Genomic DNA, 57,671 nt, shown 5'->3' on the forward strand with positions numbered 1-57,671 from the left:
ACGCCCAGTTTCCCGGCTCGCCGGGCCGCATGAGAAGCCTGGGCGAGGGGACACTGTCGCGCAATTTCTTTCCGACACGGAGTCCCACGGACAACTACAACATCGATCGCGCCACGATCGCAAGCGGACCCAATGCGATTCTTTTTGGCCTTGGCAGCCCCGCAGGCATTCTCGACGCGACACCGGCTCGGGCGCTCATGCGCAATCGCTATGGTTTTTCGCTCCAGTTTGATTCCGAGGATTCTAGGCGCGCCACGTTTGATGCCAACTTTGTCGTGCTTCCGCAAAAGTTGTCGTTCCGTCTTATCGGGCTTACGAAGGACGGCTACACGGAAAAACAGCCCAACTACGATCACGACGATCGAATCTACGGAGCCGTGACGTTCAAGCCCTTCAAACGCACCACGCTGAGCGTGCAGGCTGAACGCGTTGATCGCGCCTGGAATCGGGCCTCGCGGGTGGCTCCCTTCGACTTTATCACACCTTGGCTCCGCGCCGACCAGATTGCCGGCAGCGGGTACACGACAGCCAAGCCCATCTACAACAACAGCAGCTTCACCGGCATCGGCAGCAACCGCATTTTCACACAATCGGGCGAAAATCCGATCATGATCCAAGGGCAGGACCCGTCTCTCATGCGGAGCTGGCGAAACTCGGTCACTGTCCGAAGCCCCGGCACGCTGCCTGGAGTCGATCCCACGTTCGATGCCGGCGCCAATTATGGGCTGGTGGACCCCTCCCTGTTTCCCTTCGACGTGAACGTGATCGGCAATTCGCGCGTGAACGGGCTCGATGCCAGGAACGCAACCGTGATCCTCGAACAAACGATCGCGGACAATCTCTTCCTTGAGCTGGCCTACAACTACGACAAGTCCGACAACGAGATTCTGACCTCCGGAGGCAATCCCAGTGGCACCAATATCCGTGTCATGGCTGACGCCAATCAGTACATCCCTGGCACCACGACCCCCAATCCCCATGCGGGCGAGTACTACTATCAGGGCACCAGCGCGAATCGTCTCCAGTATTTCGATCGTGAGGACTGGCGCGCAACGCTTTCCTATGAATTCGATGCGGGAAGGAACCTCGAAAAACGGCACACCTGGATGAAGTGGCTCGGGCGGCATCGCCTGTTGGGACTTTACTCGTTTTCAGAAGACCAGAGGTTGGATCAGAATGCCTTCCAGCGCCGCATTCTCGATGATCCCGTGATTCCAGGAGCGACCCTTAGGCCAAGAACGTTTCAGAACTGGGCCAATCATGCGTCGCGCATTCCCCAATTCCGCCACTATCTTGGCAATCCCTATGAGCCGACCGAGGCCTTCGGGCCGTTCTGGGGACAATGGATGCTCAAGGATGCCAATGGAAATCCCTACGAGCTTTATTACATTGCTCCCTTCCTTGCCGCAGACGGGAAGCGCCTGGGTGCGCAGCAGCCCGCGTCTGGCATCCGGAACAGGGTCGATTCCAGAATTCTCGTCTGGCAGGGGTATTTCCTGCCCGACCGCCAGCAGCGAGAGCGTCTCGTTCTGACTTACGGCTATCGCAAGGATGGAGCGCGCACGGCCACCCTCAACAGTGCTTCAATAGCACAGGACTTCTCTGGTCTGTATCCGGTGATGTGGGATGTGGACTATAATCCCTTCGGAGACAGGCAAACGGGCATCACGCGCAATCTTGGTGTGGTTGCCCGTCCGCTGTCCTGGCTCTCGCTTTCCTACAACAAGTCAACCACGTTCAATCTCAGCATCGGCCGCTTCGGGCCCTTTGGCGAAACGCTGCCTGGTGCGGAGGGGGAGGGGCGGGACTATGGCGTTCGCATCGATCTCTGGCAGGACAAGCTCTCGCTTAAGGTAAACAGTTACGAAACCACCCTCGGACCCGCCAGTGCGATCCAGTTGATCAACAATTTCACGAATCAATTCAGGGGCGTTGAAAACCGTGTCATGGAATTGGATCCAACCCTGCCTCAGATCAATGTGAAGGATGGCAACCTGCGCGGCTTCCCCGTACTGGCCACTCTCAACTACAACATCTCCTCCTACAATTCCGCCAAGGGTTACGAAGCCGAACTGAACTTCAGTCCCACACGGAACTGGAATATTCGAGTCAATGGCTCGAAGGGAGAATCCACGGAAACCGACATCGGTGCGACCTGGAAAGACTGGATTGCGCAGCGACTTCCCGTCTGGCAGAGCGTCGTTGCGAAGAATGGCGAGGTGGACTCGACCGGCAAGCCCGTGAAGTGGACCACCGCGCCGTACGACGACGCCAATCCCACCGGGCAGACACTCGCACAGTACTACCAGAGTCAGGTGGTTGGAAACGCAATTGCCTACATGGAGGCGGTTGACGGGCGTTCCAATCCCAACGTCCGCAACCTGCGGGTCAATGCGATCGTAAATTATCGGTTCACCGAAGGCAGGATGAAGGGTTTCAACATTGGCGCGGCCTACCGCCACCGTGGCGCACCGGTCATCGGATATGGCATCAAGGTGAGCGAAACTGGAACGACCGTTCTCGATCTCGATACCAAGTACAAGGGCAACGCGGAGCACTTCGTTGATCTCTTGGCGGGATATAGGGGCAAAATGAAGGCCTTCGGCGGGTTCGACTATCGCGTCCAGCTCAACATTCGGAATCTGCTTAACGAAACCGACCTCGTACCCAACCAGGCGCTGACAACGGGCGTTGTCTCCCAGGTTCTCACCGTCGATCGACGACTGATTACGGCCACATTCGGGGTTGATTTCTAAGCTATCAGTGGCGGCGCATTGGCAGTCCGTCATCAAGTACCGAACGGATTGCGTGCGGTGACACGCTCGCAATCCTGCTCGTCCGAGGTGCCTTTGGGCAGGAGCTCCAGCCAATCAGTTCGGATAGATCCAGAAGCGTTTGCTTTGCTGCTGGTAGGCTCTGGCCTGCTGCTGCCAGCGGTTGATCCAGGAGGGGATGTCGATGCGGGCGCCTTTTTTCACGAGGTCCTCGAAAAAGGCAGTCGAGCCGACGTGGCGGAGGAAGCCTTGCTGCATTCCCTTTGACGCGGCGCTGAAGGGATTGGGCGACTCCAGCCGGCAGGCGAGCTGCATGAGGTAGAAATTGAGCTCGGTCGGGCGCCAGTCATCCCAGTCGATCACCTCGACGTAAATCCCCGTGGCGGGTTCTCCATTGCGCTTCTGCACGCTGACGCGGCGGAAGGCGAGTCCGGGGATGTGGAGCTTGAGGAGTTCCTTCTCAATCACCTCGCTCTTGATCTTGAGGTGCAGGATGCCGCGGAAGGGATAGCGCTCGGCGACTCCATGGCGAAAGCCACCGAGGTAGGTGCCGAGTCCCGTCATCGGATAACCAACGCAGGCCGAGAAATCCGGAATGCGCGGCGAGGTGGGAACCCAGCGGAGGCCGGTCTCGGGCCAGCGCATGCTGCGTTTCCATCCGCGCATCGGAACGATCGTGAGGCGGCCCTTCGCGCGCGCCTCGGGCTTGATAGCCAGCACTCCCGGCGTGGCTGCGGCCAGGCGCGCGAGTTCGCCGATGGTCAGGCCGTGAACGTAAGGCACCGGGAACGCGCCGACGTAACTCATCCACTGGGGATCGAGCGGCGGGCCGTCGACCTTGAGTCCGCCGAGGGGATTGGGGCGGTCGAGCACAACCACCTCCACGCCTTCCTCGAAGCAGGCCTCCATCGTGTAACGCATGCAGCTCACGTAGGTGTAGCTGCGTGTGCCGACATCCTGCAGGTCGATCACCAGCGCATCGAGTCCCTTCAGCATCGCCTTGGTCGGCTTGCGGAATTGTCCGTAGAGCGAATACACGGGCAGGCCCGTGCGCGGGTCCCTGCGGTCGGGAATCTTGATCTCCGCAGCCTCGTTTCCGTAGATGCCGTGCTCGGGTCCGAAGAGGGCGACGAGTCTGACGTTCGGCGCTCGGCGCAGCACGTCGATCGTGCTCACGCCCTGGCGGTTCACTCCCGCGGGGTGGGTGAGCAGGCCGATGCGTTTTCCGGCGACGGCGGCGAAGTTCTGCGACTCGAGCACGTCGATGCCGAGCATCACCGGAAACGGCTCCTTCGGAGGGATCACCACCGGCTGACTGGCGAGCGGCAGCGGCAGGTGCGGTGCGGCTGCCGGCTCCGTGGGCGCCTCGCGTTTCGCGCCGCCGGGTCGCGTCGGAGCCTGACCCGTTGTCGCGCTGGACGCGCAGCCTTGCGTGAGCAGGAGCGCGGTCAGGAAACAGGCGAGGAACGAGGCGGAGATCAGGAGGCGCGCGCGTGAAAACATTCGGCAGTGGGTGATGAGCGGTGATGAAGGAAGCGTGTGAATCGGAAAAACGCGAGGCGCGCGGTCATTGACCGGCGATGCGTGCGAAGCGGGGCTGTATCCGTCCATCCACTACAACGGATTCCAGGAACATGTCCCGCGGCCGGACCCAGAGCGCGGTGGTGTCGCCGTAGAGCGCGCGATAGAGCACAAGCACCTCGAGCGTCTCGCTGTGGCGCACAAGACCCTCCACGCGGTACTCGTTTCCCTTGTAGTGGCGGTAACGGCCCGGGCGGGGTTCGGCTGGCAGCGGTGGAAGGTCGGACATGAAAACTCAGAACGGTTTGCCGTCGGCCCTGGTTCCGCAGAGGCTGACCTCGAGGCCGAGTTCCGCCGCGAGCGCGGCCTTGGTGTAGAGGGCGAGGTCGGCCTCCTTCGCGCTGTTGGCATAGGCGACCTGGATGTGATTCGCCTTGTGGCGCGCCATCATCTGGTCGCGCGACACGCCGTAGGTGACCGCGTGCATGATCGGCCACTGCACGGTCGTTTCGTTCCAGCGGCGCTGCGTCTCGGCCTCGGGGAGCGCGATGGCCTTGGCGCGGCCGAGGTCCATCTTGAGTTTGCCGTTCTCGATGAAAATGCGGCTCCAGACGATCTCGCCGGGTTTGGCGACGCCGCGCAGCGAGCCGCCGCCGAGACGGAAATACATCGGGGGCTGGCGCATCGAGTCGGAACCAGCCCAGCCGCCGACGTGATGATCGGCCGGCGCGCTGCCGGAGATCAGGAAAACCCAGACGTAGTCCTTCGTCGTGCCGCTGGCATCGTAGTCGCCCCAGCGCAGGTCGTGCAGCGTGTTCGCCCGCGGCTGACCGAGCGCCTTGTGCACGCGATCGGTGAAGAGCCCGTCAAGGCCCGCGCATTCGTCGACCTCGTTGAAGTGGGGAATGGGTTCGCCGTCGCGGATGACGGTGCCGTCCGCGCGCCTGACGGGGGGGCGCTCGGTCGAGTTGAGCGTGCCTTCGACCAGGTCGCTCGCGGGCAGCAGGTCCTTGAGCCCCTGCTGGTACTGGATGCCGATGGTTTCGGCACCAAACTCGTCGGCGATGCGCACGGCGGCGACGTAGGTTTTGCACTGCCAGAGCACCTGCCGCTCGGTGAGCTCGGTTTCCTCGTCCGTCCCGAAGTGGAAGGTGAAGCCCTTGGCGCGGTACCAGTCGAACACCTCGCGCGCCTCGGCGTCGGTAACCTGTGTCGCGCCGTAGTAGAGCGCGGACTGGGAGAGGCGTTCCTTGTAGACGCCGGTGGAGAAGAGCAGTTCGTCCGGGATGATGGCGTTGAACATGCCCATGCATCCCTCGTCGAAGACGCCCATGATCGCCTTGTGGCGCCGAAGGTTGTCGGCGATCTTCCGCGCGACGCTGCGGGCCTTCGGCGGAACAGTGGCGCGGGCGATGGGGCGCACGTGCGTGGTGCGGTGCTTTACGACGCCGGTTTTCAGCCATTGGGAGAGCCCGCCGAGAAACACGACGTCCTCGAAGGTTTCACTCCAGAGCGTCGAGTAGGGCACGCGCGCCTTTGTGAGGGAGCCGTTGAGATTCAGCATGCCGACCAGGCCGGGCCAGGTGCCGGACCAGTTGGCGACGGTCAGGATCGGGCCGCGGTGCGAGATGAGTCCGGGGAGGACGTGATGCGAGTACTGCCAGACCGACTCCGCGACGATCAGCGGCGCGGTGGGGTCGATTTCCGAAAAAATCTCCATGCCCTCCTTCTGAGATCCGATGAACCCGTGCTTCAGCGCATGCTTGTAGGGGTGAGCCCGGCGCAGCGTCCAACCGAGCGATTTCACGACGGCCGTGAGCCGCTTTTCCATGGCCGCCTGGGTGGACCAGCATTTTTCGTTGGCTGACTGGCGGAGGTCTCCGCTGGCAATCAGAAGAACTGTCTTGCGGGAAGTTTTTTTCATAAAGAGAGAGGAGCGGCCGGCCCCCGGGTTGAGGGCAGGCACGCTCCAATGAACCTCAAATCATGCCGCCGCGCATAGTCGAAAACGTGCGACAGGGAAAAAATTCGCTCCACCGCTGAACCCAATTCGACGGGCGGAATTACCCCTGGCTGAAATTGCGCCGCGAAGCTACGGTGCCTTGACCTTGAGTCGCGAGGTGACGTCCGTGACGCCGTCGGTGTCGAGCGCGACGGCAATGGCGTGGCCGATCAGCGAGGCGTTGGCGACGGTGCCGGCGAGGGAGACGTGCCCGCTGTCGACGTCGATGTTGATGTCGATCGCGGACAACTGGCTGTCCAGGACGTACTTTGCCTTCAGGACGGTCAGGATGCGCGCGTCGCTGAGTTCCACTCCCGCCTGCTTGGCGCGCGTGCGGACGATTTCCTTGCCGCGACTCAGGTCCTCGCGGATGTCGTCGGGCGTGAGTTTCCAGTCCTGCAGCTTTTGATTGATTGCGTTGCCGGCGTCGCGCGTGAGGTCGCGCGCCTGCTCCCGCAGGCTGCGCGAACTCTTCTCCGCGGGAGGAGCGGTGGGAGCCGGGGTCGGGGTGGGCATGGCGGCCGCGGCTGCGGCGGAGGAGGCGGCCGCTTCGCGGGCCTCCTTTTCGCGATAGAGGTGGTAGGCGAAGGCGCCGATGACGCCGCCGAGGAGGAACACGAGGAGCGTTTTCATGGGAAGGGATGCAGCGTTTGTGCGGCAGACCGCGGTTTGGCAACAGTGTTCGCGTTTGGATTGAAGAATGCTTGCAAATGCCCGCCCTTTCGTCGGCGGGCGGAGGCTTTTGCTTTGAATGCATTTGCGGGTTGGGGCACGGTCATCCGCCTATGTCGAAGAAGTTTGCCCTCGTCACCGGAGCGTCCCGTGGAATCGGCCGCGGCATCGCCATTGAACTCGCCAAGGCCGGCTGCAGCGTGGCCATCAATTATGCCGGCAATGCTGAGGCTGCGAACGAGGCGCTCGGCCTGGTGCGCGCTGCGGGCGGGGACGGCTTCATTGTGCAGGGCGACGTCGCGGTGGCCGCGGACCGCAGCCGGCTGGTCGCCGAGACGGTGAAGCGGTTTGGCAGGCTCGACCTGCTCGTGAACAATGCGGGGGTTGCACCGAAGGTGCGCGCCGATCTGCTTGATGCGGGCGAGGAGAGTTTCGACCGCCTGTTCTCGATCAATCTGAAGGGGCCGTATTTTCTCACGCAGCTCGTTGCGAAACAGTTTCTCTCGCAGGCTCCGGATGAAAACGGTTTCCGCGGGCGCATCGTGAACATCACCTCGATCTCCGTCTACACGGCGTCGATCAACCGCGGGGACTACTGCATGGTCAAGGCGGGGCTCGCGATGATGACAAAACTCTTTGCCGACCGCCTCGCAAACGACGGCATCAATGTCTATGAAATCCGCCCCGGTGTGATCGCCACGGACATGACCGGCGGCGTGAAGGAGAAGTACGACAAGTTGATCCTGCAGGATGAGCGCGGCATCACGCCGATCCGCCGCTGGGGGCGTCCGGAGGACGTGGGGCTGGCGGTGCGCGCGATCGCCGAGGACCGGTTTCCGTTCTCGACCGGAGCGGTTTTCGATGTCGACGGCGGATTCGGCCTGCAGCGGCTCTAGGCGGCGTTCGCCGCTCAAGCCCGCGCAAGGAAATGATCGCACGCTGTCAGGCTGGATTCGAGGATCTGCTCGCCGCGGAACTGCGCGACGCGGGAAGTCGCGTGCTGCAGGAAGGGCCGGGCTGGGTGCAGGCGGAGGCAGCGGGGTCGACTTCGGGTGCTGTGGATGCCTCGACGGGTGTGCGCCGACTCGCGGACGATCTGGTGTTTTCGCATCAGGTTCTGATCGATCCCGTGGAGGTGCGCGAGGAGACGGTCAATGCGCTGGCGCAGCGGCTGGCCGGGTTGTTTTTTGAAAGGCTCGGCGGGGAGCGCGTCGAGCAGCCATGGCCGTGCGTCTTTGATTTTCCCGGGGAGATCGTCGGGCTGGGGCGCCGCGTGGGGGGCGTCGAAAAGGCGTTTCACGAGATCATTCGGAAACGCATTTCGCGCGTCGCGAAACTCGCGCAGCCCGACTGGCCGCGGGCGCCGGGACTGCATCGCGGCTGGGTGGTGGTGTTCACGGATTTTGGACGGGCGTTCGCCGCGCGCGAGATCTGGCTGAACGGACAGCGCCGCATGGCGGATGACGAGCGTGCCCCTTCGCGCAGTTATCTCAAGGTCGAGGAGGCGTATGTCGTTTTCGGCCGCGAGCCGCGCGAGGGCGAGACTGTCGTCGATCTCGGCGCCGCGCCGGGCGGGTGGAGCTACAGCGCGGCGAAACACGGCGCGCGCGTGCTCGCGCTCGACAACGGGCCGCTGAAGGGCGGGGCGCTGGATCATCCGAACATCGAGCACCGCCGCGTCGATGCCTTCGGCTTCACGCCGGAACCAGGCGCGGTGTTTGACTGGATGTTCTGCGATCTCGTGGAGGATCCGAATCACGTGCTCGAGCACATTATCCGGCCCTGGCTTTCGCAGGGGTGGTGCCGGCGGTTCGTGGTGAATCTCAAGTTTGGACGCGTGGCGCCCTTGCCATTTCTGAAGCAGATCCGCGCGGCCGATGGCGTGTTTGCACGGCATGCCCCGGGCTTTCGCGTTCGCCACCTGTATCACGATCGCGAAGAATTCACGGTCGTGGGAGAGGTGATGCACTGACATGAACAAACGCGAACTCGTCATCTGCGGCATGACGGCGGTCCAGGCGCGGTTTCGGCGCGATCCGGCGTCGATGCTTCGCCTGTTTTTCGACGAGCCGACGTCCCGCCGGATCGGACCGCTCTGCAAGGCGCTCGCCGCGGCGCGCAAGGTGTACCGCTGCGTGGATGCCGGGGAACTCCAGATCATTTCGGGCACGGTGCATCATGGCGGCATTGTGGCTGTGGTGACTGCGCCGGTGCTCCGTGCACCGCTTCCCGCGGATGTGGCCCGCTGGGCGGAAACGCGGGCGCCGCTGCTGCTGCTCGACCGGATCGGCAACGCGCACAACCTCGGCGCACTGGCGCGCACCGCGGCGTTCTTTGGCGTGGAGCACCTCATCCTGCCATTCTCACCGCAGGCGGCGCTGCCGGGCGAGGCCGCCTACCGGGTGGCCGAAGGCGGGCTGGAGCATGTCACGGTCTGGCGGGTCGGGCTGCTGGCCCGATTCATCAAGGATCTGATCGCCGCGGGCTACGACGTGGTCGGCGCGGCGACGCGCGGCGGCCGCGCGGATGCGGCCCCGACACCGGACCGACCCGTTGCGGTGGTTCTCGGAAACGAGGAGCAGGGACTCGCGGCGGATGTGGCCGATGCCTGCACGCGGTTGGTGACTCTTGCCGGTTCGGGACGCGTCGAGTCGCTCAACGTGTCGGTGGCTGGATCGATCGTGATGTGGGAGTCATTCGGAAAACGCATCCAGAGTAGTTTGAAGTAGCGCAGGCCGGAAGGCCGTTTGGGTAAAAGGCCGCGGCATGTCGCGGCGCGACAATTCAAGAATTGGCACTGAAGCCGCCAAAGATTTCGCCGTACGCCGTTTCACGCTGGCTGTTCTCGTCGTCCTGCCCCCTCACCTTGCTCCTCCTATGTGGCACGGGCGAGGGTTCTGCGGCCCCATCTGGTGTGTGACGAGATTCTAGTGTGAAACTGCCGCGCGATACTTATGGCCGCGCCACAGCCGGGGCGCCGTCATCGTAACAGTGACGGGGAGTTTCACTCTGATGAATGGGCGACTGCAGGGTGCACGGAATGCACAAAGCCGTGCTGCGTGATTTTGGTGACGGCGTAACTGGCCCGCTTCCGCAGGTGATCCGGTTGCAATTTGTGCCAGGCGAGGTCTTTGCGATGTGAAGATCCCGCGAGACCTCAGCGGCTCCGACCTGATGAAGTGGGAACGGAGAACGGGTCAAAAAGTAGCTCCGCTCAACGCTGCGATGCAGAAACTACAGGCCGAAATAGTGGGCCAAGGTCTGACGGACCTTCGCCAATTCCGCGTCGGCAAGTACGCCAAGCCTCCGTTCCAAGCGCGCGATTGATACTGATTGTATCTGCTGAAAGTGGAATACTCCTGGCTTGAGGAACGGCTTCGCAAGCGCCAACTCCCATCGGTTGCCACGCCGCGCTGTCGTATGCGGTAGGACAGCAACGAGTGCCAATTCGTCGTCGGCCGGGTAGTTTGTAAGCAAAAGGCACGGACGCACTTTCGCGACCATGCCGAGATCGATCAGCCAGACTTCACCCGCCCTCACGCTTTGCATCCTCCGCTTCCATGCGATCGAGAAGCGCGAAGCCTTCCGCTGCAGTGTGCTCCGCGGCAGTCAATTCCTCAACTTCATCGATCGCGAGCGCCCGGCGGCATAGCAGCCTCCGTTCCTCGTGCGTGAGGTGTGGCAATTGGTCGAGGATCTCGGACAGGCTCATGGCGAGAGCATGGTTGGAGACTCAAACCTTTCAAGCCAAACCCTCCAGGTTCGATCCTGTGGTCACTGGACTCCCGGTCTGCGCACCATCTGAACGGCAGCCTGAAATGTAGGCTGGGTCAGCGGAACCAGGCGGAAAGCTCGGCGGGAGTGAAGGTGAGACCGGTGCGCGTTGTGCCGACGTGGATTTCGATGCGCTGCCGGTCGCTGCGGCGGAGTTCGATGAGGAGCACCGCGTCCTCCTGGCCGTGCACTATGATGCGTCCGAGCGAGATGTCGCGCGCAGCGGCCTCGGGTTTGGGTTCGAACACGACGCGCCAGGCTATGCCGTCGCGCGCGCCGTAAATGATGAAATCGCGCTCGAGCACGGTCGTGTCGAAGCGCAGCACTTGGAGCAGCGTGCCGGTCGCACCGCGGGCGCGGGGATCCGAGCCGATGTCGTGCACGCGGCCCTTGGAGTCGCGCACGGCGATGCCGCCGGCGTCGATCATGACGCAGGATTCCTCCGGCGTCAGGTAGTGCAGGCTGAGCCCGTGGTCGGGCGAGAGGCGCATCTCGCCGGTGAGCACAATGGGTCGTTTGCGGATCGGCATGAAACGCAGTTCCTCGAACTGTGAGTGGATGCCGCCCTGCGACGCCAGGGTCTGGAATAGCGCGCGCCAGGAGGAGTCGCCCGCGAGCGTGAGCCGGTGCTCGGGTGACACGATGTCGTCCGGCAGCGCGGCGCGCAACGCATGGGAGACCGCCATGGCCGCCACGAGCAGCGCAGCGATGCCGAGGATGCGCGATTTCAAGTCCAGGTGAGTGTGAGCCATTGTCCGGAGGCAATGAGACCCGAGAACGGCGTCCGGGTGCGCAGGAGATCGAAAAAATGTGGGAGCGTGAGTGCCGGAGCCTTGGAGCCGGGAGTGCTTGTTGCGGGCCGTTGGTCGAGGCGGATGCGACCCAGGGCGGACTCCTGATTTCGAGCCAGGGTCATTGCAAATGCGAAGGTGCGGTCGCTTGCGGCGCCGTGTTCGAGCATCCAAGTGCCGCGCTCCTCTCCGCCGCAGAGAATCACGCGGGGTGAATCGCACAGTAGTGCGACCTCGAGCGCACGGGCGGCGAGGCGATGGCTTCCTGTCATGGGAAAGAACTGGTGCACTGGCCGCTGGGTCGCTACCAGGGCCTGCTGCACGCCGCTGGGGTGGATAGATGTCTGGAAAAGCGTGGGGCTCGGACTTGGGAAACTGTCGAGAAAGGCTTCGAGCGCGCGGGCTTCACCGTTGGCCGATGCATACACGATGGGTTCGCCCCCGGTGGCGCCGATGTTTTGGATCGTCGCGCCGACGAGATGGCCGAGCTGGGTCATGCGGCGGCCCGCGCCGCGCGGGAAACGATCCTTGAGTCGCTCGCGGGTCTCGGCGGGCGACTCCATTCCCGGGTCCTCGATGGAGAGCAGTGAGATGCAGGCCTCAGGCATGGCTGACAAGCATGGCGGCGTGCGCGCCGCCAAAGGCGTTGCTGGTGCAGAGCACGGAATCGTAGGGTGCGGCGTCAAACGCCTCGAACTGCACGGCTGGCGAAAATGCGGGCGGGGCGCTGGCGACGGTGCCGGGGATTCTGCCGCCGGTGGTGGCGGCGAGGGCGATGGCGAGTTCGACGAGTCCGCAGCTGCCGAGCGTGTGGCCGATGGCGCCCTTCCAGGCGACAAGGGGCGACTCCGAAAAACGCGAGCCCAGGCGCGTCGCTTCCAAGCGTCCCGCCTCGAGTGTGCCGGTGCCGTGGCCCTTCACCCAGAATTTTCTGCCTTCCGTCGCGGGAAGGATGTCGGCGAGGCAGGTTTCGAATCCAGCGCCGTCGGGCTGGTTGGCGGTGAAGTGGAACATCTCGTTGTGCAGGCTCTGCGCAGCGAGGGTGAAATCGCCGCGATCCCGGGTGAGAATGGCGAAGGCCGCACCGTCTCCGAGCGCGATGGAGCCGGTGGCACGATCCTGGTAGGGTGCGGGCATTTCCGAGTTGAGGATCTTCAGCGCGTGAAAGCCGCCGGTCACAAAGGGGCTGAGGAAATCGAAGGAGAAGACGAGAACCTCGTCGGCGAGTCCCGCTTTAAGCAGCCGGGATCCGTGCAGCAGTCCGAGGTGGGCCGAGACGCAGGCGTGGGAAAACGTCGTGATGTTGTCGCCCCAGCCTAGTTGCGCGGTCAGCCAGTCGACGCAGGCGAACGGCGTGCCGTGGGCGAGGAAGGCGGTGTTTCCGCTGCGCCGGAAGGCGTGCAGCGCGCCGACGCCGAAATTGGAACTCGTGATGATCACCGGGCGGCGCACGGAGCCCCAGTCGCCCTGCGGCAGCCGCTCGAGCATCCTGCGCACGCACGCGAGCCAGTTGGGCGGGCATGTCTCGTCGAGGCCGCGCCTGCCCGCCAGGCCCAGCGGCACCGGATCGCCTCCGTCCTGGCCGAGCACGGGCAGGAGCGAAAGCGCGCGCCGGCCGTCCAGCAGGCCCGCGAGGGTGGCGCGGGTGTCGCCGAGAGCCGTGAGGCATTCGCAGGCCGCGATCCGCGGGCCCGTGTGTTTGGAAACTGGATACATGCGGACGGAAGGCGCGGCGAAACGGCCGTGCCGCTCAGGAGGTGCCAAAGAACCGGCTGATGCGCCGCAGGCTTGCGACCAGGGCATCAATGTCGGCGGGTGTGTTGTACACGTAGAAACTCGCGCGCACGCTGCTCGGCAGGCCGAGCTTCTTCATCAGCGGCTGGTTGCAGTGGTGTCCGCCGCGCAGGGCGATGCCGTCCTGATCCGCGAAGGTGACGACATCGTGCGCATGCACATCGCGCAGGGCGAAGCTCACGAGTCCCGCGCGTTTCCCGGTTGGGCCGAGGATGCGGATGCCGGGGATTTCCGATAGCGCGGCGTAGGCGGCCTCGGCGAGGGCGTGGTCGTGCAGGCTGATTTCCGGACGACCGATCTCGTCGATGTAGTCCATCGCCGTGCGCAGGGCGATGGCGTCGGCGACGTTCGGCGTCCCTGCCTCGAAGCGCTCGGGTGCGGGCTTCCAGCGGCTGCCGCTGTATTCGACCAGGCTGATCATGCCGCCGCCGGTCTGCCAGGGGGGCATGGCGTCAAGCAGCGAGCGGCGGCCGTAGAGCGCTCCGATGCCGGTGGGGCCGGCCATCTTGTGACCCGAGAAGGCGAGGAAGTCGCAGCCGATCGCCTGGACGTCGACGGGCTCGTGGCCGATGGACTGGGCTGCGTCGACGACGGTGACCGCACCGACGGCGCGCGCGCGGCGGCAGAGCTCCGCGGCATGGTTGATGATGCCGAGCGTATTGGAGATGTGGGTGAATGCGAAGACCTTCACCTGCGGGGTGAGGAGGCTGTCGAGCGCCGCGAGGTCGAGGCCGCCCTCGGCGTTTGCGCCGAGAATCGGAAGGTACTTCACGCGCGCGCCGGTCCGCTCCGCGATCATCTGCCAGGGCACCAGGTTTGAGTGATGCTCCATTTCCGTCAGCAGGATGACATCGTCCTTTTTCAGGTTGGCCGCCCCCCAGCTTTGCGCGACCAGGTTGATGGATTCGGTCGTGCCGCGCGTGAAGATGATCTCGGCGGGATCCGCGGCGTTGACGAACCGGGCGGCCCGCGTGCGCGCCGCCTCATAGCCGTCGGTTGCGCGCATGGAGAGCGCGTGCAGGCCGCGGTGGACGTTGGAGTTGTCCTTCTCGTAGTAGGCCGTGAGTGCGTCGATCACGGCGCGCGGCTTGTGGGTGGTCGCCGCGTTGTCCAGGTAGACAAGCGCGCGCCCGCCAACGGACTGGTGCAGTGTGGGAAACTCGGAACGAAGATCGCGACCGCCTAGCATGGTCGTCCAATTAACTACACTCCCCGAGTTCTGTCACGCCGGAGTTTGATTTTCTCCCCTGCTAGCATCTGGCCGTCCGGCGCCTACGTGTAGAAATAGCGAACGAGGTGGAAGAACAGCGGGGCGGCGAAGCAGAGTGAGTCGATGCGGTCGAGCATGCCGCCGTGGCCCTCGATCATCGCGCCGAAGTCTTTTACTCCGCGGTCGCGCTTGATCGCCGACATCACGAGGCCGCCGCTGAAGCCCATGAGGCAGATGGCCAGCGCCATGAGCGCGGCCTCCCAGGGCCTGAAGGGCGTGATCCACCAGAGGGCGGTGCCCAGCAGAACCGCCGAGGCGATGCCGCCGGCGAAACCCTCGACGGTCTTGCTCGGGCTGACGAGGGGGGCGATCTTGTGTTTTCCAAGGGTCTTGCCCCAGGCGTACTGGAGGACATCGCTCATCTGCACGACGCAGACGAGGAAACAGAGCAGCTTGGCGTTCTGTCCCTCGAATCCGGGGATGCGCAGGGTGAGCAGCGCCGGTGCGTAGCTGACAAAATAAACGCACACGATCAGCCCCCACTGCATTCGCGCGCTGCGGGCGAGGAAGTCCGTGGTTTCGCCCGCGATCGCGCAGCGGATCGGAATCCACAGCGAGGCGTAGACCGGGATCAGGATGCTGAAGAGTCCGTACCAGTCGGTCCAGATGAAGTAGTAGTGGACCGGCAGTATGATGAAGAACAGCCAGAGGAGCACGCGGTGGTCGCCGCGCCGCGTGGGGGCGAGTGTGACGAACTCGCGGAGGGCGAGAAAGGACATTGCCGCGAAGAGCAGCGTCGATCCGAGGCGGCCGGAGGCCACGGCGGCGGCGAAGAAGGCGACCATCACCCACCAGGCGCGGATGCGGGCGTTGAGGTTTCGAACGACGGCGCGCGCATTGTCGGACGAGACCCTGCGCGAGAGGATCCAGCCGATGAGCGACGCGATGAGCAGGAAGCCGATCAGTCCCTCGAAAAACCAGCGCGCGTGCGCGTCGTGGATCAGGTTCATGGTGGAAGGCGCGTCACGGATGCTCACGCAGCGCCATCACGGCGAGCCGTGCGCGTTCGGAAAAGGCGTCCTTGGTTTCCGCCCTGATCCGAGGCAGGGCGGGGCCGAAGGTGACGGAGCAGATCAGCGGGATGGGGAGCAGTTCACCCTTGGGGAGGACGCGGTTGAGGTTGTCGATCAGGACCGGAACCAGCTCCGCCTCCGGGTGCTGTTCGGCGAGATGAAAGAGACCGCCCTTGAAGGGCTCGGGGTCGGGACCGCTGGAGCGGGTTCCCTCGGGAAAGATGATCAGGGAGTCGCCCGCGGCGAGGACCTCGCCCAGGTCGCGCACGGGGTTGTTGGTGCGCGTGACATGTTTGCGCTCGATGAGCACCACGTTGAACACCGCGTTCGACGCGAGCCAGCGCCGCAGGGGGCCGCCGGACCAGTAGTCGCGGGCGGCGGCGGCGCGCGTCCGTGCCTGCACGCTCCGGGGAAGCACTGACCACAGCACGACGAAGTCGAGATGGCTGGAGTGGTTGGCAAAAAAAATGCGCGGTCCTGCGGCGTCGAACGCGCCCGGGATCCAGCGGCCGCGTGCGCCGGTGAAGAGACGGACCAGCGAACTGAGAAACGATGCGATCATCGGGCGTGCAGCGCGCGGGCGATGCGCCTCAGCCGGCGGATGAAGGTCACGGCAGCGCCAGCGATGATGAAGGCGAGCCCATAGACGAGGATCAGGCGGCGCTCGCCCAGGAGCGACTCTCCGGCGGCGGCCAGCGAAAACACGGTGAGGAAGAACATGCGGTGCTGCTTGGCCATGGGTCCGCGGAAGTCCTGGGGAAAACCCAGGCTGCCGCCGAGCAGGCGAACATAGGCGGTGGAGACCGCGAGGACCGCGGCCAGCCATCCCAGAGTTGCGCCGTAGGCCGCCATGGATGCGTACCCGGCGCCGATCAGGAAGGCGGAGTCCTCGAGCCGGTCCGGCACCTCGTTGAAAAGGTCGCCGGTCTTTGATTTCAGGCCGCATTCGACGGCGATCAGGCCGTCGATCATGTTGCACAGGAGGCGGAGCTGGATGCTGATTGCGGCGGCGACCAGGAGGATCGCGCGTGTGGAGCCCGTGTGGGTGCCGGCGAAGAAAAACGCGACGCCTCCGGCGACGGCGATGAATATGCCCGCGACCGACACCCCGTTTGGAGTAACGCCGATTCCGGCGAGTGATCGGGCGAGGGCACCGGCCCAAGGCGCGGAGCGTGTCTTGAGGGGGCGTCGATTCATCGCTTCCATGACTGATGCAGTGGAGCGGCAATCAGACGGTGATTCAAGATGTTCGGCGCGGCTTCGAAACGGCAGCCGGCTTGCCTGCTATTTTTTCGGCTGTTTGTCCGCGTAACGCGCAATCGCGGTGATCGTATAGCTGTCCTCGGAGTTGCCGATCTTGACCTTGACGTGGTCGCCGGTGCGCTTGGAAAGCAGCGCCAGCCCGAGCGGGGTCTTGTAGGCGATGACGTGATTCTCGGGATCGCTGTCCCAGGCGCCCAGGATCGTGTAGCGGGTGGAGTGCCCCGTGGTCTGGCTCTTCACGTCAACGATCGAGCCGACGCTGACCTGGTCGGCATTGGCGTCCTTGAAATCGGTGATGCGCGCGCGCTCGAGGTCGCGCTCGAGGAGGGACTTCTGCGCCATGAGAACCTGCTGGTCCTGCTTGGCCATCTTGTACTCGGAATTTTCCTTCAAGTCACCGTGCTCGCGGGCGGCGGCGATGGCCTTGGAGTTCTCGGGGATCTTGCGGGAAACGATCGTCTCGTACTCCTCGCGCTTGCGCTCATAGCTGTCGCGCGAGACCAGCAGCTGCTCCTCGCGGCCCTCGGCCTCGGAGGCTACGAGCGACTGGATGCTCGGGAAGATCTTGATGAAGCGGGCGAGGAGCGACTTCTTGGTGAGCTCCTCGAAGCCCTGGTTGAGCATCAGGGTGTTTGCGAGATCGCGGGCGGTCTCGGGATCGGCGGTGGAGAGAAGATCGCCGATCAACTCGGCGTCGTCGCTGAGGATGTCGCCGAGGGGAATGCGGCGCGCGGAGGCGGACTGGAGCGCCTCGTAGTCGATCGCGAAGAAAATGGCGTTCAGCAGGCGCGGCGTGATCATGTCATGGAGCAGCCGCGCAAACTTCTTCGAGTGGCGGTTCTTGACGATCCAGAGGAGGACAGGCGCGCGCAGGTTCTGCTCAGTCTGCCAGCGCTTGAGGACGGCGGCGAGCTCATCGGTGTGGCCGTGCTCGACGAGGAAATTGATGCACTCCGTCGTGAACTTTCCCTGGGAGGTCTTCAGCAGGGCGAAAACGAGGTCGCGGGACTCAATCGGATGCGTTTCCTGAACGAGTTCGAGAAAACGGCTCTGGAAGTGAACCGGGATCTTTTCCGCGATCGCCGGCAGGTCGCGGGTGTTGGCGATCAATTCGGCCTGCGAAGGCTCGAGCGTGGCGGGATCGACCTTGGCCAGACGGGCCAGGTCGTCGCGCACCGCGGCGCCGTAGAGACGGCTGGCGGCGTCGAGCTGGTTGGAGTCCTTCACGGACTCTGTGACACCGGCAAGAATGGAGGAGAGGTCGGTCTTGGACTCGCCCTTCTCAGCGGCGCTCACGAGCTCCTCCGCGAGATGGATGCGCCGGCGGGCGGAGCGGGTCGCGCTGAAGCTTTCAAGAATCTCGTCCTCGGCGGAAACGGGGATTTCGCGCAGGACATAGCATTCCGTCTTCTTAACGGGAATCGCGATGCGCGGATCCTTGGCGATGGCCTTTTTTGCACCGGACCACCAGCGCTTGAATTTGTCCTCGCCGACCGCCTGGGCCAGGGTCAGTTCGAGATCGATCGCTGTGGTCGCGTTGTTGGGATAGGCCTGCAGGGATTCGACGATGAGCTGGGCCGGATCGTTCGCGATCAGTTCGGCGATATGACCGGCATCGGTTTCCTTGCGGACAAGCAGGTGTTTCGCGGGAAGAACCTCCATCGTCGTCAGGCAGAAGGCGGGATCCATCGGATGGGCCTTCTTGTTGGCGAAATCGATGATCAGCTTCTGGTTGCCCTCATCGTAGCGCTGGATCTGGCCGAATCCCCAGCTCCGATGGATCACATAGGCCCCTGGTTCCATTGTTTCCAGTTTGGCTTTGGCCGCCTTTAGTGACGGATTCTTGGCGACGAGCACGTTGACTGCCTCTGTGTTCATAAGCGGAAAGATTTACGTTCAGGACCTGAAAGAAAATCGTACCACGGCGGGTGATGTCAATCAGGCGGTGCTGGCGAAAGGTTTTCCCAACTGGTATTAGGCCTTGGCAATGGCGCGAACTCGGTCACCCTCCGGGCCGCGCATGTCGGATGGCTTCGAAGCTCCCCTCAACGCCGTACAATCATCGTCGTTTCCTTCCTGGGCCACCGCGGCCCGGCTGCTTGTGCGCTGGATGGAGCATCATGAACGTGCCGACGGTTTGCTCGAAAGCCTGCCGCGCGCGGCGTCGAAGGCGGATCGCCGCCGCGTGCAGCATCTGCTTTTCGGCGCATTGAGGCATCTCGGCCGGCTGGACGCCCAGATCGCGCGGTGGGTGCATCGCAGGCCGCGCGCGCGACTCCGGGCTGTGCTGCTGCTTGCGGGATTCGAGCTGATCGAAGGAGGCGGCCCGGGTCATGCGGCGCTTGTGGTGCATCATGCGGTGGAGCAGGCGAAGCGGCTGGCGAGTCCGGCCGAGGCGCGCCTTGTCAACGCGGTGGTGCGCAGGCTGGCGGGCTCGCTTCCCGCTCAATCGTCGCCGCCACCCGGTGCGCCGGCCGAGGAACTGGCCGAATATTTTTCGCATCCGATCTGGATGGTGAGGCGCTGGCTTGGTGCGTTCGACGCGGGCGCAACCCATGCGCTGCTTCGGCACAACCAGACACCCGCGTCGCTGCATGCGCGCTGGCGGGCCGCCGGCGAGGCTGTTCCTTCCTGGCTCACGCCGCTGGAGGTGGCTGATTTCCATGAGGTGGCGCCGGGTCACTGGAATGAGATCGAGCATGAACTTTCCGCGGGGCGCCTCTACATCCAGGATCCTTCCACCCGCTTCCCGGTGGACCTGCTTGCCCCGCAGCCGGGCGAAACGCTGCTCGACCTCTGCGCCGCGCCGGGAGGAAAATCCCTGCAGATTGCGGATCGCCTGTCCGCCGGCCGCATTGTCGCGTGGGATCTCCCGGGCGCGCGCATTGACCGGCTGAAGGAGAATCTGGGGCGCATTCGCGGTGTGGATGCCTCGTTGATCGAGGGAAACCTGCTGGAGTCGCCGGAGCACGTGCTCGCCGCGAGCCACCTGCCCTTGCAGTTTCCCGGCGTGCTGATCGACGTGCCGTGCTCGAACACGGGTGTGATGCGCCATCGCGTGGATGTGCGCTGGAGACTGCGCGAGGGCGACTTCGCCCAGCACGCCCGGCAGCAGTCATCCCTCCTTGCCGCAGCGGCGGCGCGCGTTGCTCCAGGCGGACGGCTGGTCTATTCAACCTGCAGCATCGACAGCGAAGAGAATGAGCGGGTCGTGCAGGCCTTCATCGATGAACGAAGGGGCGCGTGGTCGCTCGAGGCGCACAGCATTTCGAGGCCATGGGAGAGCGGTCACGACGGTGCGGCGGCGTTTCGACTGCGCCGCAGTGCGGGCTGATCCACGGGCGGCCGCGGCGCGACTACGGAACCAGCGGATAGACCCGGACGGCGAGGGTGGTTTCCACAACGCCGTTGAGAAATGTGAAATCCATTGACCCGGCGTCGGCGACGCAGGTTTCGAAACGTTGTAGTGACCACTCGGAAACAGGGACGCCGTCGATGCGGATCACCAGGTCGCCGGCTGTGACGCCCGCGCTCTCCGCGGGCGATCCCGGAATCACGGCCGCCACCTTCCAGTAGGCGGGAGTGCGGTTGAAGCTCATGCCTGTGCTCCGCTGGGGCGGCGGGGTGAAGGGGGCCGATGATTCCCGAAAGAATGAAACGTCTCCGCGAACCTGATCGAAGGACACGACGAAATTCCTGAGAATTGCACCGCCGATCGAGGAGAGCTCATCGGTGAGGTCGATGATGGGGCGCTTCAGCTCATAGACTCCAAGCCGCAGCGTGCCGGCCAGGCGCCCGATGCTCTGGGGACGCTCGCCGGTCAAGGTCGTGATGATGCCGCCCGGCACGGGACCGTAGGTGAAGGTTGTCTTGAGACCGACCGTGTTGAGGTGCAGCCCGCCGTCGCTGCCGGAATCGATCAGCGCCACGAGGGTCTGGCCGTCGAGGGTGATCGGAATCAGCGGTGTCTTCGTGACCGTGTCGAAATCGATCCGGGATCCCGGGCGCAGTGTTGCCGCGCCGCCGGTTGGTGAAAGCAGGATTCTGTTGTGCGGATAGTCGAGCGTGAGAATCGTCTGCCGGAAGATTGGAAATCCGAGTACGCCGTCGATCTTCTCACCGAAGTGGGCGGAAAGCCCGCTGAAGTCGTACACGAGTGCGGGCACGCGGTCGAACTGGGCGTCGCCCAGGATGATGCGTTTCACACTGACGGCCCTGAGCGTGGCGTTCTCACCGGAGGCGGAGCGCACGTTCACCTGCGGCAGGGTGGCGGCGGGTGCGGCGATTCCGAAGCGTTCGGCGAACTCGGGCGAAACGACGGTGACGGATGATCCGGTGTCGACGAGGAAACGCCAGGTTTCGTTCCTGCCGGGGTTGACCTCGACGATGAGGACATTGGTCACGATGCGCGCCGGAATGGAGACCAGCGGGGAAGCGAGCTTCGTTCGACCGGGAGTCGGATCCTGACGGAGGAGCGTGCAGCCTGAAAGCAGGGCGCACAGGCAAAGGATTGCCGCTGGGAAAGCCGGGAAGTGCAGAGGCCTGCGGCCTTCTTTGGGCGAGCGCGGGGCTGCGTGGTGCGGCGGGATGCAGCAACGGAAGGGCCGTGGCCGGGAGACCGCGGCGGTGACTGCGGCGTTGCCTTCCATCCTATCTCACGGGTGGACGCAGCGCGCGGCTCGCGCCCCAGCCGGTCAGGGCCAGCAGCGCGCCGGCGATGTAGAGCATGCGCGCTCCCGCGGTCCAGAAAACGATGCCGGCGGCGACCGGAGTGATTGCGCGAGAGAGAGAGCCCAGCGATCTGAAAAGGCCGAGCACCTTGCCCTGCTCATCCTCAGCGGCGTAGAGCGAGATCAGCCCGGTGGACGACGGGTTGACGAGTCCGCTGCCGAAGGCGAGCAGCGCCACGCCCGCATACAGCCATGCGGCCGTCGGCGCGAATGCCATGACCAGGAGTCCGATGAGCGACGCGACGAGTCCCAGTTTCAGCACATGGGTTTCGGATGTGCGCGCGAGGAGCCTGCGCACAATCATGCCCTGGGTGATGATCGAGCAGAAGCCGAGGAAGACCATCAGTATTCCGTTTTCGCGCGCCGTATAGCCGAAGCGTTCGGCGGCCAGGAAGGTCAGCGACGATTCCATGGCGACGAAGGCCACGGAAAAGATGAAGGCCACGAGGTTGATCCGCCGCACCTGTGGATTGGGCAGCCCCAGGAGGGATCGCAGCGGGTTGCGCAGACGCGTCTGCTTCTGTTTCCCGCGCGATTCGGGTGGCAGCGATTCGTGAAAGGCGCGGCCGATCCAAACGAGATTGATGAAGCCGAGTGCGGTGGCGATCAGGGCGGGGAAGGAGAAAGGATTTATGCCCCAGGCGGACAGGGACGGGTGCAGTTTCTCCAGATTGACCGCGACCGAAAACGCGCCGATGAGCGGTCCGGTTATCAGGCCAAGACCGAAGGCGGCGCCGACCAGGCCCATGGCCTTGGAGCGTTCCTGGCGGGTTGTGACATCGGCGACGGCGGCGGTCGCGACGGAAAGATTTCCCCCGAACGCTCCGGCGACGATCCGCGAGAGGACAAACAACCAGAACGATCCGCTCACCACCCAGAGTGCGTAGCTCAGCGTGGTCCCTGCGACGGTGAAAAGCAGCACCGGCCTGCGGCCGTGCCGGTCCGACAGGGCTCCCCAGAAGGGCGCAAAGAGGAACTGAAGCAGGGAGAACAACGAGCTGATGATGCCGCCGAAGAGCACATCGGGCAGGTGAGTCTCGTTGCCGAGAGCACGCGCGACCGTGTTCAGTCCTTCGAGCAGCGCCGCGAGAAGGCCGCTCTGCCCGTCGACCGTGAGGTAGTAGCGCAGCAGGTCCGGCGCGAGCGGGAACGCGATCGAGAATCCGATCAGGTCGATGTACAGCGTGAGGAAGATCACCCCCAGGGAGACCGGGCGGCGAGGAGAGAGGACGGCTGTTGACACGGAAGGGCGAGCAGAACGATTTTGCCGCGGGTCGCCAAGCGACAATCCCGCGGTTGCTCACAAATCGCGATCCATCATCCATTCATCCCAAGGGATGCGCACGCGTTGCGATAGCTGTCTACACACGCTGAATGGCGCATTCGGTTGTGAAGAGGTTGCGTTCGCGGAAGGCGGCTGGGGAGTCCCGGAGCAGCCAGCCGCGCGCCCAGGGAAAGGGGAGGGGCGAACCATGGCCGGTCGAGGCGGCGTTTCCTGGGTGGCATCGCATGGCGAATGCGGGCGGGTTGTGGGAATACAAGCGTGCCTGAAAAACGACCGGGTTCTTTGCCGCCGCTTCTAAAAACTACGACCATGACACCATATCTGCGGTTAATTTCTTTCGAACGATTTCGTGGATGCGTGACGAACAACAATCAAGGTTTGGCATCATCCCTGGTCAGTGCGACTTCCTCGCGCGTGCGGTTGAGCCCCGCACGATGAGCCGTCCGGGGACCGTCACATTCAGGAGGCGTCGCGGAAGCGACTCACCAGGCTTCGCGGCAATCATCCTAAACAGCAGATTGACACTTTCCCTGGCCATCACGCTTCTGTCGTTTTCGATGGTCGTAAGTGGCGGGGTCAGCATGCGTCCCTGGGCACTGTCCCCCATGCCGATGATGGAGATGTCTCTTGGCACCTGAAGGCCGCTGGCGCGAATCTCTTCGATCGCACCTATGGCGATCTGGTCCGTCGCCGCAAAGACCGCCGTGGGGCGCGGACGCAGCTTCAAAAGCTCCCTCATTGCGCCGGCACCGGACTGCATGCTCCAGTCCGTCACGCGGACCAGCGTCGAATCGACGTTCAGGCCCGATTGCGCGAGGCCGCGGCAGTATCCAGCGTACCTGCCTCCCCGGCCAAGTGTTGGCGCGGGCCCGGCGAGGTGGGCTATGCGCCTGTGGCCGAGGTGCGCAAGGTGGAGCACCGCTTCCGCGGCCACCTTCTCGTCGTCTCCGTAGAGGTGGGGCACTGCAACACCGGGAGAGAACTCCGAGGCGATCACGAATGGTATCTTGTCCCGACGAAGCGCCAGGTAGTGCATTTCGTTCGCCGTGTAGTCCACGGGTGAAACAATTACACCGGCCACGCGCATGGCGACGGCCATCTGGAGGCACTCCTCCTCGACGGCGGGATTGTCGTGGGTGTTGAAAACCAGGGTAGCATAACCGCGCGCGCGGAGCAGATCCGCGGTGATTGCAACCCGGTGTGACACCGGATCGATCGTCAGGTCGCTGACCACGACAGCCATCATGCGGGCGCGACCGGTGAACACCGCCTCCACAAGACGGTTTGGGCGGTAGCTGTGCGCCGATGCAAGAGCCTTGATCTGCGCGCGAGTTTCAGAGTGCACCCTGGGATCGTCGCGCAATCCGCGGGAGACGGTTGTCGCGGAGACTCCGCAGAGCTTTGCGAGTTGACGGAGCGAAATCATGCAATGGCTGGCTGGACTCGTTTCATCCAAGAATCCTCAGACAGGAGCGTGAGTTGAGCAGGTTTCGGAACGCAATCCATCCCTAACACAGGATCGCGCCGAAAATTTGGTTTTGACAGAAAAAATGCGACGTGTTGCATTCCAGTAAATCCAAACCCTGTGGAATTCCCCGAAGGACATGAAAATTGGGTTGTTATCTCCTGGTCCCGAACGCTGCTGGAGGGCTCGAGGAACGCAACACCCGCAGGCAGGGGCCGGAAATGTCTCTGCGCCGATCGGATCCCAGCTTGACCGAGGCGGGTTGCAAACACACGTGAACGCATGACTGCTGATCCCATACGATGTGCCATAGTGGGCCTTGGGCAGGGCCTGGAGAACGCCTACGTGGCGATGAACCACCCGCGCTTCGACCTTCGCGTCGTCTGCGATCTGAATCGCGAACCCTACCGGTGGATGATCGGTGAGACCCGCATGGAGGACTCCGGGCATGAATATGCGACCCATTCGCGCGTGGTCGATTTTGTGAAGCTGCTGAGGGAGCATCCGAGGGTTCGGCAGGTGGATTACACCGCGGATTTCCCAGGACTGCTCCGGCGGAAGGACGTCGAGGCTGTTCTCCTCGTGGTTCCTGGAAATCTCCATGAATCGTTCACGCGCGAGGCGCTTGCGGCGGGAAAATTCGTCCTCTGCACGAAGCCGATGGCGGACACGCTCGCATCGGCCCGTCGAATGCTTGAAATGGCTGAGTTGCATCCGGGACGCTACATGTGCGGTTTTCCCTTTCCATTCAGCGCCTGGGCGCGCAGCGCGCTCGAGGTCATTTCCAGTGGTGAGATTGGAGCGCCGCGTTTGATTCGTTTCGACTACCATCGCAAACCCTTCCGGCCGCATTTTCGCTTCAAGCCGCCCGCTGGCGGAACCGTGGTTGAGGAAGGCTGCCACTGGCTGGACCTGTTCTACCAGTTTGCCGGCCAGCCGGGATGGCGCCGCGTCACCGGCCTGAGTGGTTTGAATGTGAATGGAGCCATCCAAAACATCGAGGACAACGGAGCCTTGGTCATTGACTACGAGAATGGCGTGCGAGCGACCCATGCGTTTTCATACTTTGAGCCGCAGGGTCATCGCCATCGCTTGGAGATTTCAGGCGATCGAGGCTCGATTGAATGGAGAGACGGGGACATGCACGTCACCTCCGATCTCGGCCATCGCGCCATTCCCATGGCCTTGACGCCGACACTTCCGAAGCTCAATCACCCGGGTTACTATGAGATGCACGATGCCTTCGCCGCCATGGTGCGTGAAGGGCGCCGGCCCTTGAGTCATGCGCGCGCCGCCTACGAGAACATGCTCACAGCCTGTGCGGCGCAGCAGGCCATCGAAACCGGGGAGACCGTTCATCGAGCGGCGTTTGAGGCGGCGCACGTCGGGCAGATGGGAGACTGACCACCATTGGAGCGAAATGCCGGCTCAACCGCTCAATGTACTGCACCTGATTGCCGACCAGCATCACGCCGGTCTCATGGGATGCGCCGGGCATCGGCAGGCCAACACCCCGCACTTGGATCGGCTGGCTCGTGAAGGGGTTCGATTTACTGCGGCCTATTGCCAGAATCCAATCTGCTCGCCAAGCCGCCTCTCCATTCTCAGCGGGCAATATTGCAGCAATCACGGATACTATGGCCTTTGCGGGCCGGCGCCGACTCAGCTTCCGAGCGTATTCGGCCATTTCCGCGCCCATGGCTACCGGACTGCTGCGATTGGAAAGCTCCATCTTCCTCATGCACCGCGCAATTGGGCGGCGCATGATCTCGATCTGTTCGCGGATGTCTATGAGACCATCGAAGGTGAGATGGGCCGTTCAGAGTTTTTCGATGGACTCGCGCGCGATGGCCTGCGGGAGCTCGAGGACAGCTGGTTCATGCCGGATGGACATGGCGGCATCTACATTCCCTGGGACGCACGCCCGTCCCGGCTGCCGTATGAGCGCAATGTCGAAAGCTGGTGCGTGGATCAGGCGAACACATTCATCGATACCTGCCGGGCCTCGCATGAGCCGTTCTTCATGCAGGTCGCCTTTGCACGACCGCATCACACGATCGCACCGGACCAGCGTTTCTGGAATCTCTATCCCGAGGATCTCGATCTGCCCCCAACGATCGATCAGGATCCGTCCCACCGACCGCCGCATTTCCAGGCAGCGTGGAAGGAGTTCAGGGAAACGCACTGGCATTTCGGCCCGCCGTTCGATTTTCGATCCGGCGCGCGCCGACAATGGCGTGGCACGCTTGCCTGCATTTCGCAGGTCGATGATGCGGTCGGCCGCATCATCGCGCATCTGGACGTCTCCGGCCAGCTCGAGAATACGATCATCATCTACGGATCCGACCATGGCTGTTACCACGGCATTCATGGCATTGTGGAAAAGGCGCCAGGGATCTGTTCCGACGCGGTGTGCCGCGTCCCGTTTGTCTGGCGCGTGCCCGGTGTCGCATCCCGCGTCTCCGACGCACTGGTCGAGAACATCGATATCGCGCCTACGGTTTCAGCGCTCTGCGGCCTGCCGGCGATGGAAACGGTCTGCGGCCAGGATCTTTCCGCCCTGCTCTCCGGTCGTGTTGAATCCGTTCGCGAGATGGCGGTGACGGAAAACGTCTGGAGCAAGGCGGTTCGCTGGGGTCGATGGCGTTTCGTCCATTATCAGCCTGAGATGTTCCCCGGACAGGATATCGGTGAGCTCTATGATCTGGAGGGCGACTCGGACGAAACGTGCAATCTCTACGCAGACCCCGCGCATCAGGACACCGTGCACACCCTGCGCCGTCTGCTCTGCGAATGGCTGATCAGGGTGCAGCGCCCCGCAACCGTGCTGCCCCGGATGCCCGTGCAGCCGATGCTGGGCCGAAGAAATTACACGATCGCCGGGGATGGCCGCGAACCGAGATCGCTGGGAGCGAATGCGCGTCATGCCGCCCGAAAGCTCAATTACCTTTGAAGCACTTTGACTTCAGATCCGCCTTCCACCATGGAAACGAGATCACGCGGCATGTCTCAGGGAGACGACGACACTTCGGCGGCCCCGGTGTCTCGGACAACGGCATCCGCACTCTCAACCCGAACCTGTCTCGGCTATGGGATCGGCGGCGTCCTTGACCAGTGGGGCAACTATGGCATCAAGGGCACGGCGAACCAGATGCTCAATCTGATCGCGGGCATGAATCCCGCGGTTGTCAGTGTGGTTTTTGCACTGGCACGAGTCTATGATGCGGTCGTTGATCCCTATGTCGGGTATCTCTCTGATCGCAGCCAGTCACGCTGGGGTCGTCGCCGGCCCTTTGTGCTCACCGGTGGGCTCGCCTGCGCCATGGTGTTTCCGTTCCTTTGGTGGATGCCTGAAGCGCTGGGGAAAACCGGGCAGGTGGTGTGGATCGCGATCGTCGTGATGCTGTTCTACACGGCGTTCGCGGCCTATTCGGTGCCGTTTCGCGCAATGGGTTATGAAATCGCCGCGCGATCGCAGGACAAGACCCGGCTCATTGGGTACAGGCAGATGTTCGCTGTCGTGTCGGTATTGATGATGTGGTGGGTGTTCCCGCTCGCTCAGACAGGCTGGCTCGGTACACCCCGCGAAAGCGTGCCTTGGATTGCCCTGTCCGTTGCCCTGATCCTGGCGACCGCCTGCCTCGGTCCCGCGTTTTTCACAAACGAGGATCACCGCTTGGAGCAGGCAAAAAGCGCAGGCAGGACGAGCCTGCTGGCCAGCGCAGCGGCGTCGTTCGCGAATCCGCAGTGTCTTCGCATTGTGCTGTCTGCGGGTGTGTCCGGCATTGGATACACGCTGGCCGCCGCCATGTCGTCATATATCACGATCTACTACACATGCAGTGGTGATGCGAGGCGTGCGGCTCCCTACATCGCCGGCTATGGCGCGGTCGCCACACTCATGGCGTTGATCAGCCCGCAGGCAGTGACAGCGATGGCGCGCGGCCTGGGCAAGGTCCCGCTCCTGCGCCTCTGTCTCTGGGTGAACCTTGGCGGCAGTGTGATGAAATGGTACCTGTTCAACGATGTCCGGCCCTGGCTGCAGGTTCTCACGCCTTTGGTGACGATGCCGTCAGCGGTTGGGATTACAATGATGCAGGAGTCCCTGCTCGGCGACGTTGCGGACTGCGAACGCCATGCCACGGGACGGAGACTGGAGGGCGCATTCGCCGCCAGTTACGGCTGGATGACCAAGGCCTGCTCCTCCCTGGCGTTCGGCCTCTCCGGTTTCGCCATAGTCTGGACCGGCTTTGACGTGGCGTTTGGTGCGAACCAACCTCCCTCCACCATGTTCTGGATGCGGGTTTGTTTTGTCGTGTTCCCCGCGGCGGGCGTCTTGGTGGCGTATCTGCTGGTAAGGCGGCTTCCAATCACCTCCGGGCTGATGGACCGAATCAACCGCGAACTGGCTGGGCACCACTGACTCCCATGCATCTGGAATGGGTAGCGCACATTGGGATTGACAATCAAATGTTACATGTCGCATTTTACGCCGGCGCGCGTGATTTAATCATTGTTGTTCCTCGTGAAAACTGAAGGTGCGTTCTCTCTGACCCCATGAAAACAAAACAAACCGCCTGGTGTCTCGTCATGGCATTTGTCGCCGTTCCGCTGGCTTCCGTCCGGACGTTCGCGGCATCCGAGACCTCCACTTCCACGGAAGAACCGGAGGTCATACTTTCACCCTTCTCCGTGCAGTCGACCCGCGACTACGGCTACATTTCAACCAACAGTCAGTCCGGAGGACGACTTTCCACGAAGCTCAGGAACACTCCGGTGTCCATTTCCGTGCTCAACAGCGAACTGCTTTCCGACCTCGGGGCGTTCGACCTTCAGGATGCGCTGAAATGGGCCCCGAACTCGTATGCCGCAACCGAAAGCGATGTAAACCCCGAGGGAGGCGGGCAGGTGACAAACGGATTTTCCGAAACCGGATTTGGAGGGACGAGCGTGCGGGTGCGCGGGATCCGGCAGGCCACCCTTGCACGCAACTACTTCTACTCGGTGATCACCTCGGACACCTACAACACGGAGCGCCTCGATGTTTCCCGGGGACCCAATGCACTCGTCTTTGGCGATGCGTCCCTCGGAGGCATCGTCAATGTCTCGACGAAACGCGCCCAGGACTGGGATTTTTCACGCGCGCAGCTCCAGATGTCCAGCTACGGCGGGCAGGGCCGCCTCGTACTTGATGTGAACCGCGCCGTCAGCCAGTCCCTTGCGGTTCGCATCACCGCACTCCGCCAGCGGCTCGACGGATGGCGCGACTATCTTACGAATGATCGCGACGGCCTCTATGGCACCATGACATGGAGGCCGTCTGCGAACACGCAGATTCGCATCGAGGGTGAATGGGGGCGGCGCGACGCGCTCAATCCCACCGTTTTTGTGAAGGAGAACGCCTCGGCATGGAATCACACAGCCACCCAGGACACAGTGGGGCAGAAGATCGTGCCAGGCACGGGTCTGGTCGCCGCAACCGGGGTTCAACTCGATCTCTCACATTTGAGCCTTGGGGTGACGCCATTGACCGGGCTCGCGCTCACGGACTCAACCTATGCCTCCCCGATCACACCGTTCCTTTCGAGTTTCTACACGACGCTGGCTCCGGCGCCGGTCGACGAGCCGGCAAAGCTCGATGGGAAGCCGACGGCCTTCGTCACGCCGCGGTTCAGCTACGCCGTGCGTAACATAGGCACGCGCCTGCGCGATCAGTTCAGCGCGGTGAGCGCCTATCTCGAGCAGCAGGTCGGGGACAGCCTCTTTTTCGAAGTCGCGGGCAGCGTGCAGCACGACAAGGCCGATGTTTTCCTTCCCTTCACGAACCGGTTGTTCTTTGACGTGAACCGGGTGCTTCCGACGGGCGTGACCCTGAACGGCAGCAACCTGAACCCCGATTTTCTGACTCCGTTCACTCTCGAGCAGGTTCGTGATCAGGCCAACCTTGGCCGCAGCGTCGAAGCGCGCGCTTCAGGGGTGTATGAATGGAAAAGTCCCTGGTTCCGACAGCAGATTGGCCTGATGGGAAGCTTTCGCCGCACCGACAGCGACGTGCGCTATTTCAAGCTTGTCCGCACAAACGGCACAAACCCTGATCTCACGGACATCTCCAACACGGTGTCGGTCAAGGCACCCCTGACGCAACGAAGCCTGAGCTGGCTGGATTTTGAACCCGGCCGCTCCTACACTTTCAATGGGTCGGATTTGGCGTTTGAGAACTACGCCTATCCGGGTCAGGCGCTGCCACGGGCCAATGATTCGGAGGTCGACTCGATTCAGATTTCAGCGGCGGGCGACTGGCTGCCCAGCAGCCGCATTCACTCGATCGCCGGAGTGCGCCGCGACTACTACACCGGGCGCCGGTATCAAACCGCGCAGATTGATCCTGTTTCAAAACGCGTGCTTTCGATCAGCCGCACCTCGCGTTCGCGCGAGACACTGACATCACCCTCGGTTGGAGCGGTCTTTGACGTGCTGCGCAATGTCGGCCTCTATGCCAACTCGAGCAAGACGTTCGCCGTCAACAGCGGCGCCGCACCCACCTTCACCGGTGAGCCGATTCCAACACGGATAGGAAGCGGCATCGATGCCGGATTGAAGTTTTCCCTCATGGAGGGTCGGATCAGTGGATCAGTCGCATACTACAAGACGAAGGAGATCAACAACGTCGTCACGAGCCCGATCGGGAACATCAACAGGATTCTCAGTACAATCTATCCGGTCAACCCGCCGCAATTCGGAAGCACCGCGGACTCCCAGACCGCAACCGCGACCGGCCTGGAGATGGAGGTTCTGGCCAATCTCACGCGCAACTGGACGCTCCTGGTCAACGCGGGCCGCCCCAAGTCTGAACTGCGCAATGGCGTGCCATACACCAGGAAATACGTCGCGGACAATCGTGCTGATTGGATTGCAAAGGCGGCCGCCATAGGCGGCAAGGCGCCCGCCACAGTCGCCACAAGCCTGGTGGCGCAGGACAACTTCATCGCCGGCTTTCGCGATGGCGCCCAGGTATCGAGCGTTCGGGACTACACCGCGAACGTCTTCACGCGATATCGTTTTTCAACCGGCCCCGCCAAGGGTGCCTTTGTGGGAATCGGCGCAAACTTCTACGGGCAGAGCTACCTCGGCTACAATAATGTGCTTCAGCGCGATGTATTTGGCGGCGCGTTCCACCTGTATAGCGCGCTTGCCGGGTATTCGAGGAAGTTTCATGGCGTAGACACGACGCTTCAGGTCAACGTGAGCAACCTCCTGAACGACTCGAATTTCTCCGCTGTTGGCGGCTTTCTGGCCAACGGGATGCCCAACAGTTTTCGTGTATCGGCCCCGCGCGAGCTTCGGGCGTCCGCAACAATAAAGTTCTGAGGCTCAAGCTCCCAGTGGCCGCGACACCCGTGACATGAAATCATCACCCTGGCACCAGCTTTGCTCAGTCTGCGCATGGATCGCCTTCGGGTCCCTCATGGGCCCGCCGGCGGGGGCCGCATCTGGCGCACCTCCGATGAATGTGCTCTTCATCGTTTCGGATGACATGAACAACGAGCTTGGCACCTACGGCTGCACGGCCGCGCACACTCCAAACCTGGACAAGCTTGCCGCCACGGGAATTCGATTCGATCGGGCCTACTGCCAGTTTCCGCTGTGCAGTCCGTCGCGATCCTCCTTTCTCAGCGGCCGATGGCCGGCGACAACGGGTGTGCTCGACCTCAAGATTCGCGCAGACGTGGTGCTCGCACCGTTCAAGCTGCTGCCCGCCTTTTTCAAGGAGAACGGCTATGTCACGGCCCGTGTGGGCAAGATCATGCACAACGGGATGGAAATCGCGTCGGAATGGGATCGTGCGGCGGAATGCCTGAGCAATGACCCCACGGAAAACGAATTTCAGCGTCGCGCCGCGAGTCAGCGCCTCAGGGAAGCGCATGGTGAAAAACTCAATCCAGAAAAGGAAAACTATCTGATGTGGGGCCGGAGCATGGGCCGGGAGGAGGATTTCGGTGACTGGCGCAAAGCTCAGCTCGCCTCCACCTGGCTTGAGGAACTTTCCCGGGATTCCCGTCCCTTCTTTTTGGCCGTCGGCTTCATGAAGCCGCACCACCCGTACGTCGCCCCTTCGAAGTACTTCGATCTGTGCCCGCCTGATGGCATTGTCTTTCCGACCGAGCCGGCTGGCCATCTCGATGGAGTGCCGAAGCCGGCAATCCATCCCGAACCGGGATCAGCTGGCATGACAGTCGAACACCGCCGCGAGATTGTATCGGCGTACTTTGCATGCATTGCGTTCGTCGACGCGCAGGTGGGCAGGCTTCTGGCCACGCTGGACAGGCTGCATCTTGCGGAAAACACCGTTGTCGTGTTCATCAGCGATCATGGCTACCAGCTTGGTGAGCACCAGACCCCGGAAGGCTCGCTGTGGCACAAGATGTCCCTCTGGAACGAGGCCGCGCGCGTCCCCATGATACTGCGCGTTCCGGGCCGGAAGGGCAATGGAAGCGCCTGCGGGCGAACGGTGGAGCTCATGGACATTTATCCGACACTGGCTGCCCTCGCGGGACTCACGCCACCCGAGCATCTGGACGGCCACAGTCTCGTGCCGCTCCTGGACAATCCCTCCGCGTCGTGGAGATATCCGGCGTTCACATTCCTGAACGACGGCCCTGCGCGCGTTGGCGCCGCGGTTACCACTGAACGCTTTCGTTTCATTGAGTGGACAGGCACCGAACCGGGAATCCAGCTCTATGACACGCAAGCCGATCCGCATGAATACCACAACCTGGCGGCCGATCCTGCGTTTGGAATGCGGGTCGCTGACATGCGAAAATTGCTCCATTCGGTTCCCGCTCCGACCGTGAGATAGGCGGCCATGCTCGGACTTGCATTGGGAACAGTATTACCTCCCCGCAAAGTGAAGATGCCTCCACGACCCGTTTGTTTCGCCTGGGTATCGGTGTTCATCCTTGGCCTGCCGGCCGCGGATGGCAGCGACGCGGTTCGTCAGCCCAGATCCGACATTGGTTTTTGGATCGGCACCGACGCGAACCAGGTGTTGAGCCGCCAGGCGCTTGAGTTCATTGCGCCCCACGCCACTGTGTTCATTCTGCGCGGCCAAGAATTTGGTCCGACACCCGCCGACGACTATGCTTCCATCATGCGCCGCATGAAGGAAGTGAAGCCTGATGTGTCCAGACTGGTGTACGCGTCCGCGAATGCGCTTCTGACGACGACGCATCGAATCGAGGGCAGCGTGCTGCACGGATACGAAAATCTTGGACCTCTCCTGCTGCACACATCGCAAGGCGCCATCTTTCGCCGTGGGGCCACGCTCTACGGTGATCCGACCCAATCCGGCTACCGGGAATGGATTTCGGAGCGTTTGCTCGAGGCGGTTGATCGCTTTGGTGTCGACGGTGTCGCACTCGATCTTGCGCATCGGGCGCCGCATTTCCTTGGAGAGAGGTATCGGCAGGATTTTCCCGCAGCCTATGCCGACTATGGCAGGGGGATGGATCTCACCTTCACCGAAATCAAAAGGGTGCTGAATCGCCGGCGTTTGGTCTACAACGGGCTATGGACGTCAGTTAGGAACCTCGCCGTCGCTGACCAGCGCAAACTGCTCGCCTTTGCCGATTGCGCGGCGGTGGAATATTTTGGGCTGGACCCTCTCCGGCAGAAGGAAACCGGATCGACGTTTGCCAATGACATCCTCCCCTACCTGGAGATCATACGCGACACGCCTGAGAAACAATTCCTTCTTTTCGCGCGTGGACCCTGGGCCTATTCGGACTATGCGCAGGACTACCGGTGGCAGCGTTACCTCTATGCGTGCCACCTGCTGGTGGCGGGACCCAATGTATCGTTCAAGTACCTCTCGTCTTTCCAGACCCCGAGCCATTCCGGGCGGACCGGAGGACTGGCAGTGTTTGCGGACAGTGACTTGGACATGGGGTCGCCGGGTGCCCCCTTTGAACGGGCCGGTGCTTTGTACCTGCGGAGGTTCTCCCGAGGGCTGGTGCTTGTGGCTCCCCACGATGGTCCGGGAGGCGCCTTTGCATTGCCAAGGCTCATGTACGATCCGGAGGGAAAGAGTCATGCGGGAAGCCTGACGGTTCATTCGGGAGAGGGCATGCTGCTCTTGTTTGAGCCGGCGCCCCCACCGGCGCCTGTGCGGCAGGACTTCGAGCATGCATCGGATGGCATCCAGGAACTCAAATGGGCGGAGATCCGACGCGACCCGGATGGAAATCGGTTTCTCGCGCTCGAACCCACTCCGCCCAAACGCACGTATGAACATGATTTGATTCTGGATTGGGTGCGGACTCCGAATCCAGCTTCGCGTTTGCGCCTTCGTGTGCGGACAACGGATGAACACGCGCACCTGCTTCTGGCAGCGGAAATCGACGATCCGAGGAAAGCGCATGTGACAGCGTCGATCGAATTTGGCGGATCTGCGAAACAGGCGGCTGGTCCGCAGATGAAGCCCTCGCTTTTCTTTCGAATCGAACTCCCCGGAGGAGAGAACGAGGGCGCGACGTCGCCTTTGCTCCTTGCGCCGGGGGAGCTGCGGCCGGATGGGAAATGGCATGATGTGACGATTGAGTTTCCACGGAATCCGCAGGACTATTTGTTTCGTCGCTGGGATTTCCTGCGACCCATTGGGCGCATCGACATTGATGACATTCGAATTGAATGATGGTCCGGCTCAGGATCGCCTTGAACTCAGAAGAGCCGATCGTTTTTCCGATTTAAGATCAACGAGTTGTTCATTCATCAGCGAAGATCAATGCGTCTTCCCAGCCTCTTTTCATGATACCGTTCACCTGTGAAGTGGTTCAGATCCCTGCCCGTTGTCGGAATGTTCTCTTCAGATTCCGCATTGTGACCATGGGAGCATTTTCCGTGGCTGCGGCATTGGCGCAATCGGCGACTCCCGAAGGCGCGCCCAAGGCAGATGCTGCATCCAAGGGAGAGGTATGGGCTCCGGTGCCTCCCATCGTAGCCGTTTCGCCAGTGGTGCCGCCCTCGGATGCCATTGTCCTGTTTTCCGGTGACGACCTTCATGAATGGGCGTCCATCAAGAATCCCGGAATGCCAGCCCCTTGGCTGGTCAAAGACCGGACACTGGTCATTCAGCCGAAGAGTGGATCGATAGTGACCAGGCAGTCCTTCGGGGATCTTCAGCTCCATCTGGAGTTCCGGATCCCGCTGATGCCTGACAAGGCCGGGCAGAGTCGCGGAAACAGCGGGATCTTTTTCATGAACCTTTACGAACTCCAGATATTGGATTCGTGCGACAACCCCACCTACGTGAATGGACAGTGCGGTGCCTTCTACAAACAGAGCGCCCCGCTGGTAAATCCGACGCGTGCGCCCGGGGAGTGGCAATCCTATGATGTCATCTGGATTCGCCCTCGATTCTCCAAGAACGGTGAACTCATTGCACCGGCTCGCGGAACCGTCCTCCTCAATGGAGTCCTGGTTCAAAACAACTTTGAACTGTGGGGGCCAACACTTAACAGGGGTCGGCCCGCCTACAAGGCGCATGCGGCTGAATTGCCGATCGCCTTGCAGGATCACAACTGTCCGGTGGCATTCAGAAATATCTGGGTTCGGCGGCTAGAGTAGCCCGACTTTGCCAGCTGCCGGAAAAGACGCATGCAGGCTGTGTGGGATTGCCTCGAATTGGCAGACACAGACAAGAGCGTTTGCGCGAGGCTGAAGAATCGCTCCTACAGGCGTTGCTTTGCTTTGCAAAATACAATTTGGGGAGCATGATCGGGCCTCAATACTGCTTCCGAACTCCGGCATTGGAATGAGAGTATTTCTTCTGTTCGTTCTGTTCATCACTTCACTTGAAGCAGCTCGAATCTCCGATGTTTCGGAGCCCAATGTCGTTGTCATTCTCTGCGATGATCTTGGCTATGGCGACGTGTCAGCCAACAATTCCGGAAGCAGGATCCAGACGCCAAACATGGATCGTATTGCATCGGAGGGGGTGCGGTTTCGCGATGCACACGCTTCCTCCTCCGTGTGCTCACCCTCGCGTTACGCCCTGCTTACCGGGCGTTACAACTGGCGAAGCCGGTTGCAGCATGATGTGCTGGGGGGGCTTTCCCCCTATCTGATTGAGCCGGGACGGGAGACCATCGCGTCGCTCCTGAAAGCGAAAGGGTATCACACCGCCTGCGTGGGAAAATGGCATCTGGGCTTGGACTGGGTGAAAGTCCCCGGCAAGCAGGTGACGGAACTGATGATCGAGACTCCCGATCAAGTTTACAACGTGGACTACTCGAAGCCGTTTGCGAGGGGTCCGTTGACGGCGGGATTCGACTGGTACTTTGGCATCTCCGGATCACTCGACATGGTGCCGTACACATTTCTTGAGAACGACCGGGTTACCGTATTGCCGGTCCCCAGTAATCGCACGTTTCCGCTGCATCCGGGTGTCTTCAAGCCGACCACGAGAAAGGGGCCGGTCGCGCCCGGGTTCGAGGCCGAGCATGTGCTGCCCGAGCTGACCCGCCAGGCGGTACGCTACATCGAGGATCGCTCTCGCTCAAACCAGCCGTTCTTCCTCTATCTTCCGTTTGCGTCACCCCACACACCCATCGCACCGACGAAGGAATGGATCGGCAAGAGTGGTCTGAACCTGTATGCGGACTTTGTCCTGGAGACCGACTGGGCGGTTGGCGAGGTATTGGCCGCCCTGGACCGCACGGGCAATGCGTCGAATACGATGGTCATTTTCACCAGCGACAACGGCTGCTCACCGCTTGCCGACATCAACACCCTTGCCGACAAGGGTCATGCCGTCAGCGGACCACTTCGTGGCGACAAGGCGGACATCTTCGATGGTGGTCATCGTATCCCATTCTTTGTGCGCTGGCCTGCGAAAGTAAGACCGGCTGTCAGCGACCAACTCCTCTGCTTGACGGATGTTTTTGCAACCTGCGCTGAAATCGTTGGAGCGCCCGTTGCCCCGAATGCCGGTGAAGACAGCTTCAGCTTTCTATCGGTCCTGCTTGGCAAGGGGGCATCCGCGCGTGATGTGATCGTACATCATTCGATCAACGGAGTTTTTGCAATACGAGAGGGCGTGTGGAAACTTGCGCTGTGTCCGGGAAGCGGCGGGTGGTCGGCGCCGCGTGATGTTGAGGCACTCAAGAAAGGGCTTCCGGAAACGCAGCTCTACAAGATCGGCGGCGATGACATTGCCGAAGCGAATAATGTCTATCGCGAACATCCGGAGCTGGTGAGGAAAATGGAGCGCCAGTTGCAGGGGATTGTGGACAACGGACGCAGCACCCCGGGCCCTCGGCAGGCGAACGCGGTGTCTGTTGTCCTGCGAAAGCAAGCGGCTCTGACACTGAAGGAGTGAATTGAAGGTTCTGGGAGTCCAATACTGAACCAGACATCCAGTCAGTGCAGTGTCACGGCCACCGCGGGTACCGGATGCCGGCTCGGCAGTTGGAGTCAGCGAATCATCTTGTTCCGGCGTCCGCTCACTGCTGGAAAGACAGGCCATCCCCAATGGCACCCTACACTCCAGCAAGTCAGCGCCGGGGCGATGGCCTTTGGAGTGTCAAAATCACTTGACTGCGAGACTTAGTCCCTGTTTTTTGGAAAGACAAAAAACGGCCATTCATTCATGACTGGCGACGCTTCTCGTGAGAGTGATTTCTTGCGAAGAAGGAATTTCCCCATGCATGCTCCAAATACCCATACTCCATCCGACCGCTGCATCTTTCTCCACGGTGTCTATCACCTGCTGACCATTGGATGCGGGCTCCATCTGACACTCGGCATGTTGTCCGCACAGGCGACATCTGGTTCCGTCTCAGCCGGTGACGACGCGACGGTCTACAAGCTGAGCCCGTTTGAGGTCAGTACGGATCAGGATGTCGGATACATCGCGGGCAGCAGCCTCTCCGGCAGTCGCCTGAACACCAACTTGAGGGATACCGCCGCCCAGGTGGCGGTCTTCACCCCGGAGTTCATCCGGGACCTGGGTGCCAACAGCCTCGAGGAGGTGATGCAGTATTCGGCGAATTTCCAGACCGACACGGACGACGCGACGCCGACGATGGATGCGGCCATTTTTTCCGGAGTGGACAAGGGAACCATGGGGGCGCGTTTCCGGATCCGAAACATATCCGGATCGCGTGCCATGGATTTCTTCGAATCCAGGATCGCGGACGACAACTACAATGTCGCCCGTTTCGAGGCTGTCAGCGGTCCCAACTCGATCCTCTTCGGCTTCGGCGCGGCCGGTGGCGTCGTCAATACGACCTCCAAGCAGGCATTGACGGGGCGCAGCGAGCTCACCTATCGGCTGCAGGTCGGAACCTGGAATCGCCTGCGCAACGAACTCGATATTAATCAGGTTTTGCTCAAGGACAAGCTGGCGGTGCGGCTCATGGGAGTCGATGAGTCGGTGGATTCCTGGCGTCGCTTTCAAAATCAAAAACAACGGCGCGGTACCGTCGCAGCGACCTACCGTCCATTTGAAAACACGACGTTCCGTGTGATGCATGAAGACGGCGAAACGGAGCGCCAGCTCGGAGCGCCCGCGTTCAACGCCATGGATGAATATTCGCTTTGGGTATCGGCCGGGTCGGTCGTCAAGAATGGCTTCACGGCGGCCACAGATCGCCCTCTCGGCATCAACAACGTGGCCGCGACGCACCATACGTTCGTCGAGAACACGGGAACGTATTTCGACGCGAAAAACACCCTGATCAGCACTTTCGAGAACCTGGCAATACCGGCAGCCCAGCGTGCGGGTGAGACGATGGCGCCGAAGGATTTCTTTCCCTACAACATCAGCCAGACGGGTCCGGGTGCCGTTGGTGAACAGGATCTTCGACAGACACGGGTTTTCTGGGAGCAGCGGATCGGCAACGATCTGTCGATCGAGGCCGCGTACAATAAGATGTGGAACGATGATGCCGGCTTCATACCACTCAGCCGCACCAACGTGATGGCAGATCCCAATTTGAGCGTTCCGGTAAACGGAGGGGGCGCTGCGGCCAATCGTTATGCCGGCGCGTTTTACATGGAGCGGCCTTGGCTGAAGGACACGATCTTCTACGATACCGAGTCCTGGCGGGTTACGGCCTCCTACAATCTGGATTTGGGCAAATGGTTTGGAAATCATCGCCTAGCCGGGATGTGGCAGTCGGACAGCACGCTGGTGCAGCGCCGGATAAACGCCGAAGTCCTGGTCGATCGAAACGGGGTTCCGATCAGCAACCCGAATCCCGATGCGGCGGCGAATCTGCTCTATCGCCGAAATTACCTCAGTCTTGGCCAGTTTGACACCTACTATCCGGGTCGAGCGGACAATCCGTTCACCGCAACGATCGGCGGACGGGAGTATGTGTCGCGCTTCGTCACGCGGAATCAAAACGGTCAGAATCGAAGCCAGCGGGATACCGACACCTGGATGCTCGCTGCGCAAAGCTATTTCTGGAACGATAGGGTGTCCGTCCTGTTTGGCTATCGGCGCGACGATCTGACCAGCACGCGGTACATTGCCCAGCGTGTGCGGGCTGGTGACGCGCGAATTGCGTCAGGTGAACGTCTCCTCAACGAATGGGATTTCAGCACCGACGTGACGGAGCAGCAGCGGTTGAAGCCGATCACCCGCAGTCTGGGTGTTGTCTTCCATGCAACCAGCCAGATTTCCGTCTCCTACAATGAATCGAGCAACATGGGTCAGCCGGAGTTTTTGAATGTCATTTTGATCCCGGACGGCCTCACACCACCGAACACGAGAGGGAGGGGACGTGACTACGGAGTGAGATTTCAGCTTGGAAACCGCGCGTATCTACGAGTCAATCGCTACGAGACCCATTCTTCGGACCAGACCTTGCCCGGTGGCGGTGGCATTGAAGCGGGCTCAACCCGGATTCTCGATGCGATGCTGCAGCGGCAGGTGATCAGCCAAGCTGAATACGATGCACATCTCGTTACAGGGAACGCCGGATTGGCCGATTCGGAATCCGAAGGCATCGAGGTCTCGCTGACCGCGAATCCGACAGATCACTGGAGCCTGCAGTTGAACTATTCCTACACGGATCAGGCGATCGACAATTACTTCACCGCCGCGGAGGCGGGGATGCGGGTTGAGGAAGCATTCTGGCGCAGCAAGATCCAAGCTGCCAACTTGGCTCCGGCGCAGATCTCCACGAGCGCCTTTTCCGGGAGCCAGGGCTCGATCGAGGACGAAATCCAGGTGCTGTTCCGTGACATGGAGTTGAATCGGGCCGCCAATGAGCTTGGCTTTGGGAAGCGACCGCACAAGGCGAACCTGTTTTCTCGTTATACCTTCGCTTCCGGTCGCCTGAAGGGTTTTCTGGTTGGCGGCGGGCTTCGCTATCAAAGCAAGAGCTTCAATCAGCGAAATCAGTCCACCGGAACCGATTATTGGGGTGACCCGATTTTCCAAGTCGATTTGCTGCTCGGTTATCGGACACGCATCAGGGATTTCTGGCGTGGTCGAAGCCTCGGCCTGTCCATCCAACTTAACATCAATAATGTCCTGGACGATGACAAAGCCCTGCCGGCCCGCTACAACAATTTTTATACAGCGCTTCGCAGGGTATATTTTCAGGAGCCTCGGACCATCCGTCTGACCACCACGGTTTCATTTTAGCCGCCGATCTGCCAATCACTTTGGTCGCATGCACCGGCCTTGGTGGAGAAGCGTGATAGGTTTCCTCCCTCGGGGATTCAGACAATACTGCAGGACCGTGAATAGGGTCCGGGATATTACGCTAGCTTTTCGGTATCGCCACCAGCCGATCGGCGATAGGCTCCAAAGCAGCCGCGCCCTCGGACTCAATCCAAACCATGGGGTGGCAGCCATTGGCGTGACCGAGCGAGGATCCGCGTGCAGGAAATGCGGGGAGCATTGCGACCCACGCTTGACGATCAGAATGTCATGGCAAGCCCGAGGCATACAATTTCCAGGATCAGCCCAGGTCATCGACGACACAGCGAACGGAATCGCCCTTTGCGTGCGTTCTTCGAGGATTGCTCGATCGTTGCGAGGGACTATTACACTCCCCATCCCGGACGGTAGGTGTAGCCGGGACCGATGAACTGATTGGCATCATCGTTGTTGGTGAATTTCATCGCCTGGGCATCCCAGCGCAGCCGAGCCCTGGCACGGACTGCCGCGACTCCCAGAAGTGCGGTTTCCGCCAGCGGCGCCGCATAGTCGAAATCCGAGCCGCATCGCCCGCCGGTCCGGATCGCGTTCACCCATTCCTTGTGCGGATTGCCCGCCGGGATGCGTGGAATGGTCTTGGGAGGAAGCGTGGGTGCCATCGCCTGCATCCATGGCTCGGGGACGAGTCGTGCGCTGGCACTGTGCGACGCCACCCTTAGGATGCCGTTGTCTCCATAGAACACGCTGCCGCCGGATGTTCCGAAGCGAAAGCCGGTGGTGGGTTCGGAGGGGAACATGCCGCCGTCAAACCACTTGAGCTCGACGGCCGCGCGCTTGCCCCGGGCCGGAAACCGATAGGTGAGCGTGTTGACCTGGGGAAAGGTGAAGGCTTTCGCCTGCGTGCTCTGCGCCTCGACACTTTCCGGCGAATCGAGATCGAGTGCGTAGAATGCGGCGTCGAACTGGTGACACGCCCAATCGCCGAGCGCTCCACAGCCATAGTCGGTATGGCCGCGCCAGTAGCGGTGGCTGCGTCGCTTCAGGTAGGCACGCTCCGGTGCGACGCCAAGCCAGAGGTCGTATCGCAGGGATGGAGGAGGCGTCTCAGCTTCGGCGGCGTCGTTGAGGTAGGGCTCATGGGAATAGATTTCGCTCGGCCAGTTCGTGTAGGCGTGGACAGCCCGAACCGTGCCGAGCAGACCCGCCTGCACCCATTCACGCGCCAGCCGAATGCCATCGGCCGCACGTCCCTGGTTGCCCATCTGCGTAATGACTCCGGCTGCCTTCGCCGCCTGGTGCAGTGCGCGAACCTCGGTGACGCAGCGGCACAGCGGCTTTTCAATGAAGACATGCTTCCTGCGTCGAATCGCCTCCATGCCGATCGGAAAGTGCATGTGATCCGGCACGACAATCAGGACCGCGTCGATCTGGTCTGCCATCTGATCGAACATCTCCCGGTAGTCGTGGAACCATTTTGCGTCGGGAAAGCGTCCAAGTATGCCCTTGGTTCGCACATCGGCCTCGACGTCATGGCGCGCTCGCTCGATGTCGACATCGCAGAAGGCGACGAACTGCTCGCTGCGCAGCGAGTCCAAGGCCGCTTTTGCGCGCCCGCTGACCCCGATCAACGCGAGTTGGAGCCGACTGTTCAGTGGGGCGCCTGGGTTGGCAGCAAACGCTCCCGGCAGCACAAGCAGTGAACCGGTGACAGCGCTGCTCCAGACAAAATCTCTACGGCTGATAGGCATGTGATGACGGGCATGTTCAAGTTTGACATTCGAAAGAGTGATCTTCGCTTCGCCATGTGCCCATGCTTTTGTCACTGGCGGGGGGAAGCGATGGAAGGGAAATCGGAGCGGTCACGAATTGGTCGCACCTGGATCGCGCGGACGAAGAGCTCCGCGCCCTCGGATTGGATCTGGATCCTGCCAGCCTCAGCCCGCACCCACGCGTCACCCACGCGCTTTTTCAGTTGTTGAAGATGCATGACGATCGTTCCGTTGACCAGATGCCAGCTCTCGTCTCCCAGGCAGACGAGTTCGATGACGTTCCATGAACCGATCGGATGCTCGAGGCCGTCTGTTCCGCGTCTGCATCGCCGCGGAGAACCGGGCTGGCTGAACGACTGGAGTCCGGCGGCGTCATCGAAGATCCAGTCGCCCGACGGAAGCCGGCGTGCCGGGATCATCGCAGCCGTGTTGATCGCCCAGAAATCTCCCATGTCGTTTTCCTGAATCTGATATTCAAAGGATGGCATCCAAACCTTTCCCAGGCTTCCACCCCAGGTTCCGTGCGAATGATACAGAAGCCCTCCGTCACGAGGACGGTCACTTCGCGGCGCCCAGCGCAACTCCCCCCAGCGCATCTCCATGCGAAGATGGTAGTTGGTGAACGAGTCCAGCGTCGCGAGGCCACCGAAAATCTGCCCGCTGATGCGGATCGCCGGCTTGCCGTCCTTGCTTACGACGCTGAACACGCCGGTCGGATCACGGCCGATGCCCACCGGCCCGGCATGGGCACCCTGAGCACCGCGGACCTCTCCGGGATATTTGACGGATGGGTGTGGGGTTGCCAGATAGGTTTCCCATCCTGAAAGATCCCTGCCGTTGAACAGCGTTCGCCAAGCCGTCGATTCAGCGCGCAAGCTGATGACGAGAGTTGATGCAAGAAGGAGCAGGAGGAGTTTTGGAGGTTTCATAGGAGGGCCATCTTTTCAAATCAGCTAGTCCTGAACGAGATCCATCCTCTTTGTTTCCGGAAGGAAAACCAGCACGACTGCGCCGAGCAAAAAGAAGCAACCGAGAGCCGAAACGGCAACAGGCAGCGGGAATGTCGACTTCGCCCATGCCGAGATCCAGATGAGAACCGGTGCCGCGAGAATCCTGCCCGTGTTGAAGCAGAAACCCGCTCCGGTTGCTCGAAGATGGGTCGGAAACAGTTCCGGAAAATAAACGGCGTAACCCGCGTGAATGCCGAGCCCGAAGAACCCGAGGGCGGGCAGCAATGCGAGCAGCAAACCGTAACTCTCATAGAGATACGGTACCCAGCATACCGCAAGTGTCATGATGAAGGCGGCGAGATGCATGAGCAGGAACGCACCGCGTCTGCCGATGCGCGCGCAGAGAGGCCCCATGGCCAGCATTCCGATGGCGGCCCCGCCGGTTTCAATGAAACCGAAGGCGATCTTGGCGTGACTGGACGCCTTGGCAGCAGGTTCACCAAGGCGAAGCAGCAGGTCCTCAGCAATGTTCTGGCCGGCGACGACGACGCCCCAGAACGTCGCCAGGCCGACCATCGCAAGCAGTGCGCCGAAAATGGCGCGCATCCGCCAGCGTCCACCGAGCAGCTCGCGATAGCTGCCCATGTGCCTGGCCTTCTTCTCCTTGGCCTCTTGCCACACCTCGGGTTCCTTGATGTGCGTGCGGACCCAGAGCACGAGCAGCGCAGGGATGATGCCCACGAGGTAGGCGGCCCTCCAGTGTGAACCGACAGCGAGGCCGGCTGCCGCGGCGAGCCAGATTCCGGCGACACTCGAGGCGTGGAAAATCCCGCCGGCCTGGGCACGGGCCCGCTTTGAGAACACCTCGGCAACCAGCGCCGCACCAACGGCCCATTCTCCACCGACACCCATGGCGACCGTGAATCGGAGGACGCCGACGTGCCACAGATCCGTTGCGAACGCCGTCAGGGCCGAGAAGACGCTGTAGCACAGGATCGTCACGGCCATGACCGGACGCCGTCCGAAGCGATCCGCGAGGGAACTGAAGATCCATCCGCCGAGTGTGCCGCCAATCAGGAAGATGCCGAGGAAACGTTCGCCCCAGATGCTTGTCTGCGTGGCGATTTCCGCGGGGGTGATGCCGGGATTGGCCGTTCGCAGCAGGTCGGGCAGCATGTCGCCCCGCGTGATATTGTAGAGCTGGCCCTCAAAAGCGTCGAAAATCCAGCCGAGCGACGTGACCATGAGGACAACCCACTGGAATCGCGAGACTCCCGTGTACCATGGTTTTTCCGCCTCGGAAGGCACTGAAGGCGAGGGCGTCTGCGAGTCGTTGTCCATTGCGGGAGCTCGCTTGCCTCGGCGGTTATGCCTGCAGCTGATCGGTGATCATGATCGGACGTCGCTCTCGAATCGACTGTTCCGCCAACAAGCACAGACCGACTGACCAGAGACCGTCCCTCCCTGTCGCAGTTGGTGCGGCCTCGCCTCGCACCATTTTCATGCATTGTTCGATCTCCGTTCGCAACTCATGCACCTCGCCGCTTGGCTTTGTCAACGGGATGTCGGTCAAGACGGACCCATCAAAGACGCGAAGCGTGCATTCGGCTTTTGAGGCGCGATCCAGCGCTCCACTCCAGGACGCCGTGACGGCGCCCCGGGTTCCGGAGATCTTGACCGTTTGATGATGCTCAAACGCGGCGAGAGTTTGTGATACAAGCGCATAGGCACCGTTCGGATAACGGAACATCGCCGAGAAATTGTCATACAGGTCGGCGCGAGACCTATCCCTCGAATTTCCGTAGGCGTAGAGTTCGATCGGATTGCCGGCCGGTTCGAGGTACCAGCGGGCGAGGTCGAAAAAATGAATCGGCTCCTCCAACACCCAGCTTCCGACCCGCGAACGGTCATAGCGCCAACCCCCGGCGCCCTGCCGGTAGGGCTTTCTGAGAAGCTCGACGAGCACGTACTGGGGGTCGCCGATTGTACCGGCGGCCAGGATGCGTTTGATCTCGCCCCATTGGGAGGAGAGTCGGAATTCATGTCCAACCGCCAGTTGCACGCGCTTTTTCTCCGCGAGGTGAATCAAGGTCCGGCAGTCCTCGATTTTCAGGGCCATTGGCTTCTCGAGCAGCAGGTGGCAACCTGAATTCAGGACGTCGGATGCGATCTCCAGATGCGTGTGGCTGGGTGTGACGACGTCCACAATATCCAGAGATTCGGCATCCAGCATCTGGCGGTGGTCCGAATAAATCTTTGCGTCAGGATGCGCTTGACGCGCGGCGTCGCGCGATGCCTGGGACCGTGCGGTGATGGCTGCCAGCCTGGCGCAGGGGGTCGAGGCAATAGCCTGCGCATGGTGCTGGCCCCACGCGCCGAACCCAACAAGACCAAATCGGATTTCTGATCGAGACATAGGCTAGGAAGACAACTCAAGTTCGGGGTGTTTCTCCACGATTCCCGTGGCACTGGATCGAAACAACTGCATCAGAGAGAAAACGGCGGGATTTCCGTAAGCGCACAGGCGCGGTTTGCGACAGGGGTTCAGGATGAAATCAATTGTTTTTTCGAAAGTGGAAATAAATTTATCAAGATACAAGCTTATTCTTCCTGTTTTCCGCTTGATGCGTTTGGGTTCGCGCGTCTCGCAGGTGTCCGCACAATTGGATCCGAATGGGGCAGTGGCGCGTCAAGCAGGCGCGTTTGTTTCTGGGCTTGCGCTTGATCCGAAAGGAAACCGAATCTCCTCAAATTATCGCGATGAGACTGAATGCCGTACAGAGGTCTGAATTGGAATCGGGCATCCTTAAGTGCGTGCGATCCGGAAATGGGATTTCCCGGGTTCAAGTCGCCCGAGTCCTTGGTCTTGCGCCATCCACGATCGGCACATATGTAGACCGATTGATCGAGGATGGATTCGTTTTGGAGGTCGTGCCCGCTGAAAGAACCGGAGGGCGTCCGCCAAGAATCCTGCAGACGAATCCCAATGGAGGGCAGTTCATTGGGGTGGATTTTGAGGCAAGCCATATCATGGCGACAGCAGTCGACTTCGCTGATCGGCCGCTGCGAAGTGATCGGATGCTCATTGAGAAAGGCGACACCGTTGAGAAGATCATAGCCAAAATAGAGCAAATCATTGAACAGGTGCTCCCTTCCGATCCCGCGGCGCTTTTGGCGATCGGTGTTGGGGTCCCCGGTATCGTCAACGCCGCCGAAGGCATTGCCGTTCAGTATAACTATATTCCAAACTGGCAAAATGTACCGCTAGCCGCTCGTCTCTCAACGCGTTTTCGAGTTCCTGTCTACCTTGAAAACAACGCTCGATCCATGGCTCTTGCCGAGTTGTGGTTCGGTCAGGGTCGCAGCGTTCAGAATTTCATCTGCATTGGCGTTCGGAGCGGCATTGGCGTTGGAATTGTGCTTGACGGACAGCTGCGCAGGGGCGGTCAGGGCGCGTCAGGGGAGCTAGGGAGGTGGCGCTGCCCGGAGGTCAGGGGACGCATGGCGTCATATATTCTGGGAGGACAGAATACCAAGAACAGTTCGACCCTTGAACTGCAGGATGTTGCGTCAGTCAGGGCGATTCCGCTCGCCTTGGGGCGTGCATTGCAGGCGGGAGAGCAGTCCGTACTCAAACCAAGACCGCAGGTGATAACCATTCATGATGTTGTCCAGGCCATACAACAGGGCGATAGGATGACCATTGCCGTTGTCGAAGAGACGGCGCGGGTTCTTGGTGAAGCCGTGGCTGATCTGTCTTTTGCCCTCAATCCTTCAAAGATTATTTTGTCGGGACTGGTGACACTTCTCGGGGATGTGTTTTGCAAGCGTGTGAACGAGACCGTAAACTCCAAGCTCGCTCCGTTAGGTCTGTCAACCGAGGTGGTCAATTCCACCATGGGTGAATTCTGCGGAGCCTTGGGTGCTGCGGCGCTGGCATTGCATGAATGGACTCCGGCAATGTCTCCCCAAAGCGCGCGCCGCAGGGGCAAAGGGCACAAGAGGATGCCATGAGCATATTGGCTGGGAAAGTGGGTGTCTCCCACTGTTGATGGCGGAGAGTCACTGCATCCGCGAACGGGCATAGACATAGGGCCCCGAAGAGATCACGTCGGATCCCGAATTTCAAAGTCAGGCCAATCCGCTTCCTGGAATGAAATCTGATCCAGGTGCAGAGGATTCGATAATCCGAAACCAAGTAAATTGTCATTCAAAAAAATAATTGAAGTGTGCGTGAATTGCTGCATGCTTGAGGGAGCTTGATGTCTTCGCATTCCAGCATGAAACGTTCGACAGGCAAAATTTTGGTTTCGCGTTCATTGGAAGGGCTCCAGGGACCGGAAGATTCATCCCGTCACGCATCGGATTCGACACATGGGCCGGCGTGCTCCTGCAATGCGAAATCTTGATGAACAGCGATGAAGGCCGAAGCGTGGTCCCCGTAACACACCCTGCCAGTGCATCACTGAAATGCATAAGGTGATTCCCTATTGTGGATGGCAAAACAACCTGCTGTTGCAGAATGGCTTTGTTGAGCTGGTGGCAACGTTGGACGTCGGCCCACGCATTCTATCTTTTGCATTTCCGGGAGGGTGCAATCCATTGAACATCTTTTCAGATCAGGCAGGTGGAGTTCTAGAGAGCCAGTGGAAAAATCGTGGTGGGCACCGCCTTTGGGTGGCTCCTGAGAATTCTGAGATTACCTACGCGCCGGACAATTCGCCTGTTTCCTGGAAGGAATCCAAGGATGGATTGGGGATCCGACTGATTCCGCCTGTTGAGGAGCCTTCAGGACTGCAAAAGGAGATTGAGATCCGCTTGGATGCGACGAGGCCTGCTGCGACGATCGTACATCGTCTTACACGTACTGCGGACTCGCCGACAACGGTTGCCCCGTGGGCGCTCAGCGTTCTGGCCGCCGGTGGCACCGCAATAATTCCTCAGCCAGCCCTCGGTCGACACCCGCGTGATCTCCTTCCAAATCGCTCGCTTGTCATTTGGCCTTATTCCGATCTGGGGGATGGTCGCTGCAAATTTGGAGCCCGCTTCTGGAGACTGCATCAAAGGGCGAATGGGCAGCCGATAAAGATCGGAATGCCGAATCAGATGGGCTGGTGCGCATACCTGACGAATGGCATGGCCTTCATAAAACGTCACGCGTGGGACTCCGTCGCCAGATATCCGGATGACGGGTGCAATTGTGAGATATTCAGCAATGCACGCATGCTAGAACTCGAGACACTGGGGCCATTGTCATCGCTTTGCCGGGGAGAGACCGTGACGCACACCGAACGTTGGGAGCTCCATCCAGCGCCTGCAGGGCTGGCAGAGGAATCCGATGAGATCCTCCACGATTATTTCAATCGCATGGAGGCGGAATGGGCAACAGCTCTCGCGAGTTCTGGGGACCTTCTTTGAGAGTGATCCCCATGCCTTCCCCAAGTTTCACCCAAATCACGATGTCTTTTCGACCGGTTGTTGGAATCGTCTTTCTTGGTCGCCGCCGCCCGGGATTCGACATGGCTTGGAGCCGTAGCATTGAGGAACGTGTGCGCGAATCATGTGGCCGGGCACCGGAGTTCATCTGCTTCGAGCCTCCTGAAAAGGCCGTCGATGAGGCTTCGCTTCGCAGGATCATGTCCGCATGTACTGAAAGGAAGGTCGATGCGATCGCGGTGCTGCAGCCCACAATGGGTGATGGGCGACTCTTGCAGACGATGATCCAGCTCTGGTCCCATCCGCTGATACTATGGGCCACCCCGGAGAATCCGCAGGGTGACATGGTTACCTGCTCGCTTGTCGGCACCCACTCGTGGGCATCGATGCTGCGGCACATGGGCCATCCGTTTTTCATTGTCAGCGGGGCTCCGGATTCACCCGCGGTGCGGCAGCAGCTCAACGAAGCGGTTCGCATGGCGAATACCTGCCGCCGTTTGAAGGCAGCGAGGTTGGGAATGATTGGCGGTCATGTGCCTGGATTCTTCGCCATGGGAGGGGATCCCTTCAGCATTTACCATGGCCTTGGCGTTCAGGTGCAAACTTACACGCTCGTTGAGTTTCTAGATGTTGTGAACGGCATCGACACCGCCTCGATCGAGCAGGATGTAGCCGCAACCAGGGCATTGGGCCTGCAGCACAAGGACACGGCCGACGAAGACCTTTCTCTGGCGTCCAGACTGTATCTGGCCTTGCGGGCTTTTTTCCTAAATGAAACGCTCGACGCTCTTACAATCCGCGAGTGGCCGGAATTGCCGAACAAGACGGGGCAGTGGCCGTTGCTAGGCGTCGCGCGACTTCTTGATGAAGGCTTCCCACTGGCGATCGAAGGCGATGCGGACGGGGCAATTCTGGCGCTGATGGGGGAGAGTCTTGGCCTTGGCCGCAGCTATCTGACGGACTGGCTGGAGCATGATGAAAGCGAGATTACCCTGTGGCATGGTGGCGCAGCTCCGTTGTCGCTCTGTGAGCCCGGTGCCAAGCTCGCACGACACTTCAATACCGGGCATCCGATGGCGATCGACGCGACAATCCGCATCGGCATGCCTGTGACACTGGCCCGAATTTGGAGGCTTGAAGGCAGATACTTTGTCACGGCCCGGGAGGGGGAGACCGTTCGACCGCGGCGGGAGATACTAGCAACAAACGCACGGGCGCGGCTGGACAGGCAGAGACCCGACGAATGGTTTGAAGAGCTCTGTCACCTCGGAATGCCTCATCATGTGACCCTGTTTCAGGGACGCCACGAAAAGCTTCTGAGGCGATTCTCCCGCGCGATGGACGCACAATTCGTCTAACCCCCGCAAGAGCGTCTCCAAGATGTTCGAGGATTGATTCGTTGAAGTGGCTTTGACTGCGATATTCTTCTTGTCTTCAAACGCGAGTGTTCCATTTTGCTTTCGAAATAACTAATTGTTAGACTCTCTTTCTGGAGATTCCTACCATGTTCTCATTCCTCATGCATGAAGACGCGGACACCGTGGGCGTGGCCGTGGTTGACATAAAGGCGGGGCAGCAGGTCAGGGGCCGCTCGCTCCATGGCAAGGCCAGTCCCGTCGTCACCGCCCGGTCGGAAATTCCGCTGGGCCACAAGATCGCCCTTCGCGACTTCAAGCCCGGGGACACGGTCATCAAGTACGGCCATGATGTCGGCAGGATCGTGGCTCCGATCGCCCTTGGCGAGCATGTGCATGTTCACAACCTGAAAACCAAGCGCTGGTAGTTTTTCCATGAGCAGACAATCACTCAATTTCCAGGGATATCGTCGCGAGAATGGACGAGTCGGCACTCGCAATCATGTCGTCATCCTTCCGGTCGACGACATCTCCAACGCGGCCTGCGAGGCCGTCGCCAACAACATCAAGGGCGCGATCGCGCTGCCGCACGCCTACGGGCGGCTTCAGTACGGCGAGGATCTTGCGTTGTTCTTCCGCACGATGATCGGCATCGGATCAAATCCGAATGTCGCCGCCGTGGTTGTCATCGGCATCGAGCCGGGCTGGACCCAGCGCATTGTTGATGGCATCGCCACCACCGGCAAACCGGTCTCCGGATTTTCCATCGAGCGCTTTGGCGACATCCGGATCATTGCCGAGGCGTCCCGCAAGGCGAAGGAATACGTCCACTGGGCGAGCGAACTCACGCGAGAAACCTGCGAGCTGCGCGAACTCTACATCTCGGTGAAGTGCGGCGAGTCGGACACCACCACCGGACTCGGATCATGCCCCACGGTCGGCAATTTGATCGACAAGGCGGTCGCCGCCGGGGCGACCGCATCCTTTGGGGAGACGTCGGAGCTCACGGGCGGTGAGGGAATCGTCAAGGCGAAGGCGGCGACCCCGGAGGTAGCGGAAGCCTTCATGAAAATCTGGCAGAACTACACCGATGAGATCCTTCGTGAAAAGACGGACGATCTTTCGGAGTCACAGCCGACCAAGGGTAACATCCGCGGAGGACTTTCCACGATTGAGGAAAAGGCGCTCGGCAACATCGAGAAGCTCGGGCGGCGCACCCAGTTCGTGGGCTGCCTCAAACCGGCTGAAGCGCCCGGCGGGCCCGGCTTGTGGTTCATGGACACATCCTCGGCTGCGGCCGAGGCCGTCACGCTCTGGGCCGCATCCGGCGCCGTGGTGCATCTGTTCCCGACAGGGCAGGGCAATATCATCGGCAATCCCATCGAGCCCGTCATCAAACTCTCGGCGAACCCGATCACCTGCCAGACCATGAGCGAGCACATCGATCTGGATGTCTCCGCCATCCTGCGCGGCGAGATGACGGTTGACGAGGCGGGTGACAAGTTGATCGAACTCACCCTGCGCACAGCCAGCGGCCGGCTGACCGCGGCGGAGGTGCTGGGCCATCGCGAATTTGTGCTCACCAAGCTCTATCGCAGCGCCTGACGCGGGCGCATGCAGTTGAAATTGAGTCGAGTCCGCCAGTCCGTGCACCGCGGACAAGCCTCAGTGTTGCAGGCACCGCCTTTCACAACCCTTCCCTGTGTCCACTTCTCCTCCACAGACCGCCCGTGTTCCAGCGGCAGCGTTGCAAGAGCTCATCCGGACTCTGTCGGTCGCGGCTGGCGTGCCGGCACAGGATGCCGGGATCCTGGCTGAGGTGCTGGTCAGCGCCGACTTGAACGGACAGTCGACGCACGGAGTCTCACGGCTCGAAATCTATCTGCGACGCATCGGGCTTGGCTTGATCGATCCGAAGGCGGAGCTGACCGTCGAGCACTCAGCCCCGTCGGTCCTGGTGTTGAACGCCAACAATGGCCTCGGGCAGGTCCAGGCCGTCAAGGCGCTCGATCGGCTCGCTCCCCTGGCACGCGCCAATGGCATCGCCGCGGCGACGCTGAAGTCATCCCAGCATTTCGGTGCGCTTTCATACTACTGCAACCGCATGGCCGCGCGACAGATGATCCTGCTTGCCATGACAAACTGCGAGCCGGCGATGGCTCCGGCCGGGGGCGGCGAGGCCTACTTTGGCACGAATCCGATCGCAGCCTCTTTTCCAACGAGGCGCGGATTTCCGATAAAGATCGATCTTGCGACATCCATCACAGCCCGCGGAAACATTATCGCCGCGAAAAAGGAAGGGCACTCCATTCCGGAAGGCTGGGCGCTCGATGCGGAGGGCCGGCCCACGACCGATGCCTCGGCCGCGCTCAACGGCAGTGTGCTCACCATGGCGGGCCACAAGGGTTATGCGCTGGCGCTGATGGTGGAGATGCTCTCCGGCGTGCTTTCTGGTGCGCAGATCGGCGCGGAAGTGGGTTCCGCGTGCATGATCTTGGGCGATCCCAGGGGGTCGGCCATTTCTTCTGCCTGATGGACATCGCGGCCTTCATGGAGCCGGCGGCGTTCACCGCCCGAACTGACAAATTGATCAGCGCGGTGAAGGCGGTGAAAAAGCGTCCGGGTGTGGATGAGATTCTCCTGCCTGGAGAGCGGTCCCAGAGAACGGCGGCGGAGCGCGCGGAGCACGGCGTGCCGGTGTCGTCGGCCACATTGGGGGAGCTGAAGCTTCTCTGCGATCAGTTCAAGATTGCCTGCCCCCTCTGAGATCCAGGAGACGCCGCAATGAAACCGGACATCTTGATCACTGAAAGGATCACGGGGCCATGGGTCGACGCCCTCTCAGAGGACTTTGCCGTGCATGCCGAGCCCGAACTTTGGAAGTCACCGGATCTGCTCGCAAAACGCATTGTCGATTGCCGGGCGCTGATCGTGCGCAACCAGACGCGCGTCACCGCTGAGCTGATTGCCGCGGCACCGAGGCTGCAGGTGATCGGGCGGGCGGGTGCGGGGCTTGACAACGTCGACGTGCACGCCGCCTCGGCAGCGGGAGTGGTGGTTGTCAGCACTCCGGATCAGAACTCCCTGTCCGTGGCTGAGCTCGTGCTGGCCATGATGTTTGCGCTTGCCCGTCAGCTGACGGTGGCGGACCGCAGCACGAAGCAAGGCGGATGGGAGCGCCAGAAATTCACGGGCATCGAGCTTTCGGGAAAAACCCTCGGGCTTGTGGGTCTCGGGCGCATCGGATTCCTCACCGGGCTGCGCGCTCGCGCGCTGGGCATGCGGGTGATCGCGCACGATGCGTTCGTGAGTCCCGATGCCGCCGCGGTCACCGAGACGCAGGCCGAGCTGGTGCCGCTTGATGATCTGCTGGCCCGTTCCGACTTCGTTTCCTGCCATGTGCCGCTGACATCGCAGACGCGCCGCATGTTCGCCTACGAGCGGTTTTGTCAGATGAAGCCCTCCGCCTATTTCCTGAATCTCGCGCGGGGTGAACTTGTTGACGAAGCGGGGCTCAATCGAGCGCTCGATGAGGGCAGGCTGGCCGGCGCCGCGCTGGATGTGCGGGAACAGGAGCCGCCGGGGCCGTCTCTTCTTTCTGCAAGGGACAATGTCATCCTCACTCCGCACATCGCCGCATTCACCCGCGAAGGGCAGGCGCGCGTTGTCGCCGCAATCTGTCGCGATGTTGCGAGCGTGCTGAATGGAGAGACTCCGCGAAACCCTGCAAACTTCCCGCGGCCTCGTGCTGGATCGCGAATTTGAATCTATCATGAAGCTGTTCATCGACACCGCCAACGTCAGCCAGATCAGGGAGGCGGCCGCCCTGGGAATCCTGGATGGCTGCACCACCAACCCGACGCACGTCGCGAAAACCGGTCGTCCGGCCGCCGAGGTCTACCGCGAGATTTGTGACCTTGTTCCAGGGCCCGTGAGCCTGGAGACAATCGGCCTCACGGCCGGGGAAATGATCAAGGAGGGGCGCGATCTGGCAAGGATCAGCTCCAATGTCGTGGTGAAGATTCCCATCACGCCGGAGGGGCTGAAGGCTGTGAAGGTGCTCGCCGCCGATGGGATCAAGACCAACGTCACGGTGACTTTCTCGCCGTTGCAGGCGCTGCTCGCCGCCAAGTGCGGCGCGACCTACATCAGCCCGTTCGCGGGTCGCCTGGACGCGGTCGGTCATGACGGCATGGAACTCGTGCGGCAGATAAAGACCATCTATGCGAATTATTCCATGCGCACCGAGATCATCGTGGCGGCGGTTCGGCACCCGCTTCATGTGCTTCAGTCCGCGCTGTGCGGCGCCGACATCTGCACGCTGGCCTACGATGTTCTGATCCAGCTTTACAACCATCCGCTGACGGATGCCGGAATCCAGCAGTTTCTCAAGGACTGGCAGTCCGTTCCGAAGCCATGAGCGCGCGGCCCCTCTATCTGAATGGCGAATGGAGAACGACGTCCGCCTCGCTGCAGGTCGTCAATGCCGCGGATGGTTCCCCTCTCGAGCGGGTCTGCACGGTAGGGCGGGCGGAGGTGTCGGATGCGCTGCGGGATGCCCAGTCTGCGCTGTCGGTATGGCGTGGACGCACGGCATTGGAGCGCGCGGATCTGCTGCTGAAAGTCGCTGCGGTGCTCGGCAGGCGCCGTGATGAGATCGCACGGATCATCACCCGGGAAAATGGCAAACCCCTCGCGCAGAGCCTGGGGGAGGTTGCGATGTCGGTGGACCATTTGCGCTGGTTTGCGGAGGAGGCGCGTCGCGCCTACGGTCGGGTGGTCGCTCCCCAGACTCCAGGAAAACGTCACCTGGTGATCACCACACCCATCGGTGTGGTCGGGGCGATCAGCCCGTGGAACTTTCCCCTGGTGCTTGCAGTTCGCAAGGTAGCCCCGGCGCTGGCTGCCGGCTGTCCCGTCGTGCTGAAGCCCGCGAGTGCGACGCCCCTGTCGTCACTCGCTTTTGCGGAATGTGTCTCGGAAGCCGGTCTGCCTGCCGGCGTGTTTCAGGTCGTAGCCGGCAGAGCGTCGGAGATCGCCGCGGAATTTCTGGAGAATCCGATCTGCCGCAAGATCACCTTCACCGGATCGACCGAGGTTGGGCGCCTGCTCATTCAGGGAGCAGCAGCCCACGTCAAGCCGCTCTCGCTTGAACTTGGCGGCCACGCGCCGTTCATCGTTTTTTCGGATGCGGATCTCGACCGTGCCGTTGAAGGCGCGACAATCGCCAAGTTTCGCAACACCGGCCAGTCGTGCATCGCAGCGAGCCGGATTTATGTGGAACGCTCCTGTTACGCGGAGTTTCTCGACCGTTTTGTGGCGCGCACGCGGCAGTTGAAGGTTGGCGACGGTTTCGTTGAGGGCGTGGAGGTTGGGCCGTTGATAGACCAGGCGGGTCTGGAGAAGGCGCTTGAGCACGTTGAGGATGCGGTCAGTCGCGGGGCCCGGCTCTGCTGTGGTGGAAAACGTCACGGAACTGTGGGCTGGTTTCTGGAACCCACCGTTCTTGCGGATCCGGCTGAAGACGCGCTTTGCATGCGCGAGGAGATGTTTGCGCCGCTGGCGCCAGTCTGTGCTTTTGATGCGGAGGAAGAGGTGGTGGAGAGGGCCAATGCATCCTCCTACGGCTTGAGCGCCTATGCCTACACTCGCGACCTGGCGCGCACCTTTCGCCTGATGGAGTCGCTGGAAACCGGAACCTTGGGAATCAACGATCCGGTTCCGACAACCAGCCAGTGCCCCTTTGGCGGTGTGAAGCAGAGCGGCTGGGGACGCGAGCTGGGCGGCGAAGGCATGGCCGCGTTTCTGGAGATCAAGCATGTGTCGCTGGGCCTATGACCGGAGCGGATTCCGTGTCACCGCCTCCGCTTGCCTCAGGCAGGAACCCTTCGACGGGTTCCGGAGGCTCCCGGTCGATGGTCCGCTGGCTGGTGGTTGGGCTGGGTGACGTCGCGCTCCGGCGAGTTCTGCCCGCGTTGCTGCGGGAGCGCCGCAGTGTAATCCACGGTGTGGTTTCACGTGATCCGGCCAAGGGGGCCGCGCATGCTCCGCGCGTGTGGACCGACTTGTGGGATGCGTTGCAGGATGAGGCGATTGATGCGGTGTATCTCGCCACGCCGGTGTTTCTGCACCACCCGCAGGCACTGCAGGCTTTGCGGGCGGGAAAACACGTGCTTTGCGAAAAACCGATGACGATTTCATGGGCTGAGGCCTGCGAAATGGAGCAGGTCGCGAACCGTGAGGGCCGCTTGCTGGGCGTGGCCTACTTCCGCCGTTACTACCCGAAGCTTGTTGAGGCGAGGAAACTGCTTGAGCAGGGAGCCGTCGGGGTGCCCGTGATGGCGTTTGCGACCTGCGGCGAATGGATCCCGAAGTTCACAGCGGAGCGATCGTGGCTGCTGGATCCGAGCCAGGCGGGTTCGGGTCCGCTCTACGACATCGGATCGCATCGCATCGATGCATTGAATTTTCTGCTCGGCGATCCCGTGCGGGTGACGGCGCAGATGAGCACGACTGTGCGGCCGTTTCCGGTGGAGGACGGCGCAACGGTCTTGATTGAATACGCCAGTGGCGTCCGGGCGATGGTGGACGCACGCTGGAACACTCGAACGGCCATGAACGAATTCAGAATCGTGGGTACGGACGGCGTTCTGGAGCTCAGTCCCCTGGATGCCCCCGGACTCACCTGCGGAGATCGAAAGCTGCACCTGCCGTGCGATGAGAACCGGCACTTTCCCTGCATCGAGGCATTTGTGGCTGCGGTTCTCGATGGGATGCCCCTTGAGTGCAGCGCGGCACGGGTGCGCGGCGCGGCTCGCGTACTGGATGAGGCCAGCAGGGAGTGGCGCGAGGCATTGCAGTTGAAAACATCTGTGGGGCAGGCTCAATCGATGACCAACGACGGATACACATGAGGAGCAACAACCCTTCCGCTGGCGGAAGATTCAACGTCTATTTGGATAGCGAATCGGTCCGCGATTCGTTCGACAGTCTGGAGGGAGTCTATGTGTCGACGGAGGAAGGCGCCGCCGGCTCTTCATTGGCCGGCGGCTGGCGCGGCTGGCTGCTCCGCGCCATGGAGGGCGCTGGACGAGTTCTCCCAGGGCTGGTGCTTGCCGGGCTGCTTGGCTGGGCT

At 61.5% G+C, this 57,671-nt stretch carries 47 protein-coding genes (2 of these 47 only partly in view); 26 read left to right on the forward strand and 21 right to left on the reverse strand.

Going from position 1 to position 57,671, the window contains the following annotated elements; translation table 11 throughout:
• Positions 1–2,756: the 3' portion of a hypothetical protein gene (locus HS122_08130; protein ID MBE7538363.1), read on the forward strand. 721 nt of this gene lie to the left of the window's left edge; 2,756 of the gene's 3,477 nt are visible here — the last part of the coding sequence; its start codon lies beyond the left edge, outside the window; it ends in the stop codon at positions 2,754–2,756.
• 114 nt (positions 2,757–2,870) lie between these two features.
• Here the strand turns inward: HS122_08130 and HS122_08135 are convergent, their stop codons facing one another.
• The 4 genes from HS122_08135 to HS122_08150 form a co-directional block, all read right to left on the reverse strand.
• Complete coding sequence (locus tag HS122_08135) at positions 2,871–4,277, reverse strand: DUF1343 domain-containing protein (protein ID MBE7538364.1); 1,407 nt, start codon at positions 4,275–4,277, stop codon at positions 2,871–2,873.
• A gap of 64 nt (positions 4,278–4,341) precedes the next feature.
• On the reverse strand, positions 4,342–4,584 hold the full coding sequence (locus HS122_08140) for a DUF1653 domain-containing protein (protein ID MBE7538365.1): 243 nt from the start codon (positions 4,582–4,584) through the stop codon (positions 4,342–4,344).
• Positions 4,585–4,590: 6 nt separating this feature from the next.
• On the reverse strand, positions 4,591–6,219 hold the full coding sequence (locus HS122_08145; GenBank protein MBE7538366.1) for a fucose isomerase: 1,629 nt from the start codon (positions 6,217–6,219) through the stop codon (positions 4,591–4,593).
• Between the two features lie 168 nt (positions 6,220–6,387).
• Positions 6,388–6,930 (reverse strand): BON domain-containing protein, encoded by a 543-nt coding sequence (locus tag HS122_08150; protein ID MBE7538367.1) that lies wholly within the window; start codon positions 6,928–6,930, stop codon positions 6,388–6,390.
• A gap of 152 nt (positions 6,931–7,082) precedes the next feature.
• On the opposite strand from HS122_08150, the gene HS122_08155 reads away from it, so the two are divergent.
• From HS122_08155 to HS122_08165, 3 genes are read left to right on the forward strand one after another with little or no spacing between them, the layout of a single operon-like run.
• Entirely contained in the window at positions 7,083–7,865 is a 783-nt protein-coding gene (locus HS122_08155) for a 3-ketoacyl-ACP reductase (protein ID MBE7538368.1), read from the forward strand.
• A gap of 32 nt (positions 7,866–7,897) precedes the next feature.
• Positions 7,898–8,941: an rRNA methyltransferase gene (locus HS122_08160; protein ID MBE7538369.1), complete on the forward strand. Its 1,044-nt coding sequence runs from the start codon at positions 7,898–7,900 to the stop codon at positions 8,939–8,941.
• A 1-nt stretch (position 8,942) separates the two neighbouring features.
• On the forward strand, positions 8,943–9,698 hold the full coding sequence (locus HS122_08165; GenBank protein ID MBE7538370.1) for an RNA methyltransferase: 756 nt from the start codon (positions 8,943–8,945) through the stop codon (positions 9,696–9,698).
• A gap of 505 nt (positions 9,699–10,203) precedes the next feature.
• Here HS122_08165 and HS122_08170 read toward each other — a convergent pair.
• From HS122_08170 to HS122_08215, 10 genes are all read right to left on the reverse strand, one after another.
• Positions 10,204–10,509, reverse strand: a complete 306-nt coding sequence (locus HS122_08170) for a type II toxin-antitoxin system PemK/MazF family toxin (GenBank protein ID MBE7538371.1) — start codon at positions 10,507–10,509, stop codon at positions 10,204–10,206.
• Entirely contained in the window at positions 10,496–10,681 is a 186-nt protein-coding gene (locus HS122_08175; GenBank protein MBE7538372.1) for a hypothetical protein, read from the reverse strand. The genes HS122_08170 and HS122_08175 overlap by 14 nt, the downstream gene beginning before the upstream one ends.
• Positions 10,682–10,799: 118 nt before the next feature.
• Positions 10,800–11,495 (reverse strand): outer membrane lipoprotein carrier protein LolA, encoded by a 696-nt coding sequence (locus HS122_08180; protein MBE7538373.1) that lies wholly within the window; start codon positions 11,493–11,495, stop codon positions 10,800–10,802.
• The gene (locus HS122_08185; GenBank protein ID MBE7538374.1) at positions 11,471–12,142 is read right to left on the reverse strand and encodes a hypothetical protein; all 672 of its coding nucleotides are present in this window, start codon (positions 12,140–12,142) and stop codon (positions 11,471–11,473) included. Before HS122_08185 ends, HS122_08180 begins: the two co-directional genes overlap by 25 nt.
• Positions 12,135–13,250, reverse strand: a complete 1,116-nt coding sequence (locus tag HS122_08190) for a hypothetical protein (protein ID MBE7538375.1) — start codon at positions 13,248–13,250, stop codon at positions 12,135–12,137. The genes HS122_08185 and HS122_08190 overlap by 8 nt, the downstream gene beginning before the upstream one ends.
• Positions 13,251–13,284: 34 nt before the next feature.
• Positions 13,285–14,517 (reverse strand): SufS family cysteine desulfurase, encoded by a 1,233-nt coding sequence (gene sufS, locus HS122_08195; protein ID MBE7538376.1) that lies wholly within the window; start codon positions 14,515–14,517, stop codon positions 13,285–13,287.
• A gap of 83 nt (positions 14,518–14,600) precedes the next feature.
• Complete coding sequence (locus tag HS122_08200) at positions 14,601–15,548, reverse strand: phosphatidate cytidylyltransferase (GenBank protein ID MBE7538377.1); 948 nt, start codon at positions 15,546–15,548, stop codon at positions 14,601–14,603.
• Positions 15,549–15,561: 13 nt separating this feature from the next.
• Positions 15,562–16,173 (reverse strand): 1-acyl-sn-glycerol-3-phosphate acyltransferase, encoded by a 612-nt coding sequence (locus HS122_08205; GenBank protein ID MBE7538378.1) that lies wholly within the window; start codon positions 16,171–16,173, stop codon positions 15,562–15,564.
• Positions 16,170–16,817 carry a CDP-alcohol phosphatidyltransferase family protein gene (locus tag HS122_08210; GenBank protein MBE7538379.1) on the reverse strand — a complete coding sequence of 216 codons (648 nt, stop codon included), beginning with the start codon at positions 16,815–16,817 and terminating at the stop codon, positions 16,170–16,172. Before HS122_08210 ends, HS122_08205 begins: the two co-directional genes overlap by 4 nt.
• Positions 16,818–16,895: 78 nt before the next feature.
• Positions 16,896–18,752: a GreA/GreB family elongation factor gene (locus HS122_08215; GenBank protein ID MBE7538380.1), complete on the reverse strand. Its 1,857-nt coding sequence runs from the start codon at positions 18,750–18,752 to the stop codon at positions 16,896–16,898.
• A 142-nt stretch (positions 18,753–18,894) separates the two neighbouring features.
• Between HS122_08215 and HS122_08220 the strand changes: the two genes are divergently transcribed.
• Positions 18,895–20,208, forward strand: a complete 1,314-nt coding sequence (locus HS122_08220) for an RNA methyltransferase (protein MBE7538381.1) — start codon at positions 18,895–18,897, stop codon at positions 20,206–20,208.
• 22 nt (positions 20,209–20,230) lie between these two features.
• Here the strand turns inward: HS122_08220 and HS122_08225 are convergent, their stop codons facing one another.
• From HS122_08225 to HS122_08235, 3 genes are all read right to left on the reverse strand, one after another.
• On the reverse strand, positions 20,231–21,277 hold the full coding sequence (locus HS122_08225; GenBank protein MBE7538382.1) for an aspartyl protease family protein: 1,047 nt from the start codon (positions 21,275–21,277) through the stop codon (positions 20,231–20,233).
• Positions 21,278–21,524: 247 nt separating this feature from the next.
• The gene (locus tag HS122_08230; protein MBE7538383.1) at positions 21,525–22,847 is read right to left on the reverse strand and encodes an MFS transporter; all 1,323 of its coding nucleotides are present in this window, start codon (positions 22,845–22,847) and stop codon (positions 21,525–21,527) included.
• A gap of 436 nt (positions 22,848–23,283) precedes the next feature.
• A complete protein-coding gene (locus HS122_08235; GenBank protein ID MBE7538384.1) occupies positions 23,284–24,315 on the reverse strand; it encodes a LacI family DNA-binding transcriptional regulator in 1,032 nt (343 codons plus the stop codon).
• 321 nt (positions 24,316–24,636) lie between these two features.
• On the opposite strand from HS122_08235, the gene HS122_08240 reads away from it, so the two are divergent.
• The 9 genes from HS122_08240 to HS122_08280 all read left to right on the forward strand — a co-directional run bounded on the left by HS122_08240 (position 24,637) and on the right by HS122_08280 (position 41,008).
• The gene (locus HS122_08240) at positions 24,637–25,758 is read left to right on the forward strand and encodes a Gfo/Idh/MocA family oxidoreductase (GenBank protein ID MBE7538385.1); all 1,122 of its coding nucleotides are present in this window, start codon (positions 24,637–24,639) and stop codon (positions 25,756–25,758) included.
• Between the two features lie 16 nt (positions 25,759–25,774).
• Positions 25,775–27,307 carry a sulfatase-like hydrolase/transferase gene (locus HS122_08245; GenBank protein MBE7538386.1) on the forward strand — a complete coding sequence of 511 codons (1,533 nt, stop codon included), beginning with the start codon at positions 25,775–25,777 and terminating at the stop codon, positions 27,305–27,307.
• Between the two features lie 30 nt (positions 27,308–27,337).
• On the forward strand, positions 27,338–28,777 hold the full coding sequence (locus tag HS122_08250) for an MFS transporter (protein MBE7538387.1): 1,440 nt from the start codon (positions 27,338–27,340) through the stop codon (positions 28,775–28,777).
• A 134-nt stretch (positions 28,778–28,911) separates the two neighbouring features.
• Complete coding sequence (locus HS122_08255; GenBank protein MBE7538388.1) at positions 28,912–31,722, forward strand: TonB-dependent receptor; 2,811 nt, start codon at positions 28,912–28,914, stop codon at positions 31,720–31,722.
• A gap of 34 nt (positions 31,723–31,756) precedes the next feature.
• Complete coding sequence (locus HS122_08260) at positions 31,757–33,211, forward strand: sulfatase (GenBank protein ID MBE7538389.1); 1,455 nt, start codon at positions 31,757–31,759, stop codon at positions 33,209–33,211.
• 54 nt (positions 33,212–33,265) lie between these two features.
• Entirely contained in the window at positions 33,266–35,044 is a 1,779-nt protein-coding gene (locus HS122_08265) for a hypothetical protein (GenBank protein ID MBE7538390.1), read from the forward strand.
• A 191-nt stretch (positions 35,045–35,235) separates the two neighbouring features.
• The gene (locus tag HS122_08270) at positions 35,236–35,976 is read left to right on the forward strand and encodes a DUF1080 domain-containing protein (GenBank protein ID MBE7538391.1); all 741 of its coding nucleotides are present in this window, start codon (positions 35,236–35,238) and stop codon (positions 35,974–35,976) included.
• A gap of 187 nt (positions 35,977–36,163) precedes the next feature.
• Positions 36,164–37,729, forward strand: coding sequence for an arylsulfatase (locus tag HS122_08275; protein MBE7538392.1), 1,566 nt, complete (start codon positions 36,164–36,166; stop codon positions 37,727–37,729).
• 324 nt (positions 37,730–38,053) lie between these two features.
• On the forward strand, positions 38,054–41,008 hold the full coding sequence (locus HS122_08280; GenBank protein ID MBE7538393.1) for a TonB-dependent receptor: 2,955 nt from the start codon (positions 38,054–38,056) through the stop codon (positions 41,006–41,008).
• 404 nt (positions 41,009–41,412) lie between these two features.
• On the opposite strand, the gene HS122_08285 is transcribed toward HS122_08280, so the two are convergent.
• The 4 genes from HS122_08285 to HS122_08300 form a co-directional block, all read right to left on the reverse strand.
• Positions 41,413–42,774 (reverse strand): Gfo/Idh/MocA family oxidoreductase, encoded by a 1,362-nt coding sequence (locus tag HS122_08285; protein MBE7538394.1) that lies wholly within the window; start codon positions 42,772–42,774, stop codon positions 41,413–41,415.
• A 71-nt stretch (positions 42,775–42,845) separates the two neighbouring features.
• Positions 42,846–43,724 (reverse strand): DUF1080 domain-containing protein, encoded by an 879-nt coding sequence (locus HS122_08290; GenBank protein ID MBE7538395.1) that lies wholly within the window; start codon positions 43,722–43,724, stop codon positions 42,846–42,848.
• 24 nt (positions 43,725–43,748) lie between these two features.
• The gene (locus tag HS122_08295; protein MBE7538396.1) at positions 43,749–45,086 is read right to left on the reverse strand and encodes an MFS transporter; all 1,338 of its coding nucleotides are present in this window, start codon (positions 45,084–45,086) and stop codon (positions 43,749–43,751) included.
• Positions 45,087–45,111: 25 nt separating this feature from the next.
• A complete protein-coding gene (locus HS122_08300; GenBank protein MBE7538397.1) occupies positions 45,112–46,161 on the reverse strand; it encodes a Gfo/Idh/MocA family oxidoreductase in 1,050 nt (349 codons plus the stop codon).
• Positions 46,162–46,294: 133 nt separating this feature from the next.
• Here HS122_08300 and HS122_08305 point away from each other — a divergent pair, with 133 nt between their 5' ends.
• From HS122_08305 to HS122_08360, 12 genes are all read left to right on the forward strand, one after another.
• On the forward strand, positions 46,295–46,534 hold the full coding sequence (locus HS122_08305) for a hypothetical protein (protein MBE7538398.1): 240 nt from the start codon (positions 46,295–46,297) through the stop codon (positions 46,532–46,534).
• Positions 46,449–47,759, forward strand: a complete 1,311-nt coding sequence (locus HS122_08310; protein MBE7538399.1) for an ROK family transcriptional regulator — start codon at positions 46,449–46,451, stop codon at positions 47,757–47,759. Before HS122_08305 ends, HS122_08310 begins: the two co-directional genes overlap by 86 nt.
• A 1,445-nt stretch (positions 47,760–49,204) precedes the next feature.
• The gene (locus tag HS122_08315) at positions 49,205–50,539 is read left to right on the forward strand and encodes a sugar isomerase (protein MBE7538400.1); all 1,335 of its coding nucleotides are present in this window, start codon (positions 49,205–49,207) and stop codon (positions 50,537–50,539) included.
• Between the two features lie 146 nt (positions 50,540–50,685).
• Positions 50,686–50,964: a UxaA family hydrolase gene (locus tag HS122_08320; protein MBE7538401.1), complete on the forward strand. Its 279-nt coding sequence runs from the start codon at positions 50,686–50,688 to the stop codon at positions 50,962–50,964.
• 7 nt (positions 50,965–50,971) lie between these two features.
• The gene (locus HS122_08325) at positions 50,972–52,141 is read left to right on the forward strand and encodes a UxaA family hydrolase (GenBank protein MBE7538402.1); all 1,170 of its coding nucleotides are present in this window, start codon (positions 50,972–50,974) and stop codon (positions 52,139–52,141) included.
• Between the two features lie 97 nt (positions 52,142–52,238).
• Positions 52,239–53,069, forward strand: coding sequence for an Ldh family oxidoreductase (locus HS122_08330; protein MBE7538403.1), 831 nt, complete (start codon positions 52,239–52,241; stop codon positions 53,067–53,069).
• Positions 53,021–53,302, forward strand: coding sequence for an Ldh family oxidoreductase (locus tag HS122_08335; protein ID MBE7538404.1), 282 nt, complete (start codon positions 53,021–53,023; stop codon positions 53,300–53,302). Before HS122_08330 ends, HS122_08335 begins: the two co-directional genes overlap by 49 nt.
• Before the next feature lie 18 nt (positions 53,303–53,320).
• Entirely contained in the window at positions 53,321–54,301 is a 981-nt protein-coding gene (locus HS122_08340; protein ID MBE7538405.1) for a hydroxyacid dehydrogenase, read from the forward strand.
• 7 nt (positions 54,302–54,308) lie between these two features.
• Positions 54,309–54,956, forward strand: coding sequence for a fructose-6-phosphate aldolase (fsa, locus tag HS122_08345; GenBank protein MBE7538406.1), 648 nt, complete (start codon positions 54,309–54,311; stop codon positions 54,954–54,956).
• A complete protein-coding gene (locus HS122_08350; GenBank protein ID MBE7538407.1) occupies positions 54,953–56,374 on the forward strand; it encodes an NAD-dependent succinate-semialdehyde dehydrogenase in 1,422 nt (473 codons plus the stop codon). Before fsa ends, HS122_08350 begins: the two co-directional genes overlap by 4 nt.
• Before the next feature lie 14 nt (positions 56,375–56,388).
• Positions 56,389–57,450, forward strand: a complete 1,062-nt coding sequence (locus tag HS122_08355) for a Gfo/Idh/MocA family oxidoreductase (protein MBE7538408.1) — start codon at positions 56,389–56,391, stop codon at positions 57,448–57,450.
• On the forward strand, positions 57,447–57,671 hold the start of the coding sequence (locus tag HS122_08360; GenBank protein MBE7538409.1) for a putative sulfate exporter family transporter. Its footprint extends 1,023 nt past the window's final position; 225 of the gene's 1,248 nt are visible here — the first part of the coding sequence; its start codon is at positions 57,447–57,449; the stop codon falls past the right edge of the window. The genes HS122_08355 and HS122_08360 overlap by 4 nt, the downstream gene beginning before the upstream one ends.

Source organism: Opitutaceae bacterium (genome assembly GCA_015075305.1).
Classification (GTDB): domain Bacteria; phylum Verrucomicrobiota; class Verrucomicrobiia; order Opitutales; family Opitutaceae; genus UBA6669.

What these genes read in the sequence shown, in the direction of transcription:
- HS122_08250 (MBE7538387.1), top strand. Translation starts at nt 27,338, where the DNA reads ATGGAAACGAGATCACGCGGCATGTCTCAGGGAGACGACGACACTTCG.
- HS122_08290 (MBE7538395.1), bottom strand. Translation starts at nt 43,724, where the DNA reads ATGAAACCTCCAAAACTCCTCCTGCTCCTTCTTGCATCAACTCTCGTC.
- HS122_08205 (MBE7538378.1), bottom strand. Translation starts at nt 16,173, where the DNA reads ATGATCGCATCGTTTCTCAGTTCGCTGGTCCGTCTCTTCACCGGCGCA.
- HS122_08325 (MBE7538402.1), top strand. Translation starts at nt 50,972, where the DNA reads ATGAGCAGACAATCACTCAATTTCCAGGGATATCGTCGCGAGAATGGA.
- HS122_08300 (MBE7538397.1), bottom strand. Translation starts at nt 46,161, where the DNA reads ATGTCTCGATCAGAAATCCGATTTGGTCTTGTTGGGTTCGGCGCGTGG.
- HS122_08255 (MBE7538388.1), top strand. Translation starts at nt 28,912, where the DNA reads ATGAAAACAAAACAAACCGCCTGGTGTCTCGTCATGGCATTTGTCGCC.
- HS122_08245 (MBE7538386.1), top strand. Translation starts at nt 25,775, where the DNA reads ATGCCGGCTCAACCGCTCAATGTACTGCACCTGATTGCCGACCAGCAT.
- HS122_08210 (MBE7538379.1), bottom strand. Translation starts at nt 16,817, where the DNA reads ATGGAAGCGATGAATCGACGCCCCCTCAAGACACGCTCCGCGCCTTGG.
- HS122_08340 (MBE7538405.1), top strand. Translation starts at nt 53,321, where the DNA reads ATGAAACCGGACATCTTGATCACTGAAAGGATCACGGGGCCATGGGTC.
- HS122_08280 (MBE7538393.1), top strand. Translation starts at nt 38,054, where the DNA reads ATGCATGCTCCAAATACCCATACTCCATCCGACCGCTGCATCTTTCTC.
- HS122_08175 (MBE7538372.1), bottom strand. Translation starts at nt 10,681, where the DNA reads ATGAGCCTGTCCGAGATCCTCGACCAATTGCCACACCTCACGCACGAG.
- sufS (MBE7538376.1), bottom strand. Translation starts at nt 14,517, where the DNA reads ATGCTAGGCGGTCGCGATCTTCGTTCCGAGTTTCCCACACTGCACCAG.
- HS122_08270 (MBE7538391.1), top strand. Translation starts at nt 35,236, where the DNA reads ATGGGAGCATTTTCCGTGGCTGCGGCATTGGCGCAATCGGCGACTCCC.
- HS122_08315 (MBE7538400.1), top strand. Translation starts at nt 49,205, where the DNA reads ATGTCTTTTCGACCGGTTGTTGGAATCGTCTTTCTTGGTCGCCGCCGC.
- HS122_08215 (MBE7538380.1), bottom strand. Translation starts at nt 18,752, where the DNA reads ATGAACACAGAGGCAGTCAACGTGCTCGTCGCCAAGAATCCGTCACTA.
- HS122_08285 (MBE7538394.1), bottom strand. Translation starts at nt 42,774, where the DNA reads ATGCCTATCAGCCGTAGAGATTTTGTCTGGAGCAGCGCTGTCACCGGT.
- HS122_08275 (MBE7538392.1), top strand. Translation starts at nt 36,164, where the DNA reads ATGAGAGTATTTCTTCTGTTCGTTCTGTTCATCACTTCACTTGAAGCA.
- HS122_08220 (MBE7538381.1), top strand. Translation starts at nt 18,895, where the DNA reads ATGTCGGATGGCTTCGAAGCTCCCCTCAACGCCGTACAATCATCGTCG.
- HS122_08140 (MBE7538365.1), bottom strand. Translation starts at nt 4,584, where the DNA reads ATGTCCGACCTTCCACCGCTGCCAGCCGAACCCCGCCCGGGCCGTTAC.
- HS122_08185 (MBE7538374.1), bottom strand. Translation starts at nt 12,142, where the DNA reads ATGCCTGAGGCCTGCATCTCACTGCTCTCCATCGAGGACCCGGGAATG.
- HS122_08145 (MBE7538366.1), bottom strand. Translation starts at nt 6,219, where the DNA reads ATGAAAAAAACTTCCCGCAAGACAGTTCTTCTGATTGCCAGCGGAGAC.
- HS122_08180 (MBE7538373.1), bottom strand. Translation starts at nt 11,495, where the DNA reads ATGGCTCACACTCACCTGGACTTGAAATCGCGCATCCTCGGCATCGCT.
- HS122_08350 (MBE7538407.1), top strand. Translation starts at nt 54,953, where the DNA reads ATGAGCGCGCGGCCCCTCTATCTGAATGGCGAATGGAGAACGACGTCC.
- HS122_08320 (MBE7538401.1), top strand. Translation starts at nt 50,686, where the DNA reads ATGTTCTCATTCCTCATGCATGAAGACGCGGACACCGTGGGCGTGGCC.
- HS122_08135 (MBE7538364.1), bottom strand. Translation starts at nt 4,277, where the DNA reads ATGTTTTCACGCGCGCGCCTCCTGATCTCCGCCTCGTTCCTCGCCTGT.
- HS122_08265 (MBE7538390.1), top strand. Translation starts at nt 33,266, where the DNA reads ATGCCTCCACGACCCGTTTGTTTCGCCTGGGTATCGGTGTTCATCCTT.
- HS122_08235 (MBE7538384.1), bottom strand. Translation starts at nt 24,315, where the DNA reads ATGATTTCGCTCCGTCAACTCGCAAAGCTCTGCGGAGTCTCCGCGACA.
- HS122_08260 (MBE7538389.1), top strand. Translation starts at nt 31,757, where the DNA reads ATGAAATCATCACCCTGGCACCAGCTTTGCTCAGTCTGCGCATGGATC.
- HS122_08295 (MBE7538396.1), bottom strand. Translation starts at nt 45,086, where the DNA reads ATGGACAACGACTCGCAGACGCCCTCGCCTTCAGTGCCTTCCGAGGCG.
- HS122_08150 (MBE7538367.1), bottom strand. Translation starts at nt 6,930, where the DNA reads ATGAAAACGCTCCTCGTGTTCCTCCTCGGCGGCGTCATCGGCGCCTTC.
- HS122_08155 (MBE7538368.1), top strand. Translation starts at nt 7,083, where the DNA reads ATGTCGAAGAAGTTTGCCCTCGTCACCGGAGCGTCCCGTGGAATCGGC.
- HS122_08200 (MBE7538377.1), bottom strand. Translation starts at nt 15,548, where the DNA reads ATGAACCTGATCCACGACGCGCACGCGCGCTGGTTTTTCGAGGGACTG.
- HS122_08240 (MBE7538385.1), top strand. Translation starts at nt 24,637, where the DNA reads ATGACTGCTGATCCCATACGATGTGCCATAGTGGGCCTTGGGCAGGGC.
- fsa (MBE7538406.1), top strand. Translation starts at nt 54,309, where the DNA reads ATGAAGCTGTTCATCGACACCGCCAACGTCAGCCAGATCAGGGAGGCG.
- HS122_08190 (MBE7538375.1), bottom strand. Translation starts at nt 13,250, where the DNA reads ATGTATCCAGTTTCCAAACACACGGGCCCGCGGATCGCGGCCTGCGAA.
- HS122_08160 (MBE7538369.1), top strand. Translation starts at nt 7,898, where the DNA reads ATGATCGCACGCTGTCAGGCTGGATTCGAGGATCTGCTCGCCGCGGAA.
- HS122_08305 (MBE7538398.1), top strand. Translation starts at nt 46,295, where the DNA reads ATGAAATCAATTGTTTTTTCGAAAGTGGAAATAAATTTATCAAGATAC.
- HS122_08165 (MBE7538370.1), top strand. Translation starts at nt 8,943, where the DNA reads ATGAACAAACGCGAACTCGTCATCTGCGGCATGACGGCGGTCCAGGCG.